The organism is Pseudomonas sp. AD21, from assembly GCF_002878485.1.
Classification (GTDB): Bacteria; Pseudomonadota; Gammaproteobacteria; order Pseudomonadales; family Pseudomonadaceae; genus Aquipseudomonas.
The window spans coordinates 1-55,698 of record NZ_NQYG01000035.1 but is presented as its reverse complement, the minus strand read 5'-3'; the positions used below and the strand labels follow the sequence as shown (position 1 = coordinate 55,698).

At 61.7% G+C, this 55,698-nt stretch carries 43 protein-coding genes; 19 read left to right on the top strand and 24 right to left on the bottom strand.

The genetic code is table 11. The features are described from left to right. On the bottom strand, window positions 1–6,224 hold a 6,224-nt coding region (locus PseAD21_RS19470), incomplete at its 3' end, for a non-ribosomal peptide synthetase (RefSeq protein ID WP_102357149.1). 488 nt (window positions 6,225–6,712) lie between these two features. Here PseAD21_RS19470 and PseAD21_RS19465 point away from each other — a divergent pair. The 4 genes from PseAD21_RS19465 (at window position 6,713) to PseAD21_RS19450 (ending at window position 10,258) form a co-directional block, all read left to right on the top strand. Beyond that, on the top strand, window positions 6,713–7,507 hold the full coding sequence (locus tag PseAD21_RS19465) for a helix-turn-helix transcriptional regulator (protein WP_102357147.1): 795 nt from the start codon (window positions 6,713–6,715) through the stop codon (window positions 7,505–7,507). 103 nt (window positions 7,508–7,610) lie between these two features. Beyond that, window positions 7,611–9,017, top strand: coding sequence for an efflux transporter outer membrane subunit (locus tag PseAD21_RS19460; RefSeq protein WP_102357146.1), 1,407 nt, complete (start codon window positions 7,611–7,613; stop codon window positions 9,015–9,017). Between the two features lie 156 nt (window positions 9,018–9,173). Then, a complete protein-coding gene (locus PseAD21_RS19455; protein ID WP_102357144.1) occupies window positions 9,174–9,779 on the top strand; it encodes an SCO family protein in 606 nt (201 codons plus the stop codon). Then, window positions 9,779–10,258 carry a copper chaperone PCu(A)C gene (locus PseAD21_RS19450; RefSeq protein WP_102357143.1) on the top strand — a complete coding sequence of 160 codons (480 nt, stop codon included), beginning with the start codon at window positions 9,779–9,781 and terminating at the stop codon, window positions 10,256–10,258. The genes PseAD21_RS19455 and PseAD21_RS19450 overlap by 1 nt, the downstream gene beginning before the upstream one ends. Window positions 10,259–10,499: 241 nt before the next feature. On the opposite strand, the gene PseAD21_RS19445 is transcribed toward PseAD21_RS19450, so the two are convergent. Both PseAD21_RS19445 and PseAD21_RS19440 read right to left on the bottom strand, forming a co-directional pair. Then, the gene (locus PseAD21_RS19445; protein ID WP_256588191.1) at window positions 10,500–11,069 is read right to left on the bottom strand and encodes a hypothetical protein; all 570 of its coding nucleotides are present in this window, start codon (window positions 11,067–11,069) and stop codon (window positions 10,500–10,502) included. Between the two features lie 7 nt (window positions 11,070–11,076). Beyond that, window positions 11,077–11,568, bottom strand: coding sequence for a hypothetical protein (locus PseAD21_RS19440; RefSeq protein WP_102357141.1), 492 nt, complete (start codon window positions 11,566–11,568; stop codon window positions 11,077–11,079). A gap of 333 nt (window positions 11,569–11,901) precedes the next feature. Here PseAD21_RS19440 and PseAD21_RS19435 point away from each other — a divergent pair, with 333 nt between their 5' ends. Further along, a complete protein-coding gene (locus PseAD21_RS19435) occupies window positions 11,902–14,112 on the top strand; it encodes an LTA synthase family protein (protein WP_102357140.1) in 2,211 nt (736 codons plus the stop codon). A gap of 53 nt (window positions 14,113–14,165) precedes the next feature. Here PseAD21_RS19435 and PseAD21_RS19430 read toward each other — a convergent pair whose 3' ends face one another. Then, complete coding sequence (locus PseAD21_RS19430; RefSeq protein WP_102357138.1) at window positions 14,166–16,202, bottom strand: TonB-dependent receptor; 2,037 nt, start codon at window positions 16,200–16,202, stop codon at window positions 14,166–14,168. Between the two features lie 336 nt (window positions 16,203–16,538). Between PseAD21_RS19430 and katG the strand changes: the two genes are divergently transcribed. Then, window positions 16,539–18,809, top strand: coding sequence for a catalase/peroxidase HPI (gene katG / locus PseAD21_RS19425; protein ID WP_102357136.1), 2,271 nt, complete (start codon window positions 16,539–16,541; stop codon window positions 18,807–18,809). A gap of 254 nt (window positions 18,810–19,063) precedes the next feature. Here the strand turns inward: katG and pepN are convergent, their stop codons facing one another. From pepN to PseAD21_RS19380, 8 genes are all read right to left on the bottom strand, one after another. Next, a complete protein-coding gene (gene pepN, locus PseAD21_RS19415) occupies window positions 19,064–21,721 on the bottom strand; it encodes an aminopeptidase N (RefSeq protein ID WP_102357133.1) in 2,658 nt (885 codons plus the stop codon). Window positions 21,722–21,731: 10 nt separating this feature from the next. After that, complete coding sequence (locus tag PseAD21_RS19410; protein ID WP_102357131.1) at window positions 21,732–22,562, bottom strand: DUF2797 domain-containing protein; 831 nt, start codon at window positions 22,560–22,562, stop codon at window positions 21,732–21,734. Beyond that, window positions 22,559–22,819, bottom strand: a complete 261-nt coding sequence (locus PseAD21_RS19405) for a YeaC family protein (protein ID WP_008079610.1) — start codon at window positions 22,817–22,819, stop codon at window positions 22,559–22,561. The genes PseAD21_RS19410 and PseAD21_RS19405 overlap by 4 nt, the downstream gene beginning before the upstream one ends. A 107-nt stretch (window positions 22,820–22,926) precedes the next feature. Next, on the bottom strand, window positions 22,927–23,850 hold the full coding sequence (locus PseAD21_RS19400; RefSeq protein WP_102357130.1) for a lipopolysaccharide assembly protein LapB: 924 nt from the start codon (window positions 23,848–23,850) through the stop codon (window positions 22,927–22,929). Then, a complete protein-coding gene (locus tag PseAD21_RS19395) occupies window positions 23,850–24,335 on the bottom strand; it encodes a hypothetical protein (protein ID WP_008079608.1) in 486 nt (161 codons plus the stop codon). The genes PseAD21_RS19400 and PseAD21_RS19395 overlap by 1 nt, the downstream gene beginning before the upstream one ends. Then, window positions 24,335–25,684 carry an ATP-binding protein gene (locus tag PseAD21_RS19390; protein WP_102357128.1) on the bottom strand — a complete coding sequence of 450 codons (1,350 nt, stop codon included), beginning with the start codon at window positions 25,682–25,684 and terminating at the stop codon, window positions 24,335–24,337. The genes PseAD21_RS19395 and PseAD21_RS19390 overlap by 1 nt, the downstream gene beginning before the upstream one ends. A 57-nt stretch (window positions 25,685–25,741) precedes the next feature. After that, a complete protein-coding gene (locus tag PseAD21_RS19385) occupies window positions 25,742–26,716 on the bottom strand; it encodes a metallophosphoesterase (protein ID WP_371859072.1) in 975 nt (324 codons plus the stop codon). Further along, a complete protein-coding gene (locus tag PseAD21_RS19380) occupies window positions 26,713–27,603 on the bottom strand; it encodes an NAD(+) kinase (RefSeq protein ID WP_003224174.1) in 891 nt (296 codons plus the stop codon). The genes PseAD21_RS19385 and PseAD21_RS19380 overlap by 4 nt, the downstream gene beginning before the upstream one ends. Window positions 27,604–27,718: 115 nt before the next feature. On the opposite strand from PseAD21_RS19380, the gene PseAD21_RS19375 reads away from it, so the two are divergent. Further along, window positions 27,719–28,669, top strand: coding sequence for a DUF1853 family protein (locus tag PseAD21_RS19375; RefSeq protein WP_102357125.1), 951 nt, complete (start codon window positions 27,719–27,721; stop codon window positions 28,667–28,669). A 129-nt stretch (window positions 28,670–28,798) separates the two neighbouring features. Here PseAD21_RS19375 and PseAD21_RS19370 read toward each other — a convergent pair whose 3' ends face one another. Beyond that, a complete protein-coding gene (locus tag PseAD21_RS19370; protein WP_102357124.1) occupies window positions 28,799–30,082 on the bottom strand; it encodes an arsenic transporter in 1,284 nt (427 codons plus the stop codon). A gap of 160 nt (window positions 30,083–30,242) precedes the next feature. Continuing rightward, window positions 30,243–30,800, bottom strand: coding sequence for an NADPH-dependent FMN reductase (locus PseAD21_RS19365; protein WP_102357122.1), 558 nt, complete (start codon window positions 30,798–30,800; stop codon window positions 30,243–30,245). Between the two features lie 183 nt (window positions 30,801–30,983). On the opposite strand from PseAD21_RS19365, the gene PseAD21_RS19360 reads away from it, so the two are divergent. Further along, window positions 30,984–31,214 (top strand): hypothetical protein, encoded by a 231-nt coding sequence (locus PseAD21_RS19360; protein WP_102357120.1) that lies wholly within the window; start codon window positions 30,984–30,986, stop codon window positions 31,212–31,214. 84 nt (window positions 31,215–31,298) lie between these two features. Then, window positions 31,299–32,192, top strand: coding sequence for a LysR substrate-binding domain-containing protein (locus tag PseAD21_RS19355; protein ID WP_102357119.1), 894 nt, complete (start codon window positions 31,299–31,301; stop codon window positions 32,190–32,192). Here PseAD21_RS19355 and PseAD21_RS19350 read toward each other — a convergent pair. The 5 genes from PseAD21_RS19350 to PseAD21_RS19330 form a co-directional block, all read right to left on the bottom strand. Then, window positions 32,158–32,772, bottom strand: coding sequence for a GNAT family N-acetyltransferase (locus PseAD21_RS19350; protein ID WP_102357117.1), 615 nt, complete (start codon window positions 32,770–32,772; stop codon window positions 32,158–32,160). The genes PseAD21_RS19355 and PseAD21_RS19350 overlap by 35 nt on opposite strands. 14 nt (window positions 32,773–32,786) lie before the next feature. Beyond that, entirely contained in the window at window positions 32,787–35,042 is a 2,256-nt protein-coding gene (locus PseAD21_RS19345) for an Orn/Lys/Arg decarboxylase N-terminal domain-containing protein (RefSeq protein WP_102357116.1), read from the bottom strand. Window positions 35,043–35,287: 245 nt separating this feature from the next. Continuing rightward, the gene (gene dnaQ / locus PseAD21_RS19340; RefSeq protein ID WP_102357114.1) at window positions 35,288–36,046 is read right to left on the bottom strand and encodes a DNA polymerase III subunit epsilon; all 759 of its coding nucleotides are present in this window, start codon (window positions 36,044–36,046) and stop codon (window positions 35,288–35,290) included. A gap of 175 nt (window positions 36,047–36,221) precedes the next feature. After that, on the bottom strand, window positions 36,222–36,683 hold the full coding sequence (gene rnhA / locus PseAD21_RS19335; protein ID WP_003224162.1) for a ribonuclease HI: 462 nt from the start codon (window positions 36,681–36,683) through the stop codon (window positions 36,222–36,224). A 92-nt stretch (window positions 36,684–36,775) separates the two neighbouring features. Continuing rightward, window positions 36,776–37,534, bottom strand: a complete 759-nt coding sequence (locus tag PseAD21_RS19330) for a methyltransferase domain-containing protein (protein ID WP_102357113.1) — start codon at window positions 37,532–37,534, stop codon at window positions 36,776–36,778. Window positions 37,535–37,600: 66 nt separating this feature from the next. On the opposite strand from PseAD21_RS19330, the gene gloB reads away from it, so the two are divergent. The 8 genes from gloB (at window position 37,601) to fabI (ending at window position 48,419) form a co-directional block, all read left to right on the top strand. Beyond that, window positions 37,601–38,368, top strand: a complete 768-nt coding sequence (gene gloB / locus PseAD21_RS19325) for a hydroxyacylglutathione hydrolase (RefSeq protein ID WP_102357111.1) — start codon at window positions 37,601–37,603, stop codon at window positions 38,366–38,368. Between the two features lie 99 nt (window positions 38,369–38,467). Next, window positions 38,468–39,931: a LysM peptidoglycan-binding domain-containing protein gene (locus PseAD21_RS19320; RefSeq protein WP_102357110.1), complete on the top strand. Its 1,464-nt coding sequence runs from the start codon at window positions 38,468–38,470 to the stop codon at window positions 39,929–39,931. A 289-nt stretch (window positions 39,932–40,220) separates the two neighbouring features. Then, entirely contained in the window at window positions 40,221–42,053 is a 1,833-nt protein-coding gene (locus PseAD21_RS19315; RefSeq protein ID WP_102357108.1) for an extracellular solute-binding protein, read from the top strand. Beyond that, window positions 42,050–43,894, top strand: coding sequence for an extracellular solute-binding protein (locus PseAD21_RS19310; protein ID WP_102357107.1), 1,845 nt, complete (start codon window positions 42,050–42,052; stop codon window positions 43,892–43,894). Before PseAD21_RS19315 ends, PseAD21_RS19310 begins: the two co-directional genes overlap by 4 nt. Before the next feature lie 4 nt (window positions 43,895–43,898). Beyond that, complete coding sequence (locus tag PseAD21_RS19305) at window positions 43,899–44,972, top strand: microcin C ABC transporter permease YejB (RefSeq protein WP_047599820.1); 1,074 nt, start codon at window positions 43,899–43,901, stop codon at window positions 44,970–44,972. A 1-nt stretch (window position 44,973) separates the two neighbouring features. Then, a complete protein-coding gene (locus PseAD21_RS19300) occupies window positions 44,974–45,993 on the top strand; it encodes an ABC transporter permease (RefSeq protein WP_064587187.1) in 1,020 nt (339 codons plus the stop codon). Window position 45,994: 1 nt separating this feature from the next. Continuing rightward, on the top strand, window positions 45,995–47,605 hold the full coding sequence (locus tag PseAD21_RS19295; RefSeq protein WP_102357105.1) for an ABC transporter ATP-binding protein: 1,611 nt from the start codon (window positions 45,995–45,997) through the stop codon (window positions 47,603–47,605). Between the two features lie 19 nt (window positions 47,606–47,624). Then, on the top strand, window positions 47,625–48,419 hold the full coding sequence (gene fabI, locus PseAD21_RS19290) for an enoyl-ACP reductase FabI (protein WP_007906751.1): 795 nt from the start codon (window positions 47,625–47,627) through the stop codon (window positions 48,417–48,419). A 180-nt stretch (window positions 48,420–48,599) separates the two neighbouring features. Here the strand turns inward: fabI and PseAD21_RS19285 are convergent, their stop codons facing one another. Beyond that, window positions 48,600–49,454, bottom strand: a complete 855-nt coding sequence (locus PseAD21_RS19285) for a LysR family transcriptional regulator (protein ID WP_102357103.1) — start codon at window positions 49,452–49,454, stop codon at window positions 48,600–48,602. Window positions 49,455–49,564: 110 nt separating this feature from the next. Between PseAD21_RS19285 and PseAD21_RS19280 the strand changes: the two genes are divergently transcribed. Further along, window positions 49,565–49,990 (top strand): VOC family protein, encoded by a 426-nt coding sequence (locus tag PseAD21_RS19280; RefSeq protein WP_102357102.1) that lies wholly within the window; start codon window positions 49,565–49,567, stop codon window positions 49,988–49,990. A 189-nt stretch (window positions 49,991–50,179) separates the two neighbouring features. On the opposite strand, the gene PseAD21_RS19275 is transcribed toward PseAD21_RS19280, so the two are convergent. The 4 genes from PseAD21_RS19275 to PseAD21_RS19260 form a co-directional block, all read right to left on the bottom strand. Beyond that, entirely contained in the window at window positions 50,180–51,145 is a 966-nt protein-coding gene (locus tag PseAD21_RS19275; protein ID WP_102357100.1) for a diguanylate cyclase, read from the bottom strand. Between the two features lie 76 nt (window positions 51,146–51,221). After that, complete coding sequence (locus PseAD21_RS19270) at window positions 51,222–51,800, bottom strand: hypothetical protein (protein WP_102357099.1); 579 nt, start codon at window positions 51,798–51,800, stop codon at window positions 51,222–51,224. A 1-nt stretch (window position 51,801) separates the two neighbouring features. After that, a complete protein-coding gene (locus tag PseAD21_RS19265) occupies window positions 51,802–53,964 on the bottom strand; it encodes a xanthine dehydrogenase family protein molybdopterin-binding subunit (RefSeq protein ID WP_102357097.1) in 2,163 nt (720 codons plus the stop codon). 20 nt (window positions 53,965–53,984) lie between these two features. Continuing rightward, on the bottom strand, window positions 53,985–54,440 hold the full coding sequence (locus PseAD21_RS19260) for a (2Fe-2S)-binding protein (RefSeq protein ID WP_025111491.1): 456 nt from the start codon (window positions 54,438–54,440) through the stop codon (window positions 53,985–53,987). 249 nt (window positions 54,441–54,689) lie between these two features. Between PseAD21_RS19260 and PseAD21_RS19255 the strand changes: the two genes are divergently transcribed. Beyond that, window positions 54,690–55,520 (top strand): alpha/beta fold hydrolase, encoded by an 831-nt coding sequence (locus PseAD21_RS19255; protein ID WP_102357095.1) that lies wholly within the window; start codon window positions 54,690–54,692, stop codon window positions 55,518–55,520. Window positions 55,521–55,698: the final 178 nt, after the last annotated feature.

Here is a 55,698-nt window from a genome sequence, read left to right as displayed (position 1 = left end):
AGTTCGAAGAAGTTGTCATGCCGCCCGACTTGTTCGACACCGAGTACCTCGCCCCAGATCTGCGCCAGCGTGGCTTCGACTTCACCTTGCGGCGCGACGTAAGGCCGATTGATCACCGCGTCTGCCCCCGGTTCCGGCAGGGCTTTTCGGTCGATCTTGTCGTTCGGCGTCAGTGGCAAGGCGTCGAGTTGCACGAATGCGCCGGGCACCATGTACTCGGGCAACCGTTCCAGCACATGCGCGCGCAAGGTCTCCAGACTGGGTTCTTCTACGCCGGAACGCACGGTATACCAGGCCACCAGACGCTCGTCGCGCACCATCACCACCGCTTCGCGAATCGCCGAATGCTCGATCAGCCGCGCCTCGATTTCTCCTGGTTCCAGACGTAAGCCACGCAGCTTGATCTGGAAGTCGTTGCGGCCGAGGAATTCCAGCTCGCCATCGTTGGCGTAGCGCACCAGATCGCCGGTGCGGTACAGCCGATCACCGGCTACAAACGGGCTGTCGATGAAGCGTTCGGCCTGCATCTCCGGCAAACCGTGATAACCCCGCGCCACGCCGACACCGCCAATGTGCAGTTGACCGCTGACGCCTTGTGGCACCGGTTGATCGTAGGCGTCGAGCACGTACAGGCGGGTGTTGCTCAGGGCTTTGCCGACCGGCACCACGTTGTCCGGCACCGGCATGTGCGGTTCCAGCGTCCAGCCGGTGCTGTCGACCGTGGTTTCGGTCGGGCCATAGACGTTGTGCAAACGCACCCACGGCAGCCGCGCACGTACCTGACGCGCCAGCGCGGCACTGAGTTCACCGCCGCCGTTGAGCACGTCGGTGAGACTGGTGCACTGCTCGACGTCATCCTGCTCAATAAACTGCTGCAACAGCGCCGGTACGAACTTGACCACCGTCACTTGATGCTCGCGAATGGTCTGCACCACGTACGCCGAATCGCGGTTGCCATCCGGCTGTGCCAACACCAGACGCATTCCGGAACACAGCGGCCAGAAGATCTCCCACACCGAACTGTCGAAGCTGAACGGGGCTTTTTGCAGCAGCGCGCCGTGCTCGGTCGGCGGACTGAGCTGCGAACCCCAGTGCACCATGTTGCAGGCGCTGCGGTGTTCGATCATCACGCCTTTGGGCAGCCCGGTAGAACCCGAGGTGTAGATCATGTAGGCAAGGTTCGAAGCGCTCAGGCCCGGCACCTGCGGATTGCCTGCTGGCTGCTGCGCCCAACTGCCGCGATCAAGGTCGATCAGCGCCACACCCGGTTCGCCCAGCAATTGCCGCGTGGCGCCATGCACCAACAGGGCGACCGGCGCGCTGTCCTGCAACATGTAGTTGAGGCGTTCCAGCGGATAGTCCGGGTCCAGCGGCACATAGGCGCCGCCGGCCTTGAGGATGCCGAGCAGACCAACCACCAGATCCAGCCCGCGCTCGACGCAGATCGCCACTCGCGCATCCGGCTGCACACCCAGTTCACGCAAGTGATGGGCCAGACGGTTGGCGCGTTCGTTGAGTTCGCGATAACTCAGGCTGCGTTCACCGGCCTGCAGCGCGATGGCATGCGGTTTACGCCGCGCCTGGGCTTCGAACAAGGCATGCAGCGGCTGCTCCAGCGGGCAGTCGACCTCGGTGGCGTTGAACGCGCTCAGCAAGCGTTGCAACTCCTCGGGCTGCAGGATCGGCAAGCGGTTCAACGGCTGTTGCGGCGCCTGCTCCAGCGCCTGCACCAAGCCGCTCAACGCCGCTTGCATGTAACCGCAGATCCGCTGCGCGCCGATCTGCGCCACAGCCCGACCGGTGAGGCGCAAGCCGTTGCCATAATCATCCACGCTCATGGTCAGCGGATAGTTGGTGCGTTCTTCGTTGGCCAGGGTTTCGATGCCTTGCCAGGATTGCCGCGAGGGTTCCAGCAACTCCGATTCATCGCTGTGCCGGTAGTTAAGCAGCGCGCTAAACAGCGGCGACGGCGACGCCACCCCACTGCAACGCTGGGCCAGCGCCAATGAAGCGTGTTCGTGCCCAAGCAGCGCGGTCAGCCGCGCGTGGGTCGCGCGCACGGCGTCCAGTACTCCGGCGTCGACGTCGATGCGCAGCGGCAAGCTATTGATGAACACCCCCAGTGCCCGGTCAGCGCCCTCGCCGCCCTGCATGCGCCCCATCAGCACCGTGCCGAACACCACGCGTTGCTGGCCGGACGTCGCCGCCAGCACCCGCGCCCACGCCAGATGAATCAGGCTTGCGACGCTGACACCGGCCTGGCGCGCCTGATGGCGCAAACGCTGATACACGTCTGCCGGCAGCGCCTGCTGCACTTCGTCGATGCCGCGTCCGTCGCCCTGCACTTCTTGCAGACCGAACGGCAGAGTCGGCTCGTCGATGTCCGCCAGTTGCTCGCGGAAGAATGCCTCGTGCTCCTGCTCGCTGACGCCCAGTCGCGCCTGCGCCACATAGTTGCGATACGGCACCGGCGGCGCCAGCGCCACGACGTGCCCCGACAGACTGGCCTGCAACTCGCCGCGCATCACTTCGAGGGCGATGTGGTCCATCGCCAAGTGATGGAACAGCAAAATCCCCACCACCCGGCCCAGCGCCGGATCCGGCGCATACACCAGACGCATCAACGGCGCCTGACTGACGTCGAGGCGATAACGTCGGGCGTTGAAGCGCGCGTGCAACTGCTCGAGGATCGGCCCGTCAAGCGGATCAAGTTCGACTTCCTGCAACGGCAGCAGCGCGTCGCGCCACACCACCTGCACCGGCGTGGTCAAGCCTTCCCAGACCACCGCCGTGCGCAGAATATCGTGGCGCGCCATGACCTCGCGCAGCGCCGCAGCGAAGGCCTCGACGCGCTCGCTACTGTCGAACGCCAATTGCGATTGCAGCAGGTACGGATCGCCCTGCGCGGCGGTGATGTGGTGGTAGAGAATGCCTTCCTGCAACGGCGCCAGCGGATAAATGTCCTGCACGTTGGCCGCCCCGCCCGGCACCGTGGCGACGACCCGCTCGATGTCCGCCTGCTGCAGTTGCACCAGCGGCAGCATCGTCGGAGTGATGTGCGTGCAACCGGCGACGATGCGATTGGCCGGCACCTCGATTTCGCGCCCGCTGCCGACCGAGGCGGCCAGCGCCGCAAGGGTCGGCTGACTGAACAGCACGCGCACGTCACTGCTCAAATCGAGCTGACGCATGCGCTCGATCAGAATCACCGCCAGCAACGAATGCCCGCCCAGCTCGAAGAAATGGTCGTGACGCCCGACGCGCTCGACTTGCAGCACTTCTGCCCAGATCTGCGCCAGGGCGATTTCGACCTCGCCTTGCGGCGCCTGGTATTCGCGGCGGATCAAGTCGTCCGGGCCAGGGACCGGCAGTGCCTTGCGATCCACCTTACCGTTGGCGGTCAGTGGCAGCGCCGGCAGACGCACGTAGGCGCTCGGCAGCATGGCGCTGCTCAGGCGAGTCTTCAGGTGCGCGTGCAACTGGTTGATGTCCAGCGGCGCTTGCTCGGTAAACCACGCCAACAACTGACCATCGCGCACCAGCACCACGGCCTCGCGCACCGCCGCATGGCTGGCAAGTGCGCTCTCGATTTCCCCCGGTTCGATACGCACGCCACGGATTTTCACCTGATCGTCGTTGCGCCCCAGATACTCCAAAGTGCCGTCGGTACGCCAGCGTGCGAGGTCGCCAGTTCGATACAGCCGCGCCCCCGGTTCGTTGCTGAACGGATCGCGCAGGAAGCGTTCGGCGGTCAGGTCCGCACGGTTCAGGTAACCACGAGCCACCCCGGCCCCGCCGACGTACAGCTCGCCGGTCACGCCCAGCGGCACCGGTTGTTGCTGCTCGTCGAGCAAATACACCGTGGCGTTGCTCACTGGCTTGCCGAGGTGCAGCGCCTGCCCCGCGTCAATGCGCCCGGAGGTCGCCACCACCGTGGCTTCGGTCGGGCCGTAGTTGTTGATCACCGCGAACGATTGCTGGCGCGGGAACTGCCGCAGGCGATCACCACCGATCAGCAGCGTGCGCAAGGTCGGGTGATCGAGTTGGCGGTTGAACGCGTATTCGGCGATCGGGGTCGGCAGAAAACTGACGTCCAGCGGCTGCGCACGCCACCAGTCGAGCAGCGCATCGATGTCTTCGTTGCCATCGCTGGCGGGCGCCAGGTGCAGGATCGCGCCCACGCACAGCGCCGGCCAGACCTCCCAGGCCATCGCGTCAAAACCGAACCCGGCGAGGCACGAGGTATGGCTGCCGGCATTCAAGTCGAAAACGTCAGCGTGCCAATCCACCAGGTTGCACAGGGTCCGGTGCTCGACCATTACCCCTTTGGGCAGGCCGGTGGAGCCGGAGGTGTAAATCACGTAGGCGAGGTTTGCCGGGGTCAGTGTGGGCACTCTCGGCGCGCCGAGGTTGGCGGCGGACCAGGTCTGGCGATCAAGCTCGATCACCGGCATCGACAACGCTGGCAGATGCCCGCGTAACGCACTCTGGGTCAGCACTGCCAGCGGCGCGCTGTCGTCCAGCAGATAGCTCAGGCGCTCGGTCGGATGCGCCGGGTCGAGTGGCACATACGCGGCGCCGGCCTTGAGAATCGCCAGCAGCCCGACCAGCGTGTCGAGACCGCGCCGGGCGACGATTGCCACCCGGTCATCCGGGCGCACACCGAGATCGAGCAGATGATGAGCGAGTGCGTTGGCGCGCTGATTGAGCTCGGCATAGGTCAGGCATTTCCCTTGCTGAACCGCCGCCAGCGCCTGCGGCCGTTGCAGCGCTTGAGCCTCGATTCGCTGCTGAATCGTGGTCACGCTCGGGTAGTCCACCCGCGTCGCATTCCACTGTTGCAGCAGCGCGACTTCTTCAGGCGTGCTCAGGCTGAACGCCGTTATCGGCAGGTTCACCGCCTCCAGTCCTTGTTCCAGGATCAGCAGCCAGCGTTCGGCCAGCACCTTGACTTCATCGGCACTGAAATACGCCTCGCTATAAATCAGGTACAGACGCGCGTCGTCGTTGGCCAGATTACTCAGCAGGTGCACCGCCAGCGGCGTCGCCTCTTCCACGTTCGAGACCTTGGTGACCCGCGCCAGCGCCTCGCCGTAGCGGTAATCGTGGGTGTCCTGCTCGTAGGAAACGGTCAGTTCGAACAGTTGCGAGCGGTCCTCCCGCAGCAGGCCCAGGGCACGGTTCATCTCGCTCAAGGGGAAGCGCTGATGGCGGAAATCCTTTTTCAGTTCATCACGGATTGCCCTGATCAGCTCACCGAAGGTCTGTTCACGGCCAAAGCCCATGCGCACCGGGCTGATTTGCGCGAACAGCCCGAGGGTGGATTTGAACCGTGCACCGGAACGGTTGAGGATCGGCAGCCCCACCACCCATTCGTCACGCTGCGCGGTGCGGCTGAAGTACACGTGCAGCGCTGCCAGCAGCACATGGAACGCCGAGGCAGCAAACTCCCGGGCCACCTGCTTCATGCGCTGGTGCAGCAGTGCCGGCAGGGGCTGCGCAAAAACCTGCGTCTGCGCATCAGCACCGGCCAGACTCTGTTGATGGCGCGGCAGCAGCAACGGCTCGGGCAATTGTCGGTATTTGTCCAGCCAGTAGGCACGGTCCAGCGCATAACGGGGCGAGCCGTGATAGCGCGCATTGTCTTCGATGAAGTCAATGTACGACGGCGCCGAAGCCGGTGCGGGCTGACCGTGCGCCAGGGCGTTATAGATCTCGTCCAGTGACTTGAGCATCTCGCCAAAGCTCCAGCCATCGACAATCAAGTGATGGGCCAGAATCGACAGCCAATGCCGCTGCTCGTCGAGGCGGATCAGCAGAAAACGGAACAAGGGATCGCCGTCCAGCACGAAGGGCTGATCGATGCGCTGCTGAATCAATGCCCGCGCTGCCGACTCCGGGTCGGCGTGCGCCGACACATCATGAATCGGCATCGGCGCCGGCAATGCGTGGGCAAACCGCTGCAAAGGCAGGCCATCGACACCGGCGCCCGGCAACAGGATCGTACGCATGGCGTCATGCCGGGCCACCAGACCTTCGAGGGCCGCCTGCATACATGCCGGATCCAGTGGGCCGATCAGGTCCATATCCCCGCCGATGTTGTACAACGGCGAATCGCCGCGACTCAGCTGATCCAGCCAGATGTCCAACTGCGCAGCAGTCAGCGGATACGTCTGGAGCGATGCGGACGGGGTGTCCACCGTCGGGGCAGAAATAGACGGCATAAGATCCTTCTCATGTGATTTTGCGCCTATTCAAGCATCGGCCCCGGCGCCGACATGACACGTGAAACCCGGACAACCCGGCCCCCTGCGCAGGCCTGTCAGCACCTGCCGCACCTAAATACGTCGGAAGTTTGTAAAAGTTCGGAGAGGAAATACTGAAAAATTTGTAGGAAAAATGCCACACGCCAGCGCTGCCATCGACCTGCGCAGAGCGCCCACAACAACATGACGCCCCCGGTTTTCAGGGCTTTGGCGTGACCAAACAGTCACACAAACCCCGTCACCTGTACCAGGCACCGTCAGAAGCCCGGCGCCAACTTTCAGAAATGATGGCACTTTGTGTCCCCGGTTTCCCCTACAGACGCAGGGCAAAACCATAGGCTTAAATCCCGCCCCAGATCAGTTTCAAGGAAAGGCGATTGCGTGGGCGGCTTTTGCATAAACAGCGGACGACTCGGTGATGACTCGGAACCAGGGATGACAAGGATATGAATCTGACCGGCAGCATTCGCAACATGGAAAACCCGCATTTCTACTGGCAACTGGGCGAACTGATTGCCAGCACCGGCGACGATCATTTCGCCAGCAACCTGTTCCAGTTGGTCGACACGCTGGTGCCGGTCAATCGGGTCGATCTCAGCGAATGGACGCTGGACGAACGCCAGGCCAGCGTGGTCGAGATCAAGGCGCTGGGCAGCGCAGGCCTGCCGCAGACCTTCCCACCGCCGGATCCGTTGCAGCGCCCGGACGATCATCCGTTGTTGCAAAAGATGATCGAGATGAATGACTCACTGCTGATTCAACTCAAAGCGTCGCTCCAGCCCCGACATCCGCAGCACAGCGTGCACCAGTGCAATCTGGTGTCTCGCACCTCCAACCGCCGCTGTGTCATCTCGTTCTATCGACCGCATACGCAACGGGTGTTTTCCCTGCCGGAGCTGTCGTTTCTCAAAAGCCTGTCCGACACCCTGCTGCCACTGATCGAGCGCCACGCACACCTCAGTCGGCAGATCATCGCCAAGCAGCCGCGCCTGCCATTGGCCGACCTGGAGCAGGCGCCATTGCAGCAGGTGTTCGATGAGCGTCTGGCGCTGGGCGGCATCGTCCTGTCGGCCCGGGAAAAGGAAGTCTGCCTAGGGCTGCTGACTGGCGGCACCGTGCCGCAACTGGCCGAGAAGTTGCGGGTCAAGAGCAGTTCGGTCGAGACCTACCTCAAGCGTGCGACCGCCAAACTCGGGGTCAGCGGGCGGCATGGCCTGGCGCGGTGGATGGCCGGGGCCTGATCGAAAAAACCCTTGATCAACATTTTCCAATGGGGTGAGGGATTCAGTGCCCTGACCCGACGGTGCCGACACCGGCACGCCTTTTTCTGCATGAGAACGTTCGATGTTGCGCACCTCCCTGTTGTCCTTGGCCGTCCTGCTGGCCGGTTGCTCGTTGGTTCCCGAATACCAGCGCCCTGCCTCGCCGAGCGCTGCGCAGTATCCGCAAGGCAGGGTTTACCCGGCACAGACACTGGCGCCAACGCGCACCGAAGACTGGCGCACGCTGTTCAACGACCCGGCGCTGCAACAGTTGATCGAAAGCGCGTTGGTGAACAATCGCGACCTGCGGGTGGCGGCGCTGAACGTCGAGGCGTTTCAGGCGCAGTACCGGATCCAGCGCGCCGACCTGCTGCCGGCGCTGTCGGCCAATGCCAGCGAATCACGCCAGCGCCTGCCGCCCAGCGTGACCCGCAGCAAAGCCATGATCAATTCGACCTACGCGGTGAACCTGGGCGTCAGCGCCTATGAACTGGATTTCTTCGGCCGGGTGCGCAGCCTCAGCGAGCAGGCGCTGCAGACCTGGCTGGCGACCGAACAGGCGCGGCGCAGCGCCGAGCTGAGCCTGGTGGCCAACGTCGCCAACGCCTACCTGACCTGGCGCGCCGATCAGGAGCTGCTCGAACTGACCCGCCAGACCCTCACCGCCGATGAACAGAGCCTGCGCCTGACCACCCGCAACCGTGACGCCGGCAAGTCCTCGGCGCTGGAACAGGCGCAGGCCAAGACCAGCGTCGACAGTTCGCGAGCCAATCTGGCGCGCTATCAGCGCCAAGTGGCACAGGACCTGAACAGCCTGACGCTGCTGGTCGGCACTCAGGTTCCCGCGACGTTGCCCGCGCAACCGCTGTCCAGCGATCTGCTGCAACAACTGCCGGCCGGGCTGCCGTCGGACCTGCTGCAACGGCGCCCGGACATTCTTCAGGCCGAGTACAAACTCAAGGCCGCCAATGCCAATATCGGCGCGGCGCGGGCGGCGTTTTTCCCCAGTGTCAGCCTGACCGCGAACGCCGGCACCTCCAGCCGCGATCTCTCCGGGCTGTTCAGCGCCGGCTCCGGTGCCTGGACTTTCCAGCCGCAAATCAACCTGCCGATTTTCAATGCCGGCAGCCTGCGCGCGAGCCTGGATTATTCGAAACTGCAAAAAGACGTGGCCGTCGCCGAATACGAGAAATCGATTCAGACCGCATTCCAGGAAGTCGCCGACGGCCTTGCCGCTCGAGGCACCTATCAGCAACAACTGCAGGCGCAGCGCGACCTGGTGCAAGCCACGCAGGACTACTACAACCTGGCGCAACACCGTTACCAGAACGGCGTCGACAGCAGCCTGACGTTTCTCGACGCACAGCGTTCACTGTTCAGTTCGCAACAGGGTTTGATCACGGATCGGCTGGGGCAACTGGTCGCCGAGGTCAACCTGTACACCGCGCTGGGCGGCGGCTGGCGGGCCGATGAGACTCGCGCGCAGTAGTCACTCGTCACTTTTTCTTACACCTTTTGTCGCCCGATCCTACGCTGCGCGGCGATCCGCGGCCGGCGGTTGCCTGCAGTTTGGTATCATGCGCCGCTTTTACGGTTAACCCCCCGCCAGTCCTGCCGACTGACGGGCTGCAAAAGGCGGTATTAGATGACGGCTTTGTTGACTCGCCGCAAGGTGCTTGCGGGAATGGGCGTGCTGGGCCTGGGCCTGCTCGCCGGCTGCGACACCCGTGGCCAACTGTCGTACAAGTACGGCAAGGACCTGAGTGACAAGATCCTCGGACGCACCTTCAAACTGAAGAACACCGACGGCGAAACCATGACGCTGTCGAGCTTCCGCGGCCTGATGCCGATGATCTTCTTCGGCTTCACCCAATGCCCGGCGGTGTGCCCGACCACCCTCGCCCGCGCGGCGCAAATCAAGAAACTGATGGGCAAGGACGGCGACCGTCTGCAGGTGATCTTCATCACCCTGGACCCGGAGCGCGACACGCCGCAAATCCTCGACGCGTATGTAAAAGCCTTCGACCCGAGCTTCGTCGCGCTGTACGGCACGCTGGAAGAAACCAAGGCCACGGCCAAGGAATTCGACGTGTTCTACGAGAAGGTTCCAGCGGGCGACACTTACACCATCTCCCACACGTCCACCAGTTACGTCTACGACTCGCGCGGCCAACTGCGCATGGGTCTGTCTGTATCGCTTTCGGCACAAGAGTGCACGGAAGATTTGCTCACCGTTATGGAGGTCTGCTGATGCACCCCGTTCTGAACAACATCAAACGCGCCGTTTTCGGTCTGTCCCTGCTGGGCCTGGCATTTCAAGTCTCGGCCCAGACCAAGGTCGACGACGCCTGGGTGCGTGCGACCGTGCCGACCCAATCGGCCAGCGGCGCGTTCATGACCGTCACCGCCGACAGCGACAGCAAACTGCTGAGCGTTGCCTCGCCAGTGGCCAAAGATGTGCAGATCCACGAAATGTCGATGAAGAACGACGTGATGAGCATGGGCCCGGTCAAATCGGTCGACCTGCCGGCCGGCAAAGCCGTCAAGTTCGACCCGAACGGCTACCACGTGATGCTGATGGGCCTGAACGGCCAGCTCAAGGAAGGCGAAAGCGTACCGCTGACCCTGACCGTGGAAAACGCCAAGGGCGAGAAAGAAACCGTTGAAGTGAAAGCCGAAGTCCGTTCGCTGACGCACATGGAAGGTCACGATCACAGCAAGATGCATTGATCTGACTTTGCGGCAATAAAAAAGGGGCGGCCTGATCGATGATCAGGTCGCCCCTTTTTTTGCGCGTTACACCTCTCGCGCAATCGCGCGGGTAATCTTGTGTCTGGCCGCCTGGACGTTGCCCGGTTTTTCAATGTGCGCCAGCAGAGCAGGCATCACTCGATCCTGCCATCGAGAAGTGAACGCAGCCGCTATGTTCATTAATGAGTCGTCGGCGAATAACTGTCCCACTTCCCGTCGTTCAAAGATGTCGCGCCAGCAACCGCGTGATCCTGCGCCGAGTCACTTCACGCACATAACGCTTGCTCAATTTCTCCAGGTGCAGATCCAGGCCACTGACCAGAAGCATTTTGCGTTTGGCGCTCTCGGCTTTCAGCAGGTAGTAAACGACAAAGCCCGCAGACGCGCCCCACCAATCGAAGTAAGCCCCCGCCACTGCGGAAGTCGCCAGGCAGGCAATAAACGGGAGGATGATTCGGCTGCGAGGAAAGAATTCCTGGTGAAGTACTTTCCCCTCCGACAGCGGCGTGAGTCGGCCCTCGCAGTGGTTGAACACACAGATCGCGCTCCTGAGCTCGCCGCCTGGCACGCTGCCGTAGAGCACCGATATCTCATGGCCCCGCTTGACCTGCAGGTCCTTGTCGAACAGATCCAGCGGCAGGTCACCCTGTGCAGTCCTGACCCAATATCGATCCTGACGCCCGCCGGCAGGCATCATAAACCGCTCATGGCGAACCATCGTTCCTTTGAAATCAGCGAACTCGACGACAACCTTTTCACTCTTGAACGCTCGCATGGCTAATTCTGGCATGTCGTCATCAATGCTTTCGAGCCAATGCGTCACGCACACTTTGCCGAGACATCCCCGAGCTGGAACGTGGCACGGCTTGATCCACTCTCGGCTGTGCCAGCAATTTCTTGCGCTCTGCCACCTGGCGCCAGTGGTAGCCGAAATATCCGGCTGCAACGACAAACCCCAGCCAACCGAAAACCGAACCCACGAAAAACCACAGCCCAAGGGTGATCAGCACGGTTTTCCAGGTGAACAACTTCAGGCTGTCATCGACCGGCACCGTTTCAACCGGCGTCTGTTGCGCCACTGGAATCTGCTGCACCCCATCCAGATCAAAGCGCAGAGCGAAATCCGCACCGGGCACCTGGATGTCTATTTGATTGCCTTCAGTGGTATGCACCCGAACCTCGCCATTGACCACCGACACCGAGCTGAAACTGATCTGGGTTTCATGGTGAATCTCGCCGTTGACCACGGTCACGACCGTTCGTTGTTGGCCATTGGGGGGCGCGCGCATGTCGATTCCTTGAGAGTTCCACGCCGGGCGACGTGCAAAGGGAAAATCCGTTGGGCTCGAATGCTACTGAGTGGCCATAACGTTGTCCAGAAATGCGGCCAGCGTGGGCCTGCAACTGGGAACCTTAAACAGCCTGAAACAATAAATCCGCCGCCGAGATCACCCCGTCCACTCGCTGCTATCGGGCTGACACGAACGCGGGGCATGGCTTCAAGGCCTGCGCCGCGCTCACGCGAGCAGATCAGCCCTGAGTTTAAAAGGGCGATCAGACAGCCCACCCTTGGTATCATCGCGCACACTTTTATGACGGTTTGATGGCTGGAAGGTCTTTTTGTGAGCGTTCTTTTTCGTTGGTTGCGGCAGCCGCAGGCCCGCCTCTTTTCCCTGATTCTGCTGGTACTGATCGTACCGGTGTGCCTGCGCGCGGTGCTGGGCTGGTCGTCGCCGCTGGGTTATTTGTCCGATCTGGCGATTGGCAGCCTGCTGCTGGTGTTGCTGCATCGCCGTGCCTGGTGGCTGGCGTTGCCGTTGTTGCTGTTCTGGGGGCTGCTGGCGGTGGCAACGGCCGAGCTGGTCAGCGCGGTCGGCCGACTGCCGAACCCTGCCGACCTGCATTACCTGATTGACCCGCAGTTCGTGGAAAACTCCACCGGGGGCGGCCTTGCCCATCCTGCCGTGGGCGTCATTCTGGGACTGGCGCTGATCATTTGGTTAGCGACCCGTTTCGCCAATCGCAGCCAAACCGCGCCTGCCCTGCCCCGTGCGGTGTGGGCTGCACCGGCGCTGTTGTTCGCCGCGCACTGGGGCGTGCAAACCCTGTGGCCGAACGATCAGGACCCGTGGCGCCTGTACAACCTGCCGCACCAGTTGCTCGCCACGCAGGTGGCCGACTTGCAGTTGCAGGCCGAGGAATGGCTGGACGCTGACGTCGAAGAAGCCGCGCCGCAGATGACCGGGCTGACCGATCTGGACCTCAACGGACACAAGCTGCTGGCCGGGCCGGGGCAGGCGCGCAACGTGCTGATCATTACTCTGGAAGGCATTCCCGGCGCCTACATCCGCGCCAACCGCGAGGCGATCGGCAGCCATTATCAGGAAGACCTGATGCCCAATCTCAGCCGCTGGGCCGAGCGCGGCATGAACACTCCCGATTACGTGCTGCATACCCACCAGACCATTCGCGGCCTGTACGCCATGCTCTGTGGCGATTACGACAAACTCAACAACGGCACGCCCAAAGGCGTGGAAATGCTCACCCAGCACGAACGCAATCAGGCGTGCCTGCCGGCGCAGCTGCGGCAGAACGGTTTCAGCACCCACTACCTGCAAGGCGCCGGTCTGCGCTTCATGGCCAAAGACAAGATCATGCCGCACATCGGTTTCGATGCGACCCATGGCCTGGAATGGTTCACCAACGCCAACTACCTGGAGTTCCCGTGGGGCAAGGATGACAAGGCGTTCTTCGAAGGTGCGCTGGATTACGTCGGCCAACTGAAGCAGCAGAAGCAACCGTGGATGCTCACCCTGCTGACCGTCGGCACGCACCAGCCCTACTCCGCACCGGAGCAATACCTGGAGCGCTACGACACGCCGAAGCAAGCCGCCGTCGGTTATCTCGACGATGCGCTGGAGCAGTTCCTCAGCGGTCTCGAACGCCAGGGCGTGCTCAAGGACACGCTGGTGGTGATCACCTCGGATGAATCCCACGGCATCGATGGCGTTCGCCTGGCGTCGTCCTGGGGCTTCAACCTGACGCTGGCGCCGGAACACGAACAGCTGCCGCGGCTGAACGCCGGGGTCTACGGTCATGTCGACCTGAGCGCGTCGATCCTCGACTATTTCGACTTGCCGGTGCCGTCGGCGTTGAGCGGCCGTTCGCTGTTTCGCGACTATGACAGCGGGCGCGAAATCATGTCCTACACCAACGGCAAGATGCGCTATCACAATGGCCAGGGGATTTTCTCCGAGTGCGACATGCCGCGCCGTTGCCGCTACTACGAAAGTGCCGGGTTCATCGCCGACAGCGCCACCTTCAAGGGCAACGAAAGCAGCCAGCAGGCCCGGCAGATTGCCGCGCGCGCCATGGCGCTGGACCTGTCGCTGCTGCGCACGCCGCTCAATCAGCGCTATCAGTTCGGCAGCAACAACGTGATCCCGCTGCAGGCGCAGATCAACGATGACTGGGCCGACAACCTGATCGGCGCGCAATACCTGGAAATGCCCAAGGGCTCACACACCCGCGTGCGCCTGACCGTGCGTTCGGTGGATCCGCAGCAGGCAGCGTACATTCAACTCAAGGCCAAGGAGTTCGAACAGGACGTGCAACTGGGCCTGCCGACCGAGATGGTCGCCACGGCGGACCAGCCGCTGGAGATGGATTTCAGTTTCGACAACCCGAAACAGCGCAAGGCCTTCTCGTTCCACTTGCTGGGTTATGGGCTGGGGGCGGTCGAGGTCACGGATTTCAGTGTGATCACTGAATTGCCGGGACAGGAAGATCCACTCGATGCGCTGCCGGACGACGACACCGCGCAATCGAGTTGAGGACATTGCCCGCGTCACGCGACAGGCGTGACGCGGGCAAATGCAGCGTCAAATCAGAACGTGGTGCGCAACCCCACCTGAATGCTGCGCCCTTCGGCCGGCGCAATGTCGCGCAGGATCGAACTGGCGTAACGCACGGTCTGGTTGGTCAGGTTCTCGGCGTTGACGAAGGCCAGCCATTTGCTCTGGCCGACATCAAAGTGATAACCCACGTTGGCGCCCAGTGTGGTGTAACCATCGGTGCTGCTTTCGTTGGCCGGTACACGATGCTGCGAGCTGGCGTGCTCGATATCGATCCGCGCCTGCCAGCGATCCAGTTCCCACAGCAGACCGCTGTTCAAGCGCAGCGGCGCGATGCGCGGCAGGTCTTGGCCGTTGTCGAGGTTCTTCGCCCGGATGTAGTCGCCTGACAGCTCCAGGGCAAACTTGCCGTAGGCGTTTTCGCCAAGCGTCCAGCGATCCTGCGCTTCGATGCCGCTGAAGCGTGCGCGCACACCCGAGTAGGTGTATTCGGGAATGCCGCCGGCGTCCTCTTCCCCTTCGTCGTTCAGCGTGCGGCCAGTGCCGAGCAGGCCGATGTAATTGGAGAAGTGGCTGTAGAACACGCCGACGCTGCCCTTGTGCGTGCCGTTGTCGAAACGCAATGCCAGGTCGCTGGACACGGCTTTTTCTTTCGACAGCCCGGCGTCACCAACTTCATAGGTGCCGGTCGCGACGTGCGCGCCGTTGGCGTACAACTCGTAGAACGTCGGCGCGCGTTCGGTGTAGCCCAGTGTCGCGGCGACCGACCAGATCGGCGTCAGCGTGTACACCGCACCAGACGACAGACTGCCGGCGGTGAAACTGCTGGAGCGGTCGGCGTTGGCAAAACGCTCGTTGCCTTTTGCATCCGGATCGACCGTGGTGTGTTCCAGTCGTCCGCCGAGGGTGAACAGCAGTCGCTCGGTGGCCTGTAATTCTTCGAGAATGAACAGTGCACCGGCATCGGTATCGGTGTGCGGCACGAACGCCTCTTCGCCCAAGGCCGAGAATTCGTTACGGCTGACCTGGGCGCCGATCACCCCGTTGAACGGCCCCAGTGGCTGGTGCCGAGCCTCGACCCGTGCTTCGTAACCTTTGTTCTTGAAGGTGGTACCGACTTCGCCGCCCTCGATTTCCCGGTGCTCATAATCGGTGTAGCCCGCGTCGAGTTTGACCGAGCTGAACAGGCCGTCGAGGTTGCGAATTTCCGTGGCGAACGCGTAGTGCTCCTGCTGCATGCGGATGCGCACGTCGTCTTCGGCGGGTGAGCCGTAGTTCGAATCGTAATTGCTGTAGGACAGACCGGCGTAACCGTCATCCCAGGTGTAGGAACCGCCGATTGCGCCACCGTCCTGACGCCCGTCGCTGTTGGCCAGCCGATGCTTGCGCGAATCACCGTCGTCGTTGGCCCGCGCGGCGCCGGTCTTGGCGTAACCGGGAATCTTCAGGTCATTGAACTCACGGGCGCTGGCATCCAGGTGCAAGGCAAACTGACCGTTGCCGGCCTCCAGTTTCCCTGCGCTGCTGCGAGTCGTGTCTGCACCGCCGTAACGCAGCTCGCCAGCGCCGTGGATGCCGTCGATGGCCTCGGTGGGAACGCGATTATCGAACGTGTTGACCACCCCGCCGATCGCGCTGCCGCCGTACAGCAACGCCGCCGGACCACGGACGATTTCAACACGCTCGACGTTGACCGGGTCCAGCGGCACCGCGTGATCGTACGACAGCGACGATGCATCGAGCGCGCCGACGCCGTTACGCAGAATGCGAATGCGGTCACCGTCCTGACCGCGAATGATCGGCCGACTCGCGCCCGGGCCGAAGTACGAGGAGGATACGCCAGGCTGCTTGTTCAGGGTCTCACCGAGGCTGCCCTTCTGCTGGAACGTGAGGTCGTCGCCACTGAGGACGGTCGAGGGCGATGCCAGGGTCTGGTTGCCCAGCGGATTGCCGGTGATGACTTGCGGTTGCAACTCGAGCGGTTCGGCGGCGAACACCGGTGAGGCAAGCAGCAGCGCGGCGGCCAGAGGAGTCAGGCGTCGTTGAAGGGGCTGGGAACGGGCAGACATTTCAGAACTTCCGTGAGCAGAAAAGTAAGAATCGCTACCGGCGTTTTGCTAATGACGCCGGCAGAAACAGAATGAAATCTTTTTTATGTTATACAATAACATTTCTTTCTGTCATCCCGATTCTCGCAATTTGTTTTGCAGCAAGCGCTCAAGGACGCGGATCTGCAGCTTTGCTCTGAGGGCTTGGCTGCCTGCACAACGGCATGAAGTCGCTGAAAGACTGCGGCTATCGGCCTCCAATAGTCGGCCTATTAGCTGACTGCCCGAGTCGGGTCTAGCCTTACTAGTCCGAAGTCGGCACGAGCCGGCCATAGAAGACCTGATAAGGACCCGAACATGGCAAACGAATCGAAATGCCCGTTCAACCACGCCGCCGGTGGTGGTACGACGAACCGTGACTGGTGGCCGAATCAACTGAACCTGAAGATCCTCAGCCAGCACTCGCCCAAGTCCGATCCACTGGGCAAGGACTTCGACTACGCCAAAGCCTTCAAGAGCCTCGACTTCCAGGCGCTGAAACAAGACCTGCGCGCGCTCATGACCGACTCCCAGGACTGGTGGCCAGCCGACTTCGGCCACTACGGCCCACTGTTCATCCGCATGGCCTGGCACAGCGCCGGCACCTATCGAACCGCCGATGGCCGCGGTGGTGCAGGTTCCGGGCAACAGCGTTTTGCCCCGCTGAACAGCTGGCCGGACAACGTCAGCCTCGACAAGGCCCGCCGCCTGCTGTGGCCGATCAAGCAGAAGTATGGGCAAAACATTTCCTGGGCCGACCTGATCGTCCTCACCGGCAACGTCGCGCTGGAATCGATGGGCTTCAAGACCTTCGGCTTCTCCGGTGGCCGTCCTGATGTGTGGGAACCGGATGAAGACGTGTACTGGGGTTCGGAACACGAATGGCTCGGCGGCGACAGCCGTTATGGCAAAGACAAGGCCGCCATGCAGGAACCCGGTGACGGCACGCTGGTGGCCGAACCGGATTTGCACGGCAAAGAGCAAAGCCGTACCGATCAGGGCGAACGCAATCTGGAAAACCCGTTGGCCGCCGTGCAGATGGGCCTGATTTATGTGAACCCGGAAGGCCCTGAAGGCAACCCCGATCCGGTCGCTTCGGGTCGCGACATCCGCGAAACCTTCGGCCGCATGGCCATGAACGACGAAGAAACCGTGGCCCTGATCGCCGGCGGTCACGCCTTCGGCAAGACTCACGGTGCCGGCCCTGCCGACAACGTCGGGCCTGAGCCGGAAGCGGCCGGACTGGAAGAACAAGGCCTCGGCTGGCGCAACGCATTCGGCACCGGCAAGGGCGCCGATACGATCACCAGCGGCCTGGAAGTGACTTGGACCACCACCCCGACCCAGTGGAGCAACAACTACCTGGAAAATCTGTTCGGCTTCGAGTGGGAACTGTTCAAGAGCCCGGCCGGTGCGCACCAGTGGAAACCGAAAAACGGCGCCGGGGCTGGCACCGTTCCGCATGCGCATGATCGGAGCAAGAAACTCTCGCCGACCATGCTCACCTCCGACCTGGCGCTGCGCTTCGACCCGATCTACGAGCCGATCGCCCGACGCTTTCTGGCCAATCCGGATCAACTGGCGGACGCCTTCGCCCGCGCCTGGTACAAACTGATCCACCGCGACATGGGCCCGCTGTCACGCTACCTCGGACCGGAATTGCCCAACGAGGAACTGCTGTGGCAGGACCCGATTCCTGACGCCTCTCACCCGCTGATCGACAGCAACGATGCGCAGGCGCTGAAAAGCAAAGTGCTGGCGTCCGGCCTCTCGGTGTCGCAACTGGTGTCCACCGCGTGGGCGGCAGCATCGACGTTCCGCGGTTCAGACAAGCGTGGTGGCGCCAACGGTGGCCGTCTGCGTCTGGCCCCGCAGAAGTTCTGGCAGGCCAACCAGCCTGAGCAACTGGACAAGGTGCTGAAGACCCTCGAAAGCATTCAGAACGAGTTCAATGCCGGCTCTTCCGGGAAGAAAGTCTCGCTGGCGGACCTGATCGTGCTGGCGGGTAACGCCGGGGTCGAGCAAGCAGCGAAAAACGCCGGGCACTCGGTGTCGGTGCCGTTCAATCCAGGACGCACGGACGCGACTCAGGAGCAAACCGACGTCGAGTCGTTTGGTTTCCTCGAGCCGATTGCCGATGGTTTCCGCAACTACAGCAAGGGCAAATACACCGTTTCCGCCGAAGCGCTGCTGATCGACAAGGCGCAACTGCTGACTCTCTCCGCGCCGGAAATGACCGTACTGTTGGGTGGTCTGCGGGTATTGGGGGGCAACGTCGGGCAAAGCCGGCATGGCGTGTTCACCTCTCGCACGGAAGCGCTGACCAACGACTTCTTCACCAACCTGCTGGACATGGGCGTGGAGTGGAAACCAACCTCACGGGCAGCGGACGAGTTCGAAGGACGCGACCGCAAAACCGGCAGCGTGAAGTGGACGGCGACGCGAGTCGATCTGGTGTTTGGTTCCAACGCGATACTGCGCGCGCTGGCCGAGGTGTATGCCAGTTCGGATGCCAAAGAGCAGTTCGTGAAGGACTTCGTGGCAGCCTGGACGAAGGTGACAAACCTGGATCGGTTTGACCTGAAGTAGCTGACTAGACGCAACCCCTGTAGGAGTGAGCCTGCTCGCGATTGCGGTACATCAGATGACATCTCTGTGTCTGATTCACCGCAATCGCGAACAGGCTCCCCCCTGCAAAAGATCTGTGGTGGGGGCAGAATATGTGCTCACCCCAATAAAAACGGTGGGAGCGGGCTTGCTCGCGAATGCGGTGTATCAGTCAACATCTCTGTGTCTGACAAACCGTATTCGCGAGCAAGCCCGCTCCCACATTTCGTTATGCGTTACGCCAGGCTTTTGCTGACCACTTCGTACACGTCGCTCGACAACTGCCCCGAAGCCAGAATCCGCTCCAGCTCAGCCTTCATCAACGCCTGACGGGCGCTGTCGTATTTACGCCAGCGGGTCAGCGGCGCCAATTGGCGCGAAGCGATCTGCGGATTGAAGCCGTTCAACTCGATCACCAGATCCGTGAGGAAGCGGTAGCCCGAACCATCCGCAGCATGGAAGTTGATCAGGTTCTGCCCGGCAAACGCACCGACCAGCGCACGCACCTTGTTCGGGTTCTTGATGTTGAACGCCTTGTGCTGCATCAACGCCTTCACCCGCGCCAGACCGCCCGGCAAAGTACTGCCGGCCTGCACGCTGAACCACTGATCCATGACCAGCGGGTTGTCCTTGAAGTGCTCGGCAAAGCTCGCCAGCGCCAGCGCTTTCTGCTCGTCGAACGGCGAGTTGACCAGCACCGCCAACGCAGTCAGGCGCTCGGTCATGTTGTCGCTGTTTTCGAATTGCTCAAGAGTAGCGGCCAGTACTTCCGGCTTGCCGCTGAGCATCAGGTACGACAGCGCAATGTTCTGCAGCGCACGACGGGCGAAGTGCTCGGCCTCGGCCACGTACGGGGTTTTCTTCGACAAATCACGATTGGCCTGATAACGCAGCCACAGCGCTTCGAACAGGTTGTCCGCCAGTTGCTTGCGGGCAAATTCGCGAGCGTTATGGATCGCCTCGACATCCGCCACTTCGCTGATTTCGGTCAGGTAGGCTTCGCTTGGCAGCGAGAGCATTTCGGCGACCATGGCCTGATCCAGCGACTCATCGGACAGCACGGTTTTCAGTGCCGAAATCAGACGCGGGTCGAGCACCAGGCTCTCGCCCTTCTGCTGCTGGGCGATCAGCTCTTGCAACACCTGCACCGACAGTTGCTGACCGGCATCCCAGCGGTTGAAACCGTCGCTGTCGTGCTGCATCAGGAACATCAACTGGTCGCGGTTGTACGGGAAGCTCAGTTTCACCGGCGCCGAGAAGCCACGCAGCAGCGATGGCAGCGGGTGTTCGGCGATGTCGACGAAGGTGAAGGTCTGCTCGGCTTCGGTCACCGAGATCACGCGGCTGGTGCCTGGCGCCGCCGCTTCACCGGCCAGACGCAGGACAATCTCGTTACCTTTGCTGTCGAGCAGGCCCAGTTCGACCGGGATCACGAACGGCAGTTTTTCCACTTTGTCCGGGGTTTCCGGGCAGCTCTGGCGGAAGGTCAGGCTGTAGGTTTTCGCCGCCGCGTCGTAGGACTCGCTCACTGCCAGACGCGGTGTGCCGGCCTGGCTGTACCAGCGTTTGAACTGGGTCAGGTCGACACCGTTGGCGTCTTCCATGGCCTTGACGAAATCGTCGCAGGTCACGGCCTGGCCGTCGTGGCGTTCGAAGTACAGGTCACTGCCCTTGCGGAAGCCGTCGGCGCCCAGCAGGGTGTGGATCATGCCAACCACTTCCGAACCCTTTTCGTACACGGTCAGGGTGTAGAAGTTGGAGATCTCGATGAAGCTGTCCGGACGCACGGCGTGGGCCATCGGGCCGGCATCTTCGGCGAACTGGTGGGTACGCAGGTACGCCACGTCCTGAATGCGCTTGACCGTGGCCGAGTTCATGTCCGAGGAGAAACCGGCGTCGCGGAACACGGTGAAGCCTTCCTTGAGCGACAGCTGGAACCAGTCGCGGCAGGTCACACGGTTGCCCGACCAGTTGTGGAAGTATTCGTGGGCGACGATCGCCTCGACCCGCTGGTGCGCAGCGTCGGTGGCAGTTTCGGCGCGGGCCAGCACGGCGCTGGAGTTGAAGATGTTGAGGCCCTTGTTCTCCATCGCCCCCATGTTGAAGTCGTTCACCGCGACGATCATGAAAATATCCAGATCGTACTCGCGACCGTAGACCTCTTCGTCCCAGCGCATCGACTTCTTCAGGCTGTTCATCGCGTGCTGGCACTTGTCGATGTTTTCCGGTTCGACGTAGATGCGCAGCGCGACGTTGCGCTGGGTCATGGTGGTGAAGGTATCTTCGACGCACCACAGGTCACCGGCCACCAGCGCGAACAGGTACGCCGGTTTCATGAACGGATCTTCCCAGGTCGCCCAGTGCCGGCCGTCTTCGCCCGGGCCGGAGGCAATCGGGTTGCCGTTGGACAGCAGCACCGGATAGCTGTGCTGCTCGGCGACCACCGTGGTGGTGAACTTGCTCATCACGTCCGGGCGGTCGAGGTAATAGGTGATCTTGCGGAAGCCTTCAGCCTCGCACTGGGTGCAGAACATCGTGCCGGACTTGTACAGGCCTTCCAGCGCGGTGTTGGTTTCCGGGTGGATCCGGACGCTGGTGTCGACCGTGAAGCTGGCGCTGGCCGGTTGCAGGGTCAGGGTGTTTTCCGTCAGCTGATAGTCGCTGGCATTCAGTTCCTGGTCGGCCAGGGTCACCGACAGCAGCTCCAGCTGTTGCCCATCCAGCACCAGCGGCGGCAGGCCCGGGCCACGCTCAGGGTTGCGGCGCATCACCAGTTGCGCGTGGACCAGGCTGTGGTCCTCGAACAGCTCGAAGGTCAGGTGCGTCTCGTCGATCAGGTACTCGGGCGCCTGATAGTCCTTCAGGTAAATCATCTTCGGTTGTTCGGTGCGCATGCTGGAATCCTTATTGATGCACGGCGAGCTGATAGGCCGTGTATTTACGAATGTTGATCACGCCGGTGTCGAAGATCAGGTACTGGCCCTTGATCCCCAGCAGCGTGCCTTCGGCAATCGGGTTCTTGTCCAGGTTGAAGCTGACGATTTTGGCCGGGTATTGCTCGACCGGATAGCGGATTTCGAGAGGTTCTACATCGGTAATTGTCTGAATTGCCTGTAGGCCGAATCGCTGTTGCAGACCCAACAGGCCTTCGGCGCAGCTGTCGAACAGCTGATCACGCACCTGGGCCAGATCCACCGCCGCCGCGTCGCCCTTGAGCAGCGCGCGCCAGTTGGTCTTGTCTGCCACTTGGCTGCGAAACAGGTCTTCGACGAAGCCCGACTGCTGGCGCGTCGCCACACGCATGATCGGCAATGCCTGGCTCGCGCCCTGATCGAGCCAGCGGGTCGGCAGTTGCGTCGCACGAGTGATACCGACCTTGATCCCCGACGAGTTGGCCAGATACACCACATGATCGGTCATGCAGAATTTCTCGCCCCACGCAGGCTCGCGGCAGGTGCCAGCCTCGAAGTGGCAGCGCTCCGGGCTCATGATGCAGATGTCGCACTGCGCCAGTTTGGTCATGCACGGGTAGCAGTAGCCCTGGCTGAAACTGGTTTTGGTCTTGCGCCCGCAATGGGTGCAATGAATCGCCCCCAGGTATTCCAGACGCACCGTGCTGCCGATCATGGGGTTGACCGGTACCTCGACGTCATCCAGACGAAACGCGTACTGCACGTTTGGCCCGTCCAGGCGTGCCGACATTTTGCTGATTGCACCGCGGCCAATCTCGATCAATGGATAGCGTCCGACTTGAACAGGATGTTCGGCACTTCGATCGACTTCGACGCACATTCTTGCGGGCCCATGTAACCGGTGCGCTGGTCTTCAGGCAGGTTCTGGATTTCCCAGGCGATCATCGCCTGCAGCGACAGCTCACGCTGTTCGGCGGTGAGTTTGCCACCGTCGGACCACTTGCCGATCTCTACCGCCAGTTTCAGGCTCTCGTAGATGTCCGGGGTGATGTTTTTGATCATTTCGGCAAAAGACGACATGTTTGAACACTCTCCAATGAATGTCGCTAGTTTAACGGCGCTGAAGCGGCAAGGCACTGCCGGGCATCAGGTCGGCGAGCGGAGCGCCGGGCGCAATGCCCGGTGTCCTAGAACTCCCTTGAAAGTTTTACTTGGGTCAGCTCTTTCTCCAGCGCACGGCGGAAAATCTGCGGCGCGGTGAAGGTATACAGCGCGAAGGCCAGCCAAGCCCAGTCAATCACCTCGGCAGACCCGGGGTAGCCCTGGGCGGTGACGGTGATCACGGTGACGCGGTAAACCACAAACATCGCCAGCAACAGAATGATCGCGCCAGTCGCACTGCGCTCGGTCATCCAGCTGTTGAACCGCCACCAGAAGCCCATGAACACATTGCTGCGCGCTTTGACGGCGGTCAGCAGGCTCAGCGCCGAGACGTTGCTGGCATTTTCCTGCAGAGCCCAGATCGCGTGTTCGCGCGCACCGTTGATATCGCCCTGGCGCAGCAGCAAACGACCGAGTACAACCACGGCCCCGGCATGCCCGGGATCAGCCTGCAGCGCCTGACGGGCAAAACTTTCCGCCTGCTGCCAATGACCACAGGCCTGATGATATTCAGCCATCGCCACCAGGTTGGCCGGATCGTCAGGTTGCAGCTCGAGCGCTTTTTCCAGCAGCGCCTGACTCTGCGCCAGACGCCCGGTCAGTTGAAACAGATCCGCGAGGCTGCGGTAGTAGCGCGGCTCCGTCGGCTCCATGTCGAGCAGTTGCAGCAAGTGCTGTTCGGCGGTCTTGAACTGCCGCGAAGCCATGTCGATGTGCGCGGCGGCGTAATGCGCCAATGGCAAGGCCGGGTCCATCGCCAACGCCATCGAGACTTCGTGACGTCCGGCATGCAGGCGACGCATGTTGAGCAGACACAGCGCCAGTAATGCGTGGGCTTCGGCACATTCCGGATCATCGGCCAGCAGCTGTCGCAAGCTGTCGATGGCGCCGTCATTGTGGCCGGACTGCAAACGCTGATAGGCCACTTGCAACAGATAGGACGTATTCATCAGCTCACCACCAGGTACCAAAGGGTCGCCGGCACCAGCGTGACCACGATCCCTTTGAGCAGGAAAGCGCCAGCGAGCGCGACCAGCGGCGCGAAGCGATTGAGCACGCCGCCATAATATTGATACAGCTCGATGGTCGAGTTCTGCAGGGTGTACAGCACATAACCGACGCTGAGTTTCCACACCACCAGCACCAGCAAGGCGTACTGGATCTGTGCCTGAGTGCTCAGGTAGCCGTTGTTCAACAAGCTGATCAAGGCCAGACCGATGAGCACACTGCCCACGGCACCGACGCCAACCCAGATCCATTCACGCTTGCGCGTCGGGCTGCCCACCGCCACCGAGTTGAGCACGAACCACGGCAACCCCAGCCACAGCCCGCCCATCATCAGCGCCAGCAATGGCCAGAACGGCGACACGGCAAAACGCGCCAGGCCGCCCGGACGCGGCTCGTCTTCAATGCGGTAAATATTCTGGGTTCCCATCAGCGTCCCTTGCCATGTTTGTCGAGGAAGGCCAGCACTTCATCGTACTGATTGCCTTCATTGGCATAGCGCGCGTAGTTACGCGCGGTGGTCAGCCATTCCAGCGTCGTCGCGCGGACCTCTTTCAAAGCCTGCTTGAAGTGGCGGTCGCAGATCGGCTGCTCGGCGCCTTCGCTAATCGATTCTTCGATGGCTTCATCGGCAGCGGTTTCCACCAGCTCACTGAGGTCGGCACCGGAGAAGCCCGATGTGTGCCTGGCGAGGAAAGCGAAATCGATATCCGCCGCCACCGGACGGCCCTTGACCATCAGTTGCAGCATGTTTTCGCGGGCGGCACGATCCGGTGGCGGCACAAACAGCACGCGGTCGAAGCGGCCGGGACGACGGAACGCCGAATCCACCGACCACGGCACGTTGGTCGCGGCCAAGATCAGTACGCCGTGATTGTCATGGGTGAAACCGTCCATTTCCGAGAGGAACTGGCTGACCAGTTTTGACGACGTCGACTCACGGGTATTTGAGCGTTTGCCGCCCAGCGCCTCGACTTCATCGAAGAACATCACCGCCGGTGCCTGCGCCCGCGCCTGCTCGAACAGGGCATGCAGCTTGCGCTCGGATTCGCCGATATACATGTCCAGCACATCGGAAATCGCCACGTTGAAGAACTTCGCCTTGCACTCGCCAGCCGTCGCCCGCGCCAGCAGGGTTTTGCCGCAACCCGGTGGCCCGTAGAGCAGCACACCGCCACCGACGCGCTTGCGAAAGCGCTCGAACAGCCCGGGTTTCTGATACGGCAGGATGATTTTTTTATGGATGGTCTTCTTCAGATCGTCCAGACCACCGATGTCGTTGAAGGTCACGGTCTCGCTGTCGGGCACCAACAGGCGGCGCACTTCCGTCTGGTCGGTGTCATCGTTGGAGATCACGCGCAACTTCGGGCGACCTTCGCCAGCGGCAAAATCCACCACCGACACGTTCAAGCGACGCCACAGCGCCATGTCTTCCAGCGCCGGATTGGCACTGATGGCCGCGCGGTATTCGACCAGCGCTTCCTTGAGGCGATCCAGGTCGGCCAGTGCGCGTGCCCGCAGTAACTGCAGCGACGCGCCTTCACCGCCCGCCAGGCTAAGGGCTTTATCAGCCTGGCCGGCGGTCAGGTACAGCTGGGCGGCGATCGGCTTCAGTACCTCGGCTTCCGGCAGTTCGTGCAGGTCGGCGGGCACCAGCTTGAGGCCGCGCTCGTGGTCACCGCGCTCAAGGCAGGCCTTAAGCACCAGTGTGAGCAGCGCGACGTTTCCCGGCGAGGCGCGCAAGGCGGCCTCGAGTTGATCCAGCGTCGTGTCATCCATGGTGAATCCTTGTGACAGCCAGTTGCGAATTGAAATAGCAGAACGAGCAGGCCGCACTCATTGCAGCACCTCCGGCCGCTCGACATCGACCCAGACAAATTTATGCGGATCCAGACGTGTTTCCTGATCCAGACGATAGGCCACCAGTTTGCCGTAGAGCACCGCGCTGTAATCGAGACACGCGAGGTTCGGGCGGATCGGTGCCGGTTTGCCGCTGCGCCAGTAATGGCCGACGAACAGCAAAGGCTCGTCGACGCCGTAGCGCAGCAGGTTGTTTTTTTCGCTGGAGGTCAGCGGCTTTTGCGCCACCGGCTCCGGCAGAGCATCCGGCTGGAAGACGATGTCGCCGTAGGTTTTCGGGTCGTCTTCCCAGAACTTGGTGCGAAAGAACGAACGCACCAGACCGTCGCCGCTGGTCATGGTCAGGCCATCCGGCAGGCGCATGTCGGTGCCACGCAGCAGGCGGTCGAACACGGTGCAGGCGAAGCTGTCCGGGACCGCCGAGGCCTGCAGGAAGTGTTCGTCGATGCAGCCGTCGGGGAACAACGCGCGCAGTGGCTCGATCAGCCCGGCATCCCAGCAGGCATGCACCACGCGGAACCGCCCGGCGTCGACAAACAGCGGCAGCTCGTAGAACCAGCGCTGGAAATCGTGCCAGTCGCCGGAGTGACCTTCGAACTGGGTCAGGGTCTCGTGCAACAGACGCGCATGGCGCGGTGTGTGCTCGCGTACGAACTGCTTGCCGCTGCCCGGAGGGGCCGGCGTGCTCCAGCCCAGTGCGTTGAATTCGTGGTTGCCCATGATGCACAACGCCTGCCCGGCCTCGACCATGTCGTGGACGATGTGCAGCGCCTCGCGGATCCGCGGGCCACGGTCGATGATGTCGCCGACGAACACGGCCATGCGCGAGGGATGCCGCCAGACCCCGCCCTGCTTGTGATAACCGAGTCGGTCAAGCAAGTGTTCCAGGGTCAGGGCGCATCCGTGCACGTCACCAATCAAGTCATAACTGCGCGCGGGATCGAGCATCAGTCGCCTCCACCACCCAACTTGCTGCCCCAGCCGAGCTTGGTCCGGCAGACTTCGTAGTAGTTGTGGTCGAGCGGGTGAATCAGTCGCAGCTTCTGTGCTTTCTTGCTGACGGTGATGGTGTCGCCCGGCGCGCAGGTGAAGTGGTTCTGCCCGTCGCAGGAGACTTGCGGGTAAATCTGCATGTTTTTCGACACGACGATTTTCAGCTCACTGTTGCCATCGACCACAATTGGCCGGCTCGACAACATATGGGGGTACATCGGCACAATCACAATGGCATCGAGCTTGGGGTGCATGATCGGCCCGCCGGCGGACAGCGCGTAAGCGGTGGAACCGGTCGGGGTGGCGACGATCAGGCCGTCGGCCTTCTGGCTGCAGACGAACTGACCGTCGATGTACAGCTCGAATTCGATCATCCGCGTCGATTTGCCCGGGTGCAGCACCACGTCGTTCAGCGCATCGCCCTGGCCGATGGCCTCGGCATGCCGGCGAACCTCGGCTTGCAGCAAGAAGCGGTTTTCCACCAGGTAATGGCCATCGAGCACCTTGGCCACTTCGACTTCCAGCTCATCGGGGCGAATGTCGGTCAGAAAGCCGAGGCTGCCACGGTTGATCCCCAGCACCGGAATATTGTGTTTGGCCAATGCGCGAGCAGCGCCGAGCAGGCTGCCGTCGCCGCCGACGACGATGACCATGTCACAGACTTCGCCAAGCATCTTGCGCGACGAGGTCTGCAGGCCGTGGCCCGGCAGGACTTCGGCGATAGTGTCTTCGAGAATCACGTGCAGGTGACGATCGAGCAGAAAGCGTTTCAGTCGGCGGACGGTATCCAGCACCTGGGAACTGCCCAGGCGACCGATGATGCCGATATTACGAAATTGCTCCATGGGACCTCTGCGGACAATCGAAAACGCGAAAACCACGATTATGGGCGAAAGCCCGCCATAGACAAAATCCTTTCAGCCTCAGGGGTGCGCTCGTGTTTCAGGCTATGCTCGCAAGATGATCCTGTTTCCCGACCTGCTCCAGTTGCCACACCAATTACGCCATCCCGAAGTGCGGGATCTGGCGTGGGTGATTCTCGCCCCGCCGATGCTCGCGACGACGCCATGGCCGCAGCGTCATCCGCTGGCCGGCAGCGACTGGGTGAGCGACCCGCAGCGTCTTGAGCACTGGCTGCGGCAGCTGGATCGCGACAGTTATGGCTTGCTGCATTGGCTGTCCCAGGCGCGTACCCGGCGGCTGGGCTTGTATTACGAGCGGTTGTGGCAGTTTGCCGTGGAGCATGCGCCGGGCATCGAACTGATTGCCGCCAATCTGCCGATCCGCCGCGAAGGCCACACCCTCGGCGAGCTGGACATGCTGCTGCGCGATCGCGACGGCGTGCATCACCTGGAACTGGCGATCAAGCTCTACCTCGGCCCGCAGCATGGCGATGGGCATGATACGGCGCAGTGGCTGGGCCCGGGCTGTCACGATCGACTGGACCGTAAACTGGCGCACCTGGCCGAACACCAATTGCCGATTTCGGCGCGTCCGGAAAGCCGCGCGGCCTTGGCCACACTGGATATCGAAGTGTTCAGTGCGCAGTTGTGGCTGGGCGGGTATCTGCTGTATCCGTGGCCCGGCCAGGCCGAACCACCGAAAGGCGCGCATCCGCAGCATTTACGCGGGAGCTGGTTGCATCAGAAGGATTGGCCGGCGTTTGTCGCGCAACGTCCGGCCGGACGCTGGCAACCCCTGCCCCGGCATGCCTGGCTGGCGCCAGCGCATTACTCGGCTGATCAGACCTGGACTTTGGAGCATTTACGAATGTGGCTGGAAGCCCTCGAGCCGCTGGCCCCGGCACAACTGATGGTGCGCCTGATCGAGAATGCGCAAGGGGAATGGGAAGAGGCTGAGCGGTTGTTTCTGGTCTCGGATCTTTGGCCAAATGTGCCCGGCCAGGCCTGAAATTTTCAGTGCCTGACCCGGCCTCTTCGCGAGCAGGCTCGCTCCCACATTTGGACTGCATTTCAAATATGGGAGAGGTAACACATTCCCCTGTGGGAGCGAGCCTGCTCGCGAATGGGTCGACTCGGTCTAAAGTGAAAGCCGCAAAGCCAAAGCCGCCAACGTCACCAACAACACCGGCACCGTCAACACAATCCCGACCCTGAAGTAATACCCCCAGCCAATGTGAATGCCCTTGCGTTCCAGCACATGCAGCCACAACAACGTGGCCAGGCTGCCAATCGGTGTGATCTTCGGCCCCAGGTCACTGCCAATCACGTTGGCATAAATCATCGCTTCCTTGATCACTCCGCTGGCCTGACTGGCATCAATCGACAGCAAGCCAATCAACACCGTCGGCAAATTATTCATGACCGACGACAGCAACGCAGTCAGCACGCCCGTGCCCATTGCCGCGCCCCACACGCCGTGACCTGCGAACACATCCAGCCAACCGGCCAGATACCCGGTCAACCCGGCATTGCGCAGGCCATAGACCACCAAGTACATGCCCAGCGAGAAAATCACGATCTGCCACGGCGCCTCTTTCAGCACCTTGCGCGTGGAAATCTTGTGGCCACGGGCGGCGATGCCCAGCAACAGCGCGGCGCACACGGCGGAAATCGCACTGATCGGAATGCCCAGCGGCTCCAGCGCAAAGCAACCGATCAGCAGAATCACCAGCACCGCCCAACCGGCGTAGAACGTGGCTTTGTCGTGGATCGCGGTTTCGGGATGTTCGAGTTGTTCAGGGTCGTACGCCGATGGAATGTCGCGGCGGAAAAACCACAACAGCATGCCCAGCGTCGCGGCCACGCTGACGAAGTTGACCGGCACCATCACCGCTGCATAGCGGTTGAAACCGATGTGAAAGAAGTCCGCGGAGACGATATTGACCAGGTTCGACACCACCAGCGGCAGGCTCGCGGTGTCGGCAATGAAACCCGCGCCCATGACAAAGGCCAAGGTCGCCGCCGGGGAAAAGCGTAGAGCCAGCAACATCGAAATCACGATCGGCGTAAGGATCAGCGCTGCGCCGTCGTTGGCGAACAACGCCGACACCAGCGCGCCGAGCAGCACCATGAAGGCAAACAGCTTGCGCCCACTGCCCCGCCCCCAACGTGCCACGTGCAACGCGGCCCAATTGAAGAACCCGGCTTCGTCAAGCAGCAAGCTGATGATGATCAGTGCGACGAAAGTGCCGGTGGCGTTCCAGATGATCTGCCAGACCAGCGGGATATCGCTGAGGTGCACAACGCCGAAGATCAGCGCCAGCACGGCGCCAAGCGTCGCACTCCAGCCGACGCCGAGGCCTTTGGGTTGCCAGATGACAAGGGTAATGGTCAGCAGGAAAATCAGTGACGCAGCGAGCATTCGCAACAGCCTTCAAATTTCAAATGAGTGGAGATCCCCATGTGGGAGCGGGCTTGCTCGCGAAGGCGGTGTGTCAGACACAACGTTGTCATCTGACACACCGCCTTCGCGAGCAAGCCCGCTCCCACAGGATCTCTGTTTTACCGCTGCTCTGACCAGATTATTTTTTGTGTTGCTCTACGAACTGCCCATACGCATTGATGAAGTTCTGCAGGAACGGCTTGACCGACTCGCTCAATTTGCCCGCCTCGTCAAACGCCGAACCCGCGCCGCCCAGGTACGCTTCCGGCTGCTGCATGCATGGCACGTTGAGGAACACGAAGGATTGACGCAGGTGCTGGTTGGCACCAAAGCCGCCAATCGCCCCCGGCGACACGCTGATCACCGCCCCCGGTTTGCCACCCCAGACGCTCTTGCCATATGGCCGCGATCCCACGTCAATCGCATTCTTCAATGGCGCCGGCACCGAGCGGTTATATTCAGGGGTGACAAACAGCACCGCGTCGGAAGAGCCTACTTCCTGGCGGAAAGTGCTGTAGGCTGCCGGCGGTGAATCGCCGTCGATGTCTTCGTTATAAAGTGGCAGATCGCCAATTTCGACAATCTTCAGTTTGAGGTTCGCCGGCGCCAGCTCGGCCAGCGCCAGTGCGACCTTGCGGTTGATCGATGCTTTGCGCAGGCTGCCGACGACTACAGCGACGTTGTAGACATTGCTCATGGAAGACTCTCGACTGTCCGTGGGAAGAGCCAGTAGTTATAGATGATTCGATGACGGTTTCACCAGTGAGCGAGGGAAATTCCTCCATGCTGATTATTTTTTTCCTGTAGGAAAACTTACAGGGCTTGATGACGGTCTACCAAGCCGCAAATCAAGCGTTTTATCTCCAGAGGTTCTAAGCAGATGGCAGCAGTACTCGTCGGTCAGTTCCATGCAAGAGATGCGGAAGGCCGCGTTTATTCCGTGCATGAGTTCCAGGAATCCACCCCGTCGGCAGACGGTCTCACTGGCTCGGAGCCCGTTTACAAACTGGCCATCGGCGATCGCATCAGAAAGATCGATGAGCAAACGTTCGAACTGGTTCAGTCAGGCATCACCCTGACGCGCGAACCTGAGCCAACCGTTGCTTCATAACCGCGCGTTATGAGCAGAAGTCATGTGCGCAGACTTGGGGTAGGATTCAGCCACTGACCCACCTGCTGAACATGGACTTCACGCATGCGTTTACGTCATATCGAAGTGATTCAGGCGCTCTTGCAGACCGGTCACCTGGGCACCGCCGCCGAATGGCTGCAGCTCCCGGTGACCGAGGTCGAGGAGCGATTGCGCGAAGCCGAGAGTCAGTTGGGGTTCATGTTGTTCGCCAGCGTACGCGGCCGGCTGCAATCAACGCCTGAGGCGCGAGCGCTGCAAGTCGAGATCGCTCATGTCTATGAGGCGCTCGAACCTGTGCAGCGTCTGGCCAGCAGCCTCAAGCAATACCTCGCCCCGCCCCTGCGCATCATCGGCACGCCGCCGCTGGCGCAACAGCTGTTGCCACAAAGCATCGCGCTGCTGCGTCGGCGTTTGCCGGATGCACCTTGCCGTCTGCTCAACGCTGCCACTGACGACATCGTGCGCAGCCTGCTGCTGCGCGAAAGCGATCTGGGCCTGAGCCTGCACGACCCCGAACACCCCGACATCCATGCTCAGCCACTGGCCCATGGCAAGTTGCAACTGCTCGCCCCCCACGGCTGGCTGCAACCCAAGCAGAAATACATTTCCCTGCAGGACCTGGCCGGCCAGGCGATGGTCGGTCTCGAAGGTCAGGACCCACTGAGTCCGGCACTGGACAACAAGCTCCAGGCCCTGCGCCCGGCGCCGAGCATCCAGACCCGGGTGCAAACCCATCAGATGATGCGCAGCATGGTCGAGGCCGGCGAAGGGCTGGCCATCGTCGACCCGTTCACCGCCCTCGGCGCGCGGGCGGGTGGCCTGGATGTCTGCCCGTTGTCACCGGCGGTGCCAATCAGCCTGTATGCACTGACCTACCAACACAGCGCCACACCGGCGGCGATTCAGACCCTGCTGACGATCATCACGGAACAAGCCGAGGCGATGCTGGCGAGCTGAGCGGGTTTTCCAGCGGATTATCGAACAGTCGATACCAGAACAACGCGATTTCGGCGGTGTTCGGGTCAATGCCGCGATAACGCAGATGGTCGACGCCACCAATCTCGTAGCCGCAGCGCTCATACAGGCGACAGGCACCGAGGTTGTTGTTCTGGGTTTCGAGCATGATCCCCGGCAGCTTTTTCTTGCGACTCCAGAACTGCGCCACATCCAGCAACGCCTTCGCCACGCCATGCCGGCGCGCCGGCGCATGCACCGCCAGTTCGTCGATGTGTGCGAAACCGTTCCAGTTGGTGCTGATCACCAGATGACCGACCGGCTCATCGTCCAGATAAGCCATGAAAATCGCACTGTCGGCGGCATCGCGGTAGCTGCTGAACTCCTCGGGATCGATGCCATAGCATTTGCGGTACGGCACGATCGGTGTCACCGCCCACTGCGCCACCGGCTCGCCGATCACCGCTGCGCCATACGCAGCCACTTCGAAACTGAAGTCGCTGCCCCATATGTAGGCCGCAAAACCATCGTCGGCCACGCGCACCGACAGCCCTGGGTATTTCGGATTCATGACCGGTTGCATACTCGGAAAAGTCCTCATTCCGTGACGCAATCGACGGTGTACTGCCGCCCATTGCCTTCGTCTTCATGTTGCAGTCCATGCACATCAGCGACAAAACCGGGGAAGCTGCTATCGAACGTGCGGGCAAACTTCAGGTAGTCGATGATCGAGCGGGTTGCCTCGGTAAAGCGCTCCCCCGGCATGATCAACGGAATGCCCGGTGGATACGGCACCAGCATCACCGCCGCGATCCGCCCCTCCAGCTCATCGATCGGCACCGCCTCGACTTCGCCGCGCACCAGATGATCGTAGGCATGGGCCGGTTTCATGGCGATTTCCGGCAGCACCGTGTACATGCGTTTGAGGTGTTTGGCGGTGGCGTTGCTGCGGTAACAGGCGTGCAGTTGATCACACAAGTCACGCAGGCCCATGCCGCGATAGCGCGCGGTGTCTTGCTGTGCGACACAGGGCAGGCAGTTCGCCAGACTGACGTTGGCGTCGTAACTGCGCTTGAACTCGAGCAACTCGGTGAGCAGCGTGCTCCATTTGCCCTTGGTGATGCCCATCGAGAACAGCACCAAAAACGAATACAGCCCGGTCTTCTCCACCACCAGCCCGCGCTCCCAGAGGAACTTGCTGACCACCGCCGCCGGAATGCCCCTCTCGCTCAGCGCGCCACCGGCATTCAAACCGGGCATCACCAGGGTCACTTTGATCGGATCGAGCAGCACATAGTCGTCGCTGACCTCGCCGAAGCCATGCCAGTCAGCGTCCGGCTGCAACAGCCAGTCTTCGGTCTGCACCCGGTCGATACCCTCGACACCGGGTGGTTGCCAGATCGAGAACCACCAGTCATCCGCAGCGATGTGCTGACGCAGATTGGCCAGCGCACGCCGAAAACTCAGGGCTTCGTCGAAGGTTTCCTGCAACAGCGAACGGCCGGCCGGGCCCTCCATCATCGCCGAGGCCACGTCCAGCGAGGCGATGATGCTGTATTGCGGCGAGGTCGAGATGTGCATCATGAACGCTTCGTTGAACCGGTCACGGTCCAGTTGCCGCGCGCCGCCGTCCTGCACATGAATCATCGAGGCCTGGCTGAACGCAGCGAGCAGCTTGTGGGTGGAATGGGTGGTGAACACCAATGGGCTGTCTGCGGTGCGCGAAGTGGCCATGCCATAGCGCCCGGCGAAGAACTCGTGAAACGCCGCATAGGCGTACCACGCCTCATCGAAATGCAGCACTTCGACGCTGTTGCCCAGACTCTGCTTGATCAGTTCGGCGTTGTAGCACAAGCCGTCGTAGGTCGAATTGGTGACCACCGCCAGTTTGACTTTCGGCGCGCGACCCTTGGTCAGCGGGCTGGCGTCGATCTTGGCCTGGATCGATTCGCGGCTGAATTCGCTCAGCGGAATCGGGCCGATGATCCCCAGCTCATTGCGCTCCGGACACAGATACAGCGGGATCGCACCGGTCATGATGATCGCGTGCAGCACCGACTTGTGGCAGTTGCGATCGACCAGCACCAGATCATCACGGCCGACCATCGAGTGCCAGACGATCTTGTTGGCGGTCGAGGTGCCATTGATCACGAAAAAGGTGTGATCGGCGCCGAAGTTGCGCGCGGCGCGCTCTTCCGCTTCAGCCAGTGGGCCGGTGTGATCGAGCAACGAACCGAGCTCCGGGACCGACACCGACAAATCCGAACGCAGGGTGTTTTCGCCAAAGAACTGGTGAAACGCCTGCCCGACCGGGCTCTTGTGATAAGCCACGCCACCGCCATGCCCGGGGGTGTGCCAGGAATAGTTGGAATCGGCGGTGTGCTGCACCAGCGCCTTGAAAAACGGCGGCAGCAGACCATCCAGATACTTGCGCGCCGCCCGCGCCACCTGCCGTGCGAGAAACGGCACGGTGTCTTCGAACAGGTAGAGAATGCCGCGCAGCTGATTGAGCTCGGCCATGGCGTCGGCCGGGGCGTTTTCCAGGGTGACCTGTTCGCCCAGGGCAAAGATCGGCAGATCCGGCGCCCGCACCCGCGCCAGGCCGATCAGTTCGGCCATGTTCTGCAGCAGGTGCGAATGGGTGCTGGCGTCTTCGGCAGCGATCAGCATGCACGCCAGACCATGATGGGTCGACGCCACCAACCGCCCTTCGGTGTAGTCGATGGCCGACACGATATTGAAACCTTCCTGCTCCAACTCCCGGGCGATGCCACGGATACGGTCACCGGCGACCGTGTCGGCCTTGATGTCGCGGTGGACGATCAACACCGGAAACTTCAAATCTTTGTACATGAGGCTCAGTGTCCTGAGGCGGCGGATGAATGTCTGCCAATGCACTCAGGGTAGAGGGTTGCCGCGAAAGTGGCGAGGGTGGCCAGTTGCTCCCATCGCGTGAGCAACTTTGTGGCGGCCCCGTTCGGCTGCGTAGCAGTCGCAAGACCAGCAGCGCATCTTGCCCGGAAAACCCAGGGGCCGCTTTGCGGCCCAACGGGGGCAAGCCCCCTCGCCACAGATCATCTGCTCAGAGGTAGTTGGTTTTACGCCTGCGCGTCCGCTTCGGCGATCTGCGTCCACAACGCCGGGCCGCCAGCGGATTTGGCGATGATTTCCAGCCGCACCTGATGCGCCGCCAGTTCTTCTTCGGTCGCACGAATGATCCGCGCTGGCTGACGATCGGCCGGCAAGCGGCGGATTTCGGTAGCGGAGTTGTCCGCGCCCTCGCCCGTGCCATTGCCGTCGGAGGCATTACCGGCCAGCGACAGGCTGGTCTGGCCACCGGTCATGGTCAGGTAGACGTCGGCGAGAATCTCCGAGTCGAGCAAGGCGCCGTGCAGTTCACGGCCGGAGTTGTCGACGCCGTAACGTTTGCACAAGGCGTCAAGGCTGTTGCGCTGCCCCGGGTGGCGTTCCCGGGCCATCATCAGGGTGTCGAGGATGCTGCAGTGCTGCGTGATGTCAGCGCGATCGTGCTGCCCCATCAAGGCGAATTCGTTGTTGATGAAGCCAACGTCGAACGCCGCGTTATGGATGATCAGCTGCGCGCCTTTGATGAACTCGAAGAACTCGTCGGCCACTTCGGCGAAACGCGGCTTGCCGACGAGGAATTCGTTGGTGATGCCGTGGACGCCGATCGCGCCCTCGTCACTTTCGCGATCCGGTTGCAGGTAGACGTGAAAGTGCCGGCCCGTCAGGCGCCGACCGATCAGTTCGACACAGCCGATTTCAATGATCCGGTGACCATCGGTCACCGGCATGCCGGTGGTTTCGGTATCGAGTACAACGGATCTGGTGGCCATCAGTGTTCAGTTCTCAACGGGGTCAATCGTGCAAAAGCGGCGATGTTAACACGCGTGTTTCTGACTTAGCGCGTCATCGTTCATCGCGAGCAGGCTCACTCCTACAGGGGAATGCATTCCAATTGCAGGAGTGAGCCTGCTCGCGATTGGGGGCACCAAGGTGCAACGGAGAAAATCAGCTCTGCTTGTACCCGCGAACTTCGTCAACACCCCGGTTAGCCAACTGGTCAGCCCGCTCGTTGCCGTGATGACCGATGTGCCCGCGCACCCACTTCCAGGTGACCTTGTGCCGATTGACCTGCTCGTCCAGCTCTTTCCACAGGTCTGCGTTTTTCACTGGCTCCTTGGCTGCGGTTTTCCAGCCGCGTTTTTTCCAGTTGGCCATCCACTCGTTGATGCCCTTCATCACGTATTGCGAGTCGGTCACCAGCAGCACTTCGCACGGACGCTTCAAGGCTTCGAGGCCACGGATGGCGCCGAGCAGTTCCATGCGGTTATTGGTGGTATTGGCTTCGCCGCCCCACAGTTCCTTTTCGACACCCTTGCATACCAGCAAGGCGCCCCAGCCACCCGGGCCGGGGTTGCCCTTGCAGGCGCCGTCGGTGAACAGTTCTACGCTATCGACGCTTTCGCTCATGCCACTCTAATCCAGAAAAATGCCTGGCCCCGTCAATCGCGGATCGACGATGGCCGCGGCCGGAGCAGGTCCGGCCACTATAAAAAGAAGGTTTACGGTTCGATACGACGGCGGTTGACCTTGGCCATCGGCAGCGGAATCAGCTTGCCCATCGGCTCGCGGCGTTCCTGGCGCACCGGACGCAGGCCGACCACAATCTTGCGCGCGACCAATAAATAGAAGCCACCGCCCGACAGTTGCCAGTCGCCGGCCTTGCGTTCCCAGCCGGCCAGTCGGGCCTGCCACTTGGGCGACGCGAGCGGCGGACGATAGCACCCGAAGCGGCGTTTCTCCAGCGCAAAGCCCAGCAGGTTGAGCCAGTCAGCCACTCGCGACGGCGAGATGCAGCGCGCCTGGCGCAAGGCATCGTGGGCGAATACATGACGCAAACCCCAGGTGCTCCAGGGGTTGATGCCGATAATCAGCAAATGCCCGCCGGGGCGCACGCTGCTTGCCGCTTCGCGCAGCAAACCGTGGGGCGACAGGCAGAAATCCAGGCCATGCTGCAACACCACCACGTCGGCGGCGTGCTCGCTCAATGGCCAGGCCTGTTCCTCGCAGACGATCTCCACCCCCGGCAACGGCGCACCGAGGCGTACGTTGCGCTGCACCTGCGGCGCCGACGGCGGGGGCTGGGCCGACGGGCCGTAATGCACCAGATAGCCGCCGAAGAAGCGGCCCAACTCGTCTTCGAGCATGCGCCGTTCTTCATCCAGCAGAAATTGCCCGAGCGGGCCGGCCAGCCATTCACGGGCCGCGCCGATCAATGCCAGCCAGTCGGGATCGGCCTGAGCGAACGCTTTATCGGTCATGTCATTCTCCAACGCCGCTAGAAGCTCTAAGATGCGCCAATGTTTTCCGCTTGGCGAATTCCTCCGATGATACAGATCAGTGCCCTGCCCGCGTTCACCGACAACTACATCTGGTTGTTACAGGATCACCGCAGCCATCGCTGCGCGGTGGTCGACCCGGGCGATGCCGCGCCGGTGCAGGCCTGGCTCGCCGCTCACCCGGACTGGGTATTGAGCGACATTCTGATCACCCACCATCACCACGATCACGTCGGCGGCGTCGAACGCCTGAAAGCCGCGACCGGCGCCACCGTCTATGGCCCGGCCAGCGAGAACATTCCGGGGCGCGACGTGGCGCTCAAGGATAACGACACGGTCAGCGTCCTCGGCTGGGAATTCGATGTCTATGCGGTGCCGGGCCACACCCTGGGCCATATCGCCTACTACCACCATGGTCTGCTGTTTTGTGGTGACACACTGTTCGCCGCCGGTTGCGGACGCCTGTTCGAAGGCACGCCGGAGCAGATGCACCACTCGCTCAGCCGCCTCGCCGCCCTGCCCGAGGATACGCTGGTGTATTGCACCCATGAATACACCCTGAGCAACCTGAAGTTTGCCGCGGCTGTCGAGCCGACCAACCTCGACATCGCCACCCGTCTGAAAGACGTCAGCGAAAAGCGCGAGAAAGGCGTGATGACCCTGCCCTCGACCCTGGCCCTGGAAAAGCTCACAAATCCGTTTTTGCGTACCACTGAAACATTAGTTACACAAAAAGTGGACGAACGGGCAGGCGCTCAAAACCGGGCGCCGAGTGAGGTTTTTGCGGCTCTGCGGGCATGGAAAGATACGTTCTAAGTGACCCACCCCTTGATACAAAAATTCTGAATGGTTGACCGCAAGGGGTGCGCTTTCTAGAATCGCCCGACATTTTTGCCCGGAACTTACTTCCAGCCAATGTCGTCATCCATACGTAAGTCCGTCAATTCAGACACGTTGACCCGCCTGGCCCAAGCCATCGCGGTGGCTGTGTCCGCCACGTTGGCGGGCTGCTCCAGCCATGCTCCGCAGTCCGAGGCGAGCCATACGCCGAACATTGCTGCGCGAGCCAAGCAGAAGCCGATCTGGCTCAGCGAAAAGCCGAGCCCGCAGGTGCCTCAGGACATCTGGGAGCGCATGCGCGGCGGTTTCCAGCTGCAGGACGGCCTGGGCGTGAACCCGCGCATCGAGCAACAGCGCCTGTGGTTTGCCAGCAACCCGTCCTTTCTCGAGAGCGCCGGCGAACGCGGCAGCCTCTACATTCATTACATCGTCGAGCGTCTTGAAGAGCGCAACATGCCGCTGGAACTGGCCCTGCTGCCAGTGATCGAGAGCGCCTACAACCCGATGGCCTATTCCCGGGCCGACGCATCGGGCCTGTGGCAGTTCATCCCGTCCACCGGCCGCTACTACAACCTGCGCCAGACCCGCTTTTATGATGGCCGTCGCGACATCACCGCCTCGACCACCGCGGCGATGGATTACCTGACCCGTCTGCACGACATGTTCAACGGTGACTGGCTGCTGGCTCTGGCCGCGTACAACGCCGGTGAAGGCACGGTCAGCCGCGCCATCGAGCGTAACGAGAAGCTCGGCCTGCCGACCGACTACTGGAACCTGTCGTTGCCGGCGGAAACCCAGGCGTACGTGCCAAAGCTGCTGGCCCTGTCGCAAGTGGTACTGGCGCCGGAAGCCTACGGGGTGAACCTCAACCCGATCGCCAACGAACCGTATTTCCAGGTCGTCGAAATCAACCAGCGCATGGACCTGTCCAAGGTCGCAGCGGTGGCCAACATCGACGAAGACGAGCTGTTCCAGCTCAACCCGGCGTTCAAGCAGCGCACCACCGTCGACGGCCCGCAGCATCTGCTGGTGCCGACGTCCAAGGCGCAACTGCTGACCGCCAGCCTGCAGACCATGCGCCCCGAAGAGCTGATCAGCCCGCGTTCACTGAAACCGGTGTTCGACGGCGCCGACCCGAGCGAAGTGGCGAAGCTCAAGCGCGCCTACCGGGTCAAACGCGGCGACAACCTCGGCTCCATCGCCAAGGCCAACAAGGTCGACGTCAAGGATCTGCAACGCTGGAACAAGCTGACCGGCAAGAACCTCAAGGTCGGCCAGACCCTGGTCATGCAAGACACGACCAAACGCAGCCCGGCGCGCAGCGGTGGACGGGTCAACACGGTGATTGCTGCCAACAGCAAGACCAAAGGCAAGGCCGACAGCCAGCAGCAGACCCAGTACAAGGTCAAGCGTGGCGACACCCTGTACGTGGTGGCCAAGCGTTTCAACGTCGAGATGCAGCATCTCAAGCGCTGGAATCCGGGTGCGGGTAAAGCATTGAAGCCTGGGCAGATGCTCACGGTTTATCAGCCGCACTGACAGAAAGCCCCTGAAATCCAGGGGCTTTTTTTATTACCAAATTCATTGTCCCCGATGGATTCCTTGTGGTGAGGGGATTTATCCCCGATGGGGCGCGAAGCGCACCCTGCCCCTCCAAAAACCATAGGGACTGCTACGCAGTCCATCGGGGATGAATCCCCTCACCACAACGCAAACCGGGTGAGCATTGCACGACGATTAACAGCGCATTAACCCGCATCTTTTTCCTGTCCAGACAAGCTGTTACTGTACGGCCCACAAAGCCCAAGCCGCCTGGATCGGATCTGACTTGAAGCGTCCCCTCCTCCTGTTCCTGATCAGCCTGGCCTTGAGCTCACCCGCAAGCGCGACGATTACCGAAAGTCACGGTTATGCGCAGTTCGGCACGCTCAAGTACCCGGCCAGATTTACCCACTTCGACTGGGTCAACCCGCAAGCGCCCAAGGGCGGTACGTTGCGGGTGATGGCGTTCGGCACCTTCGATACGGTCAATCCGTACACCTTCAAAGGCACCAGCCCGGTCACTACACCGAATTTCCTGCAGTACGGCATCAACGAACTGAACGAACCGCTGATGGTCGGCACCGGCCAGTATTCGCCGTCCGGCGACGAACCGGCGTCCAGCTATGGTCTGATCGCACAATCGGTGGAGTACAGCGAAGATCGCAGCTGGGTGGTATTCAATCTGCGCCCCGAGGCGCGCTTTCACGATGGCACGCCGATCACCGCCTACGACGTGGCGTTCTCCTATCGGTTGCTGCTCAAGGAAGGCCATCCGCTGTACCGCACTGCCCTGCAGGAAGTCTCACGCGTCGACATCCTCAACCCGCAGCGCATTCGCTTCGTGATGAAGCGCTCGGGCAATCCGCTGCTGATCCTGCGTCTGGGCGAGCTGCCGGTGCTGTCACAGCATTACTGGAAAGGTCGCGACTTCAAGGCCACCACCTTCGAACCCCCGCTGGGCAGCGGCCCGTACCGCATCACCTCGGTGACACCGGGGCGGCAGTTGATCTTCGAGCGGGTCAAGGACTACTGGGGCAAGGACCTGGCGGTCAATCGCGGCAAGTACAACTTCGATCGCATGGAGGTCGAGTTCTACCGCGACAGCGACGTCGCCTTCGAAGCGTTCAAGGCCGGTGAATTCGACATTTACATCGAGCATCAGGCGAAAAACTGGGCCAACGGTTACAACTTCCCCGCGATACGCCGTGGCGAGGTGATCAAGGCGCAGATCCCGCACCAGATCCCGACTCAGAGCCAGGGCCTGTTCATGAACACCCGGCGCGCGTCCTTCAGCGACGTCAAGGTGCGCGAAGCGCTGGGCCTGATGTTCGACTTCGAGTGGACCAACCGCGCGCTGTTCAGCGATGCCTACAAACGCACCACCAGTTATTACCCGAACAGCGAATTCAGTGCCAGCGGGCTGCCGATCGGGCATGAATGGCTGATGCTCAAGCCGTATAAAGATCAGTTACCCGCGAAGCTGTTCACCGAGCCGTTCACGCTGCCGCAAACCGACGGTCGCGGCATCCCCCGGGAAACCATGCGCAAGGCGCTGGCATTGCTCGCCGAAGCCGGCTGGAAGCTCAACGGCCAGCGTCTGCAAAACGCCGCAGGGCAGCCGCTGAGCTTTGAACTGCTGCTGGTCAACCCAAACCTCGAGCGGATCCTGCAGCCATACATCGAGAACCTCAACAGCATCGGCGTCGATGCACGCCTGCGCACGGTGGATCGCGCCCAGTACAAACAGCGCCTGGATCAGTTCGATTTCGACATGATCCTGATGACGCTCAACCAGACCCTCAGCCCGGGCCTGGAGCAGTGGCAGTACTTCCACTCCAGTCAGGTCGGGGTCAAAGGCAGCAAGAATTACGCCGGCATCGCCAACCCGGTGGTCGATCACCTGCTCGAACAACTGCTCGCCGCGCAAACCCGCGATGAACAGGTCGCCGCCGGCAAGGCGCTCGACCGCGTGCTGCTGTGGCAGCACTACAGCATTCCCAACTGGTACCTCAATTATCACCGACTGGCCTACCGCAACCGGTTGGCTTTCGTCACCACGCCGCCCTACACCCTGGGCCTGAGCGCGTGGTGGCTGAAATCTTCGGAGAACAATAAATGACGCCCATCCGCGCCCTGCTCGTGCAGGCCAGCGGTCTGCTGTTCGCCGGGCTGGCGATTGCCGCCCCACAACACGCCGTGACGCTGTACAACGAGCCGCCGAAATACCCGGCCGATTTCAAACAGTTCGACTACGTGAACCCCGACGCGCCCAAGGGCGGGATCTTCCGCCAGGCCGGGTTCGGCGGCTTCGACAGCCTCAACCCGTTCATCAGCAAAGGCGTGCCGGCCGATGACGTCGGGCAGATCTACGACACCCTGACCAAGCACAGCCTCGACGAGCCGTTCACCGAATACGGCCTGATCGCCAGCAAAATCGAAAAAGCCCCGGACAACAGCTGGGTGCGTTTCTACCTGCGCCCGGAAGCGCGCTTTCATGACGGCCACCCGGTGCGCGCCGAAGACGTGGTGTTCAGCTTCCAGACCCTGACCAAGGACGGCTCGCCGCTGTTTCGCGGTTACTACAGCGACGTCGACGAGGTGATCGCCGAGGATCCGCTCAAGGTCCTGTTCAAGTTCAAGCACAACAACAACAATCGTGAGTTACCGCTGATCCTCGGCCAGTTGCCGGTGCTGCCGAAACACTGGTGGGCCACTCGCGATTTCACCAGGGGCAACCTGGAAATTCCGCTGGGCAGCGGCCCGTACAAGGTCGCCGAAGTGAAGGCCGGACGCTCGGTGCGTTATGAGCGAGTCAAGGATTACTGGGGCAAGGACCTGCCGGTCAATCGCGGGTTCTACAACTTCGACGTGATGACCACCGACTACTATCGCGACAACACCGTCGCCGTCGAAGCGCTGAAGGCCGGCCAGTTCGATTACTGGCTGGAAATGACCGCGAAGAACTGGGCCAACGCCTACAACATTCCGGCGGTCACCGAAGGTCGGCTGATCAAGGAACAGATCGCCAACAGCAACCCGACCGGCATGCAGGGTTTCGTCTTCAACCTGCGCCGCCCGGTGTTCCAGGATGTGCGCGTGCGTCAGGCGCTCGGCCTGCTGTTCGATTTCGAATGGACCAACAAACAACTGTTCAACGGAGCCTACTTCCGCACCCGCAGCTATTTCGAGAACTCGGAAATGGCCGCGACGGGCCTGCCGGACGCCGAACAACGGGCGATCCTCGAACCGTTCCGCAGCAAGCTCCCGGCTCAGGTGTTCAGCGAAGCGTTCGAGAACCCGAAGACCGACGCCAGCGGCATGATCCGTGCCCAGCAGCGCGAGGCCTATCAACTGCTGCAAGAGGCCGGCTGGAAGATCGTCGACGACAAAATGGTCGACGCCACCGGCAAACCGGTGGTCATCGAATTCCTGCTGGCGCAGACCGAATTCGAACGCGTGCTGTTGCCGTTCAAACGCAACCTGGCCGACCTCGGCATCGATCTGGTGATCCGCCGCGTCGACGTTTCGCAGTACATCAACCGCGTGCGCTCGCGGGACTTCGACATGGTCGTCGGCAGCTTCCCGCAGTCCAACTCGCCGGGTAACGAGCAGCGTGAATTCTGGATGAGCGCCGCCGCCGACAAACCGAGCAGCCGCAACACCATGGGCCTGAAGGATCCGATCGTCGATCACCTGGTGGAAAACCTGATCAACGCCGACTCGCGCAACAGCCTGGTGGCCCACGCCCGGGCGCTGGATCGGGTGCTGCAATGGGGTTACTACGTGGTGCCCAACTGGCACATCAAGACCTGGCGCGTGGCCTACTGGAACCACATCGGTCACCCGAAAGTCTCGCCCAAATACGACATCGGGATTAACACCTGGTGGGTCAAGCCCGACGCGAAACCCGCCATGGAAGTCGAAACCAAACTGCAAGCCGACCCTGCGGGCACGGAGTAATCAGATGCTGGCGTATATTTTTCGGCGACTGCTGCTGATCATCCCGACCCTGTTCGGCATCTTGCTGATCAACTTCGTGATCATTCAGGCCGCGCCCGGCGGGCCGGTGGAACAGATGATCGCCAAGCTCGAAGGCTTCGAAGGTGCCACCAGCCGTATCGCCGGCGGCGGCGCCGAGGTGTCGGTGGCCGGCTCTGCCTATCGCGGTGCGCAAGGCCTGGATCCGGCGCTGATCAAGGAAATCGAGCACATGTACGGGTTCGACAAGTCGGCCCCGGAACGTCTGTGGATCATGGTCAAGAACTACGCGAAGCTGGACTTCGGCGACAGCTTCTTCCGCGACGCCAAGGTCATCGACCTGATCAAGGAAAAGATGCCGGTGTCGATCTCGCTCGGGCTGTGGAGCACGCTGATCATGTACCTGGTGTCGATCCCGCTGGGGATCGCCAAGGCCACGCGACACGGCAGCCATTTCGACGTATGGACCAGTTCGGCGATCATCGTCGGCTACGCGATTCCGGCGTTCCTGTTTGCGATCCTGCTGATCGTGGTGTTTGCCGGCGGCAGTTATCTGGATTGGTTCCCGCTACGCGGCCTGACGTCGAACAACTTCGATCAGTTGAGCCTGGGCGGCAAGGTCCTCGACTACTTCTGGCACCTGGCGCTGCCGGTGACGGCGCTGGTGATCGGCAACTTCGCAACCATGACCCTGCTGACCAAAAACAGCTTCCTCGACGAGATCAACAAGCAATACGTGGTCACCGCCAAGGCCAAGGGCCTGACGCGCAATCGCGTGCTCTACGGCCACGTATTCCGCAACGCCATGCTGCTGGTGATTGCCGGCTTCCCGTCGGCGTTCATCGGCATCTTCTTCACAGGCTCCTTGCTGGTGGAAGTGATCTTCTCCCTCGACGGTCTGGGCCTGATGAGTTTCGAAGCAGCGATCAACCGCGATTACCCGGTGGTGTTCGGCACCCTGTTCATCTTCACCCTGCTGGGGCTGGTGGTGAAACTGATCGGCGACCTCACCTACACCCTGGTCGATCCGCGCATCGACTTCGCCAGCCGGGAGCATTGAGATGAACCTGTCTCCTCTCAACCGCCGCCGGTTCGAACTGTTCAAGGCCAACAAGCGTGGCTGGTGGTCGCTGTGGCTGTTCCTGATCCTGTTCGGGCTGAGCCTGGGCGCCGAGCTGATCGCCAACGACAAGCCGCTGGTGGTGCATTACGACAACAACTGGTACTTCCCGGCGATCAAGCGTTACCCGGAAACCACCTTCGGCGGAGAATTCCCGCTGGAAGCCAACTACAAGAGCCCGTACATCCGCGAACTGCTCAAAGCCAAGGACGCGTGGGTGCTGTGGGCGCCGATCCCCTACAGCTACCAGAGCATCAACTACGACCTGAAAGTCCCGGCCCCGGCGCCACCGTCGGCGGACAACCTGCTCGGTACTGACGATCAGGGCCGTGACGTGCTCGCGCGGGTGATTTACGGCTTCCGGATTTCGGTACTGTTCGCGCTGACGTTGACCGTGCTGAGTTCGATCATCGGCGTGATCGCCGGCGCGCTGCAGGGTTTCTATGGCGGCTGGGTCGATCTGGCCGGGCAGCGTTTTCTGGAAATCTGGTCGGGGCTGCCGGTGCTGTATCTGCTGATCATTCTGGCCAGTTTCGTCCAGCCGAATTTCTGGTGGCTGTTGGGGATCATGCTGCTGTTTTCGTGGATGAGCCTGGTCGACGTGGTGCGCGCCGAGTTCCTGCGTGGCCGTAACCTTGAATACGTGCGTGCAGCCAGAGCGCTGGGCATGCAGAACGGCGCGATCATGTTCCGCCACATCCTGCCCAACGCCATGGTCTCGACCATGACCTTCATGCCGTTCATCCTCACCGGCGCCATCGGCACCCTCACCGCGTTGGACTTCCTAGGCTTCGGCTTGCCGGCCGGCAGTCCGTCGCTGGGTGAACTGGTGGCCCAGGGCAAATCCAACCTGCAAGCGCCGTGGCTGGGCATGAGCGCGTTTGCCGTGCTGGCGTTGATGTTGAGTCTGCTGGTGTTTATCGGCGAGTCCGCTCGCGATGCCTTCGACCCGAGGAAGTGAAATGAATCAGGACAATCTGATCGAAGTGCGCGACCTGGCCGTCGAATTCGGTTTCGGCGAGCGCGTGCACCGAGTGGTCGAAGGCGTGAGTTTCGACATCAAACGCGGCGAAACCCTGGCGCTGGTCGGCGAATCCGGCTCGGGCAAATCGGTGACCGCGCACTCGATCCTGCGTTTGCTGCCCTATCCGATGGCCCGGCATCCGGCCGGCAGCATCACCTACGCCGGGCAAAACCTGCTGGGCCTGAGTGAAAAAACCATCCGCCACATTCGCGGCAACCGCATCGCGATGATCTTTCAGGAGCCAATGACCTCGCTGAATCCGCTGCACTCGATCGAGAAGCAGATCAACGAGGTCCTCGGCATCCACAAGGGTTTGACCGGCAAAGTCGCGACCAGGCGCACGCTGGAGCTGCTGGAGATGGTCGGCATCCCCGAGCCGCACAAGCGCCTCAAGGCCCTGCCCCACGAATTGTCCGGCGGCCAGCGCCAGCGGGTGATGATCGCCATGGCCCTGGCCAACGAGCCGGAACTGCTGATTGCCGACGAACCGACCACTGCGCTGGACGTGACCGTTCAGCTGAAAATCCTCGATTTACTCAAGGAACTTCAGGCTCGATTGGGCATGTCGCTGTTACTGATCAGTCACGATTTGAACCTGGTGCGAAGAATTGCGCATCGTGTATGTGTCATGCAGCGCGGTTGCATCGTCGAACAGGCATCGTGCGAAGAGCTGTTCCGTTCGCCGCAGCATCCGTACACTCGGGAATTGCTCGGCGCGGAGCCCAGCGGAGGCCCGGCGACCAATAAAATCGGTGCGCCGCTGCTCGAAGTCGAGAACCTGAAAGTCTGGTTCCCGATCAGGAAAGGCCTGCTCAAGCGCACGGTGGATCACGTCAAGGCAGTGGACGGCATCAATTTCAGCCTGCCTCAGGGTCAGACCCTGGGGATCGTGGGGGAAAGCGGATCCGGCAAATCCACGCTGGGTCTGGCGATTTTGCGGCTGATCGGCAGCAAAGGCGCGATCCGCTTTGAAGGCAAGCAGCTAGACTGCCTGACGCAGAATGAGGTTCGCCCGTTGCGGCGGGAGATGCAGGTGGTGTTTCAGGACCCGTTTGGCAGCCTGAGCCCGCGCATGTGCGTCAGTGACATCGTTGGTGAAGGCCTGCGGATTCACAAGATGGGCACCGCTGCCGAGCAGGAAGCGGCGATTATTGCGGCATTGAAGGAGGTAGGTCTGGATCCGGAAACCCGGCACCGCTACCCCCACGAATTTTCCGGTGGGCAACGGCAACGAATCGCCATTGCCCGAGCCTTGGTGCTCAAACCGGCGCTGATCCTGCTGGACGAGCCGACGTCGGCGCTCGACCGGACGGTGCAGCGGCAAGTGGTGGAGCTGTTGCGTTCACTGCAAGCCAAGTACAACCTGACGTATTTGTTCATCAGCCATGACCTGGCTGTCGTCAAAGCGCTGAGCCACCAGTTGATGGTGGTCAAGCATGGCCAAGTGGTCGAACAGGGAGACGCGCAAGAAATCTTTGCCGCCCCTAAACATCCGTATACACAGCAGTTGCTGGAAGCCGCTTTTTTGGCACCAGCCACTGCGCAATAACCTGAAAGAGGAGCAACACATGGGTTTTCTCGCCGGTAAGCGCGTACTGATCGTCGGTGTCGCCAGCAAGCTGTCCATCGCATCCGGCATCGCTGCCGCCATGCATCGCGAGGGCGCTGAGCTTGCCTTCACTTATCAGAACGACAAACTCAAAGGTCGTGTTGAAGAATTCGCGCAGGGCTGGGGTTCGAGCCCTGAGCTGTGCTTCCCGTGCGACGTGGCCAGCGATGAAGAAATCGCCAAGGTCTTCGAAGCACTGAGCAAGAAGTGGGACGGCCTGGACTGCATCGTGCACTCCGTTGGTTTCGCCCCGGGCGACCAACTGGACGGCGACTTCACCGAAGCCACCACCCGTGAAGGTTTCCGCATCGCTCACGACATCAGCGCCTACAGCTTCGTGGCCCTGGCCAAGGCTGGCCGCGAAATGATGAAAGGCCGCAACGGCAGCCTGCTGACCCTGTCGTACCTGGGCGCCGAGCGCACCATGCCGAACTACAACGTCATGGGCATGGCCAAGGCTTCGCTGGAAGCTGGCGTGCGTTACCTGGCCGGCTCCCTGGGCCCGGACGGCACCCGCGTCAACTGCGTATCGGCTGGGCCGATCCGTACCCTGGCAGCGTCGGGCATCAAGAACTTCCGCAAAATGCTGGCCGCCAACGAAGCGCAAACCCCGCTGCGTCGCAACGTCACCATCGACGAAGTCGGCAACGCCGGCGCCTTCCTGTGCTCCGACCTGGCGTCGGGCATCAGCGGTGAAATCATGTACGTGGACGGCGGCTTCAACACCACCGCCATGGGCAACATCGAAGAGTAATCTTCGCTTAGCCAATAAAAAACCCGCCTCTTCAGGCGGGTTTTTTATTGGCTGCAATTTCTTGAACAACCCAAATCCTTTGTAGGAGTGAGCCTGCTCGCGATGGCATCGGGTCAGAAACATTGATGTCTCTGGACCACCGCCATCGCGAGCAGGCTCACTCCTACAGGGGGTTGCTGGCTACTCCAGGCAATCGGCGAACAGTTTTTGAATCGGCTGACTGCGCTGGCTGTAGCGTTGCAGCAAAACCATCTCGCGGTAGAACGTCAGTTCGCCCAGTTCGATTACCCGAACCTTGAGCGGATGCTCCAGCCATAATCCGGCTTTGGGCAACAACGAAACACCCAGGCCCGATTCGACCATTTTCACGATCGCTTCCAGCTCATCGAGCTCCAGCGCCACGCTGACTTCGATCCGCTGTTCACGCAGAAACCGCGTCACCAGCCGTCCGCCGAACGAGTTGCGGTCATAGCGCACCTGCGGTTGTTCGGCGAGCAATTGCAGTGGATCGTCACCCTCGACCTGCAGCGGCACGATCAGCACGAACGGCTCGCGCCTTATCACCTGCGCCGACAACTCCTTGGGCAGCTCGAACGGTGGCTTGATCATGATCGCCAGATCCACCTCGCCGGCATCGACCTGGCTCAGCAGATTCAGTGACACGCCCGGCACCAGTTTCGGCTCCAGCCCCGGCGCCTGCTGACGCAAGCGCAACAGCGCCTGTGGCAACAACCCGGTTTGCGCGGTGGCCACCGCGCCGATTTTCAGCTCACCGCGAAACTCGCTGACCTCCTCGCTGATCGCCATGCGGCTGAAGATCGCGAGCATTTCCCGGGCCATCGGCAAGGCACGCAATCCGGCCGCGTTGAGCGTGGCCTGCCGGCCAGTACGGTCGAACAGACGAATGCCCAGCGCCTGTTCGAGGTTGCGGATCTGCGCGCTGACCGCCGACTGGGTCAGCCCGATGTGCAAACCGGCGGCGGCGAACGTACCGTGGCGCGCCACCGCGAGGAAGGTCTTGAGTTCACGCAGCATTTGCACCTCGATTGATCGAAATAATTTGAGCTCGGCGCAAAAACTATCGTCTTTCAATCACCTTTCACAGCACTAAACTCAATCGACTTTCCCTGATCGAGCATTGCGCCATGTCGTTAAGCCCTTTTCATCTGGCCATTCCCGTCTATGACCTGGCCGCCGCACGCCACTTTTACCGCGAAGTCTTCGGGCTCGAGGAAGGTCGCTCCAGCGATCATTGGGTCGACTTCAATTTCTTCGGCCACCAACTGGTGATTCATCTGGCGCCGAAAAATGCCTCCCAGGAAGCTGCGCACACCAACGCCGTGGACGGGCATGACGTGCCGGTGCCGCATTTCGGCGTGGTGCTGGGGATGGCGCAATGGCAGGCACTGGCCGAACGCCTGACGTCGCTGGGCACACGGTTCGTGATTGAGCCAGGGATTCGTTTTCAGGGATTGGTGGGCGAACAGGCAACAATGTTTCTGTTTGACCCGTGCGGCAATGCGCTGGAATTCAAGGCGTTCAAGGACATCGGGCAGTTGTTTGCCAAGTAGAGCATCGCAGGCAGGCCAGCTTCCACAAGGTTCTGAGCAATACCCGGATTTCGTGAACACCCGATAAAACTGTGGGAGTGGGCTTGCTCACGAAGAGGTTGGCACATTCGACATCGGTATCGCCTGAGTGGACGCCTTCGCGAGCAGGCTCGCTCCCACACGGGATTGGTGGTGGATGAAGGGCCTGAATCAGTGCCGTTTCAACGCCTGCTTGTGTGCATACATCGCACCGTCGGCATCCGCCAGCAGGCGATCGACGCTGTCATGGCGCTGCGGGTCGTATTCGATCTGGCCGACGCTGAAGCGAATGTCGTAGCCGCGCTGCAACATCGCATTGCGCTCGTCGAGGATGTCCTTGAGCCGCGTCATGATCGCCGTGGTTTCGATGTGACTGGAGCCGGTGAGCAACACCACGAACTCGTCACCACCGAGCCGCCCGACCACGTCGCTCTCGCGAAAGGCAATGCGCAGCACGTCGGCAAAGGTCTTCAGCGCACTGTCGCCCTCGGCATGCCCGTAAAGATCGTTGATTTGCTTGAAGTCATTCAGGTCGAAAAACAGCAATGTCGCCGGTTTATCCAGCCGCGCGCAGGCGTCCAGACCGTGCTGGGCGAGGGCCTTGAAACCACGACGGTTGGACAGCAGCGTCAACTCGTCCATGCTCGCCATCTGTACCGCCATCAACTCTTGCTCGGCCATGCGCGCCAGATCGCGCAGCAGTTCGCGCTCTTCGTCGTCGAGTTGCCGGGGTTTGGTGTCGATCAGGCACAGCGTGCCCAGTTTGCTGCCATCGCTCACCCGCAGCGGGCAACCGGCATAGAAGCGGATGCCCGGCGCCCCGATCACCAGTGGATTGTCGTGGAAGCGTTCATCCAGCGCTGCATCGCTGACGTGCAGAATCTGATCACCGAGAATCGTATGCCCGCAAAACGACACATCGCGCCCGGTCTCACTGGCGTCCAGTCCCACGCACGACTTGAACCACTGCCGATTGGTGTCCACCAGACTGACCAGGGCAATCGGCACATCGAACACTCGCCGCGCCAGGCGCGTCAGCCGGTCGAAACGCTCTTCGGGGGCGCTATCGAGCACATTGAGCCCGCGCAAGGTCGCGACACGGGCCTGTTCGTTGACGGGTTTCTCCGGGGCCAGCATGGGTTACTCCATCGAGAGGTCTAACACTTTAGAGTAGACCATGCGCGGTTTGACTCCTCAGCGCTGTTACCTTTGGTCAGCCGCCTGCCACCGGGCACGGGCCACCGGCGTCGGCCCAGAGCTTGAACTGGGCGACAAAAATGTCGTGCGGCACCGGCACCGGCGTGCGCCCTGCTCCGGGATTCCAGCCCCACAGCACCAGCTTGTCGTCGCTGACGTGCTTGATCAGCGCCGCGAAATCACGGTCACCGTTGCTGGAGCGATCCTTGATCATCGCGCACAACTTGTCGGGCGGCAGGCCGATCCAGGCCATTTTGTGTGCCGCCGGCGGCAGGCTCCAGTGCGGCGCCCCCGGTGGCGCATGCGGGCCGTAACTGCCCGGCGGGTTGCTCTCGGCGTGGCAGGTGGCGCAGGGCAAACCGGCGGCGCCCTTGCCGTCCATGCCGCGCACCACATTCATTGCGTGCGGGGTGCCGGCGTCGAACTGCAGCGGCGAATCACCGGGAATATGACAGTTCTGGCAGCGCGGGCTCTGGAACACCTTCTGCACCGTGCCGAACGCCTTGAGCGCTTCCTGATCGTCGGCGAACAGGTCCGAGGCGTAACCGCCCAGGCCCAGCAGGATCACCGTGCCCAACAGCAGATGTCGTTTCATCTCACACCCCCGACAGTTGCAGCGGCAGTTCGCGCAGGCGTTGTCCGGTCAGGGCATACACCGCATTGGCCACCGCCGGCGCGGTTGGCGGGACGCCGGCCTCGCCGATGCCCCCGGGTTTGTCGCTGCTGGGCACAATATGCACCTCGACCAGCGGCATCTCGTTGAGCCGCAGTACCTGATAATCGTGATAGTTGGACTGCACGACCATGCCGTCCTTCACCGTCAGTTTGCTGTGCAGCGCCATGCCCAGGCCAAAGGTGATGCACGATTCCATCTGCGCCGCGATGCTCTGCGGGTTAACCGCAATCCCGCAATCCACCGCACACACCACGCGGTGCACGCGGATCGCCAGATTGTCCTGCGAGACCTCGGCGACCTGCGCCACATAACTGCCAAATGACTCGTGCACCGCCACGCCCAAGGCATGCCCATCCGGCAGCGGCGCTGTCCAGTTGGCCTTCTCCACCGCCAGATTCAGCACGCCCAGATGCCGTGGATGGTCCTTGAGCAACGTGCGTCGGTATTCCACCGGGTCCTTGCCCGCCGCCGTGGCCATTTCATCGATCAGCGATTCCATGACAAACCCGGTGTGGCTATGGCCCACCGAACGCAGCCACAGCACATTGATCCCGGTCTGCGGTGAATGCAGCTCGACCTGCTGATGGGCCAGGCCCTTGAGATACGGGCTGTCGGCCACGCCCTCGACAGAGGTCGGGTCGATGCCATTCTTGACCATGGTCGCTTCCAGCAGCGTGCCGGTCATGATCGATTGGCCGACCAGCACATGCTGCCAGCTCAGCGGCATGCCCTGCCCGTCCAGGCCGATGCGCGCCTGATGCAGGAACATCGAACGGTAATAACCGCCACGAATGTCATCCTCACGTGACCACACGGTTTTCACCGGCATCCCGGCGGCTTTCGCCACTTGCACCGCTTCGGCGACGAAGTCCGACGTCGGATTGGCCCGACGCCCGAAGCCGCCACCGAGAAACTCGGTGTGAATCTCCACCTGCTCGGGTTTGAGCCCGGTGATCTTGCCGGCGATCATCTGGTCGAGGGTCTGGAATTGCGTGCCAGTCCAGATCTCGCACTTCTCGGCGCTGATCTTCACCGTGCAGTTGAGCGGTTCCATGGGCGCGTGGGCCAGATACGGCACGCTGTACTCGACGTCGATTTTCTTCGCCGCCTTGTCGAAATTACCCTTCGGGTCCCCGGCCTGAGCGGCCGATGTGCCCGGTGTCGCCGCCAGTTTGCGGAAACTGTCGAGCAGGCCCTGACTGCTGAGGTCCGTGTGTGGCCCCATGTCCCAATCGACGTTCAAGGCATCGCGGCCCAGCTTCGCCGCCCAATAATGCTCGGCGATCACCGCCACACCGGTCGGCACCTGCACCACTTTGTGCACACCGGGCACCGCCAGCGCCTCGGCACCTTCGAAGGATTTGACCGTGGCGCCGAACACCGGCGCCCGCGCGACCATCGCGGTCATCAAGCCCTCGAACTGCACGTCCATGCCGAACTTGGCGCGGCCGGTGATTTTCTCCGGGGTGTCGAGACGCTTGGTCGGTTTGCCGATGACTTTCCAGTCCTTGGCCTCCTTGAAGGTGATCGACTTCGGATCCGGGACCGGCAACTGCCCGGCAGCGTCCGCCAGTTCGCCGTAGGTCGCCCGTTTATCGCCGGCGATCACCACGCCCGACTCGGTGCGAATCGTCGACGCAGCGACGTTGAAGCGCTTGGCCGCGGCCTCCACCAGCATCTGCCGCGCCGTGGCCCCCGAAAGCCGATAACGGTCGAACTCCATCCAGGTCGAAGTCGAGCCGCCGGTAATCTGCATCCCGCCAAACGCCGGCATACCGTAATTGGCCGCCGAGGCCGGCGAGTGCTCGACGCGGATTTTCGACCAGTCGGCGTCCAGCTCTTCGGCAATCAGCATGGTCAGGCCGGTCCAGATACCCTGGCCCATTTCCGAATGCCCGAGCAACACCGTCACGCTGTTGTCGGCGGCGATGCGCAAAAACGCATTCGGCGCGAAGACCTTGCCTTCATTCTCCGCCGCCAGGGCAAACCGATGGGCACCGGGCACGACAAACGCCACCACCAGACCGCCACCCAGCACGGCGCTGCCCTTGAGAAAACCACGACGCGATACAGGACTGTTCATCGTCTATCTCCCCACCGGGTTCAACCGATTTCGGCCGCACGTTTGACCGCAGCGCGGATTCTTGGATAAGTGCCGCAGCGGCAGATGTTGCCGGAGAGGGCCTGATCGATATCGCTGTCGGTGGGTTTGGGGATTTTCGCCAGCAGCGCGGCGGCCGACATGATCTGCCCGGACTGGCAGTAACCGCACTGCACCACATCCAGTTCGGCCCAGGCCTGTTGCACAGGATGCGAACCGTCGGTGGACAGCCCTTCGATGGTGAGAATTTTCTGGCCGTTGGCCACGGCGGTGGCGGGCGTGATGCAGGCGCGCAGTGGCGCGCCGTCAACGTGCACCGTGCAGGCACCGCACTGGGCCATGCCGCAGCCGAATTTGGTACCGGTCAGGTGCGCCACATCACGCAGGACCCAGAGCAGCGGCATGTCGGCCGGCACGTCGAGTTCCTGATCCTTGCCATTGATATTCAAGGTCAGCATCGGGGGATTTCCTCAGACTCACGGTGTTCTGAAGGGGCGTCGCTACGGCCGGCAAAGCCTGTGCGCGCCTCGGCTTATCCCTTTCAGCAAAGCCTAATTTGCGCCGCAAGCCAGACGTTGCGACCACCGGTCATGCCTCAACGAAAAAATGTCGACTTTAATCCTACGGCTGATAACGGCGCTCACCCAAGCCATCACGACCGGTCTGCGACGAGCGCTAACCCATCACATTGGTCTGGAGTCGCGAACATGGGATTTGTCACCACCAAAGACGGCGTCGAAATCTTCTACAAGGACTGGGGCCCGAAGGACGCCCCGGTGATCCACTTCCACCACGGCTGGCCGCTCAGCTCGGATGATTGGGACGCGCAGATGCTGTTCTTTCTCGGGCAAGGCTTTCGGGTGATCGCCCATGATCGCCGGGGTCACGGCCGATCGAGCCAAGTCTGGGCCGGGCATGACATGGATCACTACGCAGACGATGTGCTGGCGGTGGTTAAACATTTGGGTGTGAAGAACGTTGTGCATGTCGGCCACTCCACGGGCGGCGGTGAGGTCATCCATTACATCGCCCGCCACGGTCAGGACAACGTCGCCAAAGGCGTGCTGATCAGCGCCGTGCCGCCGCTGATGGTCAAGACCGAGAGCAATCCCGGTGGTCTGCCGAAATCGGTGTTCGATGATTTTCAGACGCAACTGGCGGCTAATCGGGCGCAGTTTTATCGGGACATTCCGACCGGCCCTTTTTATGGCTACAACCGGCCGGGCGCCAAACCTTCGGAAGGTATTATTGGCAACTGGTGGCGCCAGGGCATGATCGGTGGGGCCAAGGCGCATTACGACGGCATCGTCGCGTTCTCGCAGACCGATTTCACCGAAGACCTGAAGCAAGTCACCGTGCCGGTACTGGTGATGCATGGCGAGGACGATCAGATTGTGCCGTACGCGAACTCGGGGCCTTTGTCGGCGAAACTGCTGCCAAATGGCACGTTGAAATCGTATCCGGGCTTTCCCCACGGGATGCCGACGACGGAGGCGGCGACGATCAATGCGGACCTGCTGGCCTTTATTCGCGGCTGAGATCACTGAGGTCAGCTACCTCCCCCTGTGGGAGCGAGCTTGCTCCGGGCGGCGTTCCGACGAAGGCAATCTGTCAGGCAATATCGGGCTGACTGAACCACCGCTTTCGCGAGCAGGCTCACTCCTACAGTTGTCTGCGGCGTACATACGAATATCCATCCCACACAAAACCCTGTGG

Coding starts and splice junctions, on each gene's coding strand:
- PseAD21_RS19465 (WP_102357147.1), top strand. CDS start 6,713: ATGAATCTGACCGGCAGCATTCGCAACATGGAAAACCCGCATTTCTAC.
- PseAD21_RS19460 (WP_102357146.1), top strand. CDS start 7,611: ATGTTGCGCACCTCCCTGTTGTCCTTGGCCGTCCTGCTGGCCGGTTGC.
- PseAD21_RS19455 (WP_102357144.1), top strand. CDS start 9,174: ATGACGGCTTTGTTGACTCGCCGCAAGGTGCTTGCGGGAATGGGCGTG.
- PseAD21_RS19450 (WP_102357143.1), top strand. CDS start 9,779: ATGCACCCCGTTCTGAACAACATCAAACGCGCCGTTTTCGGTCTGTCC.
- PseAD21_RS19445 (WP_256588191.1), bottom strand. CDS start 11,069: ATGCCAGAATTAGCCATGCGAGCGTTCAAGAGTGAAAAGGTTGTCGTC.
- PseAD21_RS19440 (WP_102357141.1), bottom strand. CDS start 11,568: ATGCGCGCGCCCCCCAATGGCCAACAACGAACGGTCGTGACCGTGGTC.
- PseAD21_RS19430 (WP_102357138.1), bottom strand. CDS start 16,202: ATGTCTGCCCGTTCCCAGCCCCTTCAACGACGCCTGACTCCTCTGGCC.
- katG (WP_102357136.1), top strand. CDS start 16,539: ATGGCAAACGAATCGAAATGCCCGTTCAACCACGCCGCCGGTGGTGGT.
- pepN (WP_102357133.1), bottom strand. CDS start 21,721: ATGCGCACCGAACAACCGAAGATGATTTACCTGAAGGACTATCAGGCG.
- PseAD21_RS19405 (WP_008079610.1), bottom strand. CDS start 22,819: ATGTCGTCTTTTGCCGAAATGATCAAAAACATCACCCCGGACATCTAC.
- PseAD21_RS19400 (WP_102357130.1), bottom strand. CDS start 23,850: ATGAATACGTCCTATCTGTTGCAAGTGGCCTATCAGCGTTTGCAGTCC.
- PseAD21_RS19395 (WP_008079608.1), bottom strand. CDS start 24,335: ATGGGAACCCAGAATATTTACCGCATTGAAGACGAGCCGCGTCCGGGC.
- PseAD21_RS19390 (WP_102357128.1), bottom strand. CDS start 25,684: ATGGATGACACGACGCTGGATCAACTCGAGGCCGCCTTGCGCGCCTCG.
- PseAD21_RS19380 (WP_003224174.1), bottom strand. CDS start 27,603: ATGGAGCAATTTCGTAATATCGGCATCATCGGTCGCCTGGGCAGTTCC.
- PseAD21_RS19375 (WP_102357125.1), top strand. CDS start 27,719: ATGATCCTGTTTCCCGACCTGCTCCAGTTGCCACACCAATTACGCCAT.
- PseAD21_RS19370 (WP_102357124.1), bottom strand. CDS start 30,082: ATGCTCGCTGCGTCACTGATTTTCCTGCTGACCATTACCCTTGTCATC.
- PseAD21_RS19365 (WP_102357122.1), bottom strand. CDS start 30,800: ATGAGCAATGTCTACAACGTCGCTGTAGTCGTCGGCAGCCTGCGCAAA.
- PseAD21_RS19360 (WP_102357120.1), top strand. CDS start 30,984: ATGGCAGCAGTACTCGTCGGTCAGTTCCATGCAAGAGATGCGGAAGGC.
- PseAD21_RS19355 (WP_102357119.1), top strand. CDS start 31,299: ATGCGTTTACGTCATATCGAAGTGATTCAGGCGCTCTTGCAGACCGGT.
- PseAD21_RS19350 (WP_102357117.1), bottom strand. CDS start 32,772: ATGCAACCGGTCATGAATCCGAAATACCCAGGGCTGTCGGTGCGCGTG.
- PseAD21_RS19345 (WP_102357116.1), bottom strand. CDS start 35,042: ATGTACAAAGATTTGAAGTTTCCGGTGTTGATCGTCCACCGCGACATC.
- dnaQ (WP_102357114.1), bottom strand. CDS start 36,046: ATGGCCACCAGATCCGTTGTACTCGATACCGAAACCACCGGCATGCCG.
- rnhA (WP_003224162.1), bottom strand. CDS start 36,683: ATGAGCGAAAGCGTCGATAGCGTAGAACTGTTCACCGACGGCGCCTGC.
- PseAD21_RS19330 (WP_102357113.1), bottom strand. CDS start 37,534: ATGACCGATAAAGCGTTCGCTCAGGCCGATCCCGACTGGCTGGCATTG.
- gloB (WP_102357111.1), top strand. CDS start 37,601: ATGATACAGATCAGTGCCCTGCCCGCGTTCACCGACAACTACATCTGG.
- PseAD21_RS19320 (WP_102357110.1), top strand. CDS start 38,468: ATGTCGTCATCCATACGTAAGTCCGTCAATTCAGACACGTTGACCCGC.
- PseAD21_RS19310 (WP_102357107.1), top strand. CDS start 42,050: ATGACGCCCATCCGCGCCCTGCTCGTGCAGGCCAGCGGTCTGCTGTTC.
- PseAD21_RS19305 (WP_047599820.1), top strand. CDS start 43,899: ATGCTGGCGTATATTTTTCGGCGACTGCTGCTGATCATCCCGACCCTG.
- PseAD21_RS19300 (WP_064587187.1), top strand. CDS start 44,974: ATGAACCTGTCTCCTCTCAACCGCCGCCGGTTCGAACTGTTCAAGGCC.
- PseAD21_RS19295 (WP_102357105.1), top strand. CDS start 45,995: ATGAATCAGGACAATCTGATCGAAGTGCGCGACCTGGCCGTCGAATTC.
- fabI (WP_007906751.1), top strand. CDS start 47,625: ATGGGTTTTCTCGCCGGTAAGCGCGTACTGATCGTCGGTGTCGCCAGC.
- PseAD21_RS19285 (WP_102357103.1), bottom strand. CDS start 49,454: ATGCTGCGTGAACTCAAGACCTTCCTCGCGGTGGCGCGCCACGGTACG.
- PseAD21_RS19280 (WP_102357102.1), top strand. CDS start 49,565: ATGTCGTTAAGCCCTTTTCATCTGGCCATTCCCGTCTATGACCTGGCC.
- PseAD21_RS19275 (WP_102357100.1), bottom strand. CDS start 51,145: ATGCTGGCCCCGGAGAAACCCGTCAACGAACAGGCCCGTGTCGCGACC.
- PseAD21_RS19270 (WP_102357099.1), bottom strand. CDS start 51,800: ATGAAACGACATCTGCTGTTGGGCACGGTGATCCTGCTGGGCCTGGGC.
- PseAD21_RS19265 (WP_102357097.1), bottom strand. CDS start 53,964: ATGAACAGTCCTGTATCGCGTCGTGGTTTTCTCAAGGGCAGCGCCGTG.
- PseAD21_RS19260 (WP_025111491.1), bottom strand. CDS start 54,440: ATGCTGACCTTGAATATCAATGGCAAGGATCAGGAACTCGACGTGCCG.
- PseAD21_RS19255 (WP_102357095.1), top strand. CDS start 54,690: ATGGGATTTGTCACCACCAAAGACGGCGTCGAAATCTTCTACAAGGAC.